Raw genomic sequence first — 41557 nt, 5'->3', positions numbered from 1 at the left:
AACGAATTATCGATTTCTGTCCCACTCTCTTTTTACATGGACTTATGGTATACTAGGAGGAGATCATTCACTTATGAAGGAGAAAACAATGGTTTTACCAAATTTTAAAGAAAACCTCGAAAAATACGCTAAATTGTTAGTGGCGAACGGTATCAATGTGCAACCTGGGCATACCTTGGTCTTGAACATCGATGTGGAACAAAGAGAATTGGCCCACTTGATCGTGAAGGAAGCCTATGCCTTGGGGGCGCATGAAGTGATTGTCCAATGGGCAGATGATTTCACTACCCGGGAAAAATTCCTCCATGCACCGATGGATCGTTTGGACAATGTGCCAGACTACAAGATTGCGGAGATGAACTACCTCTTAGACCACAAAGCTAGTCGCTTGGGTGTGCGCTCGTCTGATCCAGGTGCCTTAAATGGTGTTGATGCAGAGAAGCTTTCTGCCTCGGCTAAGGCTTTGGGCATGGCCATGAAACCAATGCGCATCGCTACTCAATCTAACAAGGTCAGCTGGACCGTTGCTGCAGCAGCAGGTTTAGAATGGGCGAAAAAGGTCTTCCCAAATGCGGCGAGCGATGAAGAAGCAGTGGATCTCCTGTGGGATCAAATCTTCAAGACTTGCCGAGTCTACGAGGAAGATCCAGTCAAGGCTTGGGAAGAGCATGCAGCTATTCTCAAGAGCAAGGCAGATACACTGAATAAGGAACAATTCTCAGCCCTTCATTACACAGCCCCAGGGACTGATTTGACTCTTGGCTTGCCGAAAAACCACGTCTGGGAATCTGCCGGAGCCATCAATGCCCAAGGCGAAAGCTTCTTGCCAAACATGCCGACAGAAGAGGTCTTCACAGCTCCTGACTTCCGTCGCGCAGAAGGTTATGTAACGTCTACAAAACCGCTTAGCTATAACGGAAACATCATCGAAGGGATCAAAGTGACCTTTGAAAATGGAGAAATTGTGGATATCACAGCAGAAAAAGGCGATCAAGTCATGAAAGATTTGGTCTTCAAAAACAAGGGAGCGCGTGCCTTGGGTGAATGTGCCCTCGTCCCAGATCCAAGCCCAATTTCCCAATCAGGCATTACCTTCTTCAATACGCTCTTCGATGAAAATGCCTCTAACCACTTGGCCATCGGAGCAGCCTATGCAACCAGTGTAGAAGGTGGCGCAGAGTTCACAGAAGAAGAACTCGAAGCAGCCGGCCTTAACCGCTCAGACGTCCACGTCGACTTCATGATCGGCTCAAGCCAAATGGATATCGACGGTATCCGAGAAGACGGCACCCGCGTCCCAGTCTTCCGCAACGGAGATTGGGCGATATAGGGAGCAGGACAGAAATCAGTAACTCGAAGAGTTTGATTTCTACCTCGCTTTTCGATTTTAAGGCTCGGGCAAAAAAGGTCCACAGGACCTTTTTAGTCCCCCCCGCACAGTTGATGAGGAAGGGGCCTTGCTTCGCAATCCCTATCTACTACCTCAAAACAGTGTTTTGAGCCATCAACCCCTGTGCCCAAAATATAATAGAGTAAAAAGTATCCAACTGCTAAGAAGTTAGATACTTTTTTTGGTCAAAACTTGATCATCAAAGTAAAATCAGGTATGATGGATGGTATGTTCTTTTATGAATAAATAATATAATTATGACTGTCTAAGAATAAAATAGTATAGAAAGTAAGATCAATCTATGTTTAAACCAGCAAAAATCGATCGTTTGCCGAAAATGAATTTTCGATATCGTTTGTTAAAAGTAGAGAATGAATGGTATTTAATGGACGTCGATCGACCAATTATCATCACCTATTTTCTTCCATGGTTTACCTATTTTATCCCTCATAAAGGTTATCAGCTAACAGAGGATGAAGTAGAAGCAATAGCTCCGAAAGTTCTTAAAAGAGATAAGAACATACTTTCAACTCAGACTAAAGCAGGGATTTCAACACTTGGTGCTGGTTCCTTAGCAGTTTTACTAGGTAGAGCTTTTCCGATAGAGGATTATTTATATTTTACTTCCCATCTACTGAATCTAGTGCTAATGATCCTTGTTCTAATCATTGCTTTTGGAATTCGCATTTGGATCAGTATTGGGAAAAAAGAGTCGGTCATAAAGCCTTCCAAGAAAGCTAAAAAAATGTATTGTCGCCCAGTAAGATTTAGGTTACTACTAAAAAATCTTCTATTAGTAACATTGGCTTTATTTCTTTCAGCTGTATCATTTTGCTTTGTTCTGAGTACCAGTAAACCCAATCTAATTCTTCATGTGGCCTTATTTGCTTTTTCATTGGTTTTTTTATCACATGGTAATTTATTATTATATGCTTCAGGCGAGGATTATAAGGCAAAAATTAAAAAATAGGAAAAAGTGTAAATGTTAAGAAAGGATGATCTATGTTTAAACCAGCAAAAATCGAACGGTTGCCCAAAATGAACTTTCGCTATCATTTATTAAAAGTTGACGGAGAGTGGTATTTGATGGAAGTCGATCGGCCGATTATCATCACCTATTTTCTTCCGTGGTTTGTTTATTTTATCCCTCATAAAGCCTATCAGCTGACAGAGGATGAAGTAGGAGTCCTAGCTCCAAAAGTATTTGAAAGAGACAAGAAGCATCAGAGTTTAGTGAATAATAATATCGGGAGGGCATCGGTTGGTCTAGGTGTAACCTCCATGCTATTAGCAAGGGCGTTTCCAATAGAAAAATACCTCAATTTTACCTCTCACTTGCTTAATCTATCCTTGATGATGTTGATTTTAATTTTTGTAGTGGGACTTCGGATTTGGATGGGTAGAGGGGAAGGGATGCAGGAAATTGTGGCAGATAAAACACCTCGAAAAGTGTATTGCTTTCCTGAATATATAAAAAACATACTATTACCTTTAATATTTGTAACTTTTCTTATAGTCATGTTCATTGCAGTATGTTATGCAATTTTAATAAACTTTGAGCCCAATTTTATAATACATTTTGGTCTATTAATCTCATCATTTCTATTTTTATCAGCTGGGAATTTAATTTTTTATTCCCCAATCATCTCTTTCAAAGCCAAAGTCAAGTAGATCAAGTTAAGTGAAATTCAGAAGCAAGTGCAACATCCATCTGCTTTTGGATCTTAAAGGAATTTCTTAGAAAGGAGCATGTCATGAAAAACGAAAAGACAGTCGGTATTGAGCAGGTGAACAAAGTCTACTTTAAAAGTTTAGCCAATACACGTGCTTCAGCGGCTATGATGATCACTTCGTGGACAGGCGTATTTCTGTTCGCGATTGCAATCCTTTGTTTTTATTCGTATGATGTATCAAAAGGTATAAAACCATTTAGTCATTGGTTTTTTGATATCCTCGTCATCTATTGTCTTTACCATATCATTACATTTTTCTTGCCGTTAATGGGGACATTTATATATAGAAGACAAGTATTGTCAACGACCCTACTCTTATTCACCTATGCAGGGATGTTTTTATCGCTCCAAGTCATGGGCTTGCTCATCATTGTTTCTGCTCTGGCAAATAAAGAATTTGAGGTAGGTTTCCCGAAATATGGCTTCATCGTCATTCCTTTTCTTGTGATTTGTACCTTAGTGGGCTTTATTTATAATTATTTTTGGCTTAAGAAGCAGTTAAAGATTGGCTTTTCACCAACTAGAACCCTAGGAAATTATTTCGCAAAATCAAGTAGTTACAGTAGCAATGCCCTAACGATCATCTTCGTCTGCTCCATGATAGGAGCGGCCCTTACTGGCTATTATGGAGTGGTGCTAGGAGTATCCGTAAGCATACTATTCAGTTACGCTTTTACTCAGTTGCTGACAGAAGTGGGTTACCTCTTGTATTTGAAAACAAAAAGCAAGGAATACTGGGAGGATGAACCTGAAGATAATCCGACGTTGTGGGATTTACTATGGAATTGGTTGAAAGGCTTCAGCCTAAAAAAAGCTAAACTTCGCATTCCGTTAGAAATAGTATGCTATCTATTGATGTTTGTAGCACTTGATCATTTAGGATATGCTGATGCAAAGGTAAGACGACCAATCTGGTTGGTGTGGCTTGTCAGAATGATTACCCTAGGAATTGCCTTGGACTTCTTTATTAGCATGGCACGTACCATCATACGCAAGTTTTCGAATAAAAGGCAAGGCAAAAAATAACAAAAAAATACCTAACCGAGAGCTTTCTCAGTTAGGTATTTTTGTCATTTACGCCCTTTGTATCTTATTCTAATATCAAAAGTCCTTCTTTGATTTCAAATGGGTTGTTTGGGTTGATGCGGTCATAGAACATGATGCCGTTGGTGTGGTCGATTTCATGTTGAACGACAATGGAGTTGTAGCCTTTGAGTTTGATGCGTTTCTTTTCCCCATCTTTTGTGAAATACTCAACCGTCACGCGGGCATGACGAACCACATAGCCTGGGACGTTGCGGTCTACAGAGAGACAGCCTTCCCCGTCGCCAAGAGCTGCATCTTGCACAGAATGGGCGACAACCTTTGGATTGTACATGACTTCTTGAAGGCTATAGGCTTCTTTTGGTGGGTTGCCATCGGCATCTTCTGGATTGGGAACCAAAACAGCGATAATCCGTTTAGAGATATCCAACTGTGGTGCGGCAAGTCCAACTCCTCCACGGAGGCCAAGTTTTTCAGCCATAACAGGGTCTTGAGAATGGTGCAAGAATTGCATCATTTTTTCACCCAGGATAATTTCCTGATCAGACAAAGGGAAGGTTACATCTTCTGCAACAGCTCGAAGTGTTGGATTTCCTTCGCGGATAATGTCATCCATATCAATCAAATGGGACGCTCTTGTAACTTTTTCAATTGCTTTCATCGTTTTACTCTCACTTTCTTTCTACCCTCCATGATAACACAAAAGAACCTGAAATTAAAGTTTTCTGTCAGTTGTTTCCGTGTGTTTGATGGACAAGTCCCCCATTCTTTTTCGGTCTAAAATCGTATAGACCCGTCCTTCTCTTTTGATCAACCCCTCGTCAATCATCTGTTTGATCACGCGACTAAGGTGGCGGTAGCTGATCCCAAAACGCAGGGCCAGCTGATTCATCTTGGGCTTGAGGGTCCCATTTTCATCGCAATGTTCCAGAAAATGCGTAGCGAGGCGTTCCTTGACCGAATAATGAAAGTTTGCAGGAGCCAAATAGTTGATCTGGTGCAATTTCTCAGCCAAGGTCTTGGCCGTAGAGCGCAAAAAGGTTGGATCAAACAGGAGGCGCTTCTTAAAGTGCTGGGCTGGGAGCTGGACGACTAGCGAGTCTTGGTCTGCAATGACTGATGAGATACAGACCCGATCGAGCAGGAGCTCAATCTCTCCTAAGAGTCCAGGTTTTTCTTGGATTTCAAGGATGGTGTCGCTGCCATTTTCAAGACTGTGGATAATCTTGAGCCGGCCTTTGAGAAAATAAGGAATGACATCTTGCTCAGAACCTTGGCGGCAGATATAATCTCCAGCCTGATAGAGAACGAGGTCCAGCTGGCTGAGACAGTCGCCTGGAAAGATCTGGTCCAATTGGTAGTCAGTGATGATCTCCTTGAGTCTTGTAGATGGGGAAATTTTTTTCATCTCACTCTCCTAAAATAGGACAAATGTCCTGTTTTTCTATTTCTAAATTGATTATACTAGGATTCTATTGAAAATACTAGTTTGAATCTTTTTTGAAAAAACTAGTGAAATCAAAGTATTACCAGTAAAGTGTAGGAAATAAAAAAATGAAAAAAACAATGGAAAGAATCAGTCTCTTGAGCTTGTCGCTCATGCTGATCTCATCCTTTTCAATTACAGCCGGTTTGCCGGCTATGAAGGCTTATTTTAGTCACTTCGGATATTCAGCAAGTCAGGTGGAACTCTTGGTTTCCCTGCCAGCCTTTGCGGTCGTAGCCATGCTCTTTTTAAATAGCCTGATCGAGCGGTGGATGAGTGAGCGCCAGATGATTGTCGCAGGGCTTTTGCTCTTTTCAACTAGTGGCCTCTTGCCTTTGGTCGTGCAGGACTATCCTCTCATCTTTCTAAGTCGTTTGCTCTTTGGCTTGGGGACAGGAATGATCAATGCCAAGGCTATTTCAATTATCAGTGAGCGCTACTCGGGCAATGACAAGACTCGGATGCTGGGCTATCGGGGATCTGCTGAAGTGGTGGGCTCCGCCGTCTTGACCTTTATGGTGGGCCAACTCTTACCCCTAGGCTGGCCAGCGATCTTTGCCGTATATGGTGGTGGTTACTTGATTTTACTCCTCTATATCCTTTTTGTCCCGTATCCTAAGGAGCAAAAACAGGCTAGCTTGAAGGAGAAAAAGAAAGGTTCCGCACGCCTTCGCTCCCCTCAATGGCGTTTTAGTCTAATGCTAGCTGTGATTGCTGGTATCATCATTTGTTTCAATTCTATTATTAGTCTGCGCGTGCCGGATATCATTGTTGACGCTCATATGGGAACAGCGACAACAGCTGGAACCGTCTTGAGTCTGATGCAATTAACAGGGATTGTCGCAGGGGTAGGCTTTGCCAGTTTGACACATGTTTTCAAAAAGAACTTGCTCATGATCATGTGCTTTGGTTTCGGTCTGGCTTTGGCCTTGATTGGTTTGTCCAGCCAGCTGTGGAGCCTGATTCTAGGAACCCTCTTGGCCGGTTTTACCTACAGTACGGGAGTTACCAGTATCTTCTATCACCTATCTGAAAAAATCCCGACCAATCTCTTGAACCTTGCGACCTCGCTGGTCTTGATCGGCTGCAATCTCGGGTCAGCCCTCTCTTCTTTCTTCATCCAGTTGGTGACGCCACTAGCTCCCTCTAATCACCTGCTCTTTGTCTGGATTGGTGCTTTGATGGTCCTAACGGGAGTCTTCGCCTCACAATTACTAGCACGAACGAAATGATGGAGAAATCATTTCGTTTTTTTAATTCAATCTATTGCGTCCTGTCACTAGCTCGTGTTATTATAGGAGGAGTGTGAAAAAAAGATTAGTTTAAAGGATAGAATAATGAAAAAAATCATGGAGAAAGTGAGTATTCTCGCGCTTTCATTTATTTTGACGACCTCGTTTTCGATTTCGAGTGCGCAGTCGGCCATGTTTGCCTATTACAAGGGAATTCCTCACAGCATGATTGAGCTCTTGGTCTCGCTTCCTTCTGCCGGGATCATGGTTTCACTCATCTTCAATAAATGGATTGGACGCCTATTTTCAGAGCGTCAGATGATTGTGACGGGCTTAGTTGCTTACGCTCTATGTGGCTTTATTCCCTTAATCAGTCCAGCTTATCCAGTTGTCTTTTTGTCTCGGATTATTTTCGGGATGGCAGTTGGTTTGCTCAATGTTTCTGCCATTGCCATTATCAGTGAGCGCTATAAAGGAAAAGAACGCGTCCAAACTCTTGGTATTCGTGGTTCTGCAGAAGTTGTTGGGACGGCCGTTTTAACCTTTGGAGTCAGCCTTTTGATTCGCTTTGGCTGGCAGGCTGCCTTTCTCGTTTACGGCATCAGCATTCCTATCTTACTTTTGTATCTCTTATTTGTGCCATATAGTTCGAAAACAGTTGGTGTAGAGGAGAAACATCGGAATGATCAGATGACAGCTGGTCAATGGCGGACGGCACTAGGTTTAGCAGTCGTTGCGGCAGCTATCGTCTTGTCCAATGTCATGATCACCGTTCGGATTCCAAGTGTGGTAGAACAAGTTGGACATGGCACTGCCCAAACTGCGGGGGTTATTTTAGCAGCCATGCAATTTGTTGGGATCTTGGCAGGTTTGGCCTTCTCGCCCTTGACCTATCTATTCCGTGATCGTTTATTATTGGTTTCGGGAGTAGCTTATGGCTTGACCCAACTGTTGATCGGGGTTTCTACCAATCTCTGGATGCTCGCCATTGTGACCATCCTTGCAGGTTTTGCCTATAGTGTGGCTCTCACAACTGTTTATAATGTCTTATCTGATCAGATGCCAGCTGGAGTATTAAGTCAGGCAACATCCATTGCGGTGTTGGGGTGTAGTGCAGGTTCGATCGCAACGACCTTTGTCCTTAGTCTATTAGGGACGATCTCATCTGCTCCAGCCTTCATTTTTGGATTTTCTGGTATCCTCATGATCCTGATTTCCTTTTTTGGCCTTTGGATTGTGCGAAAGAGCGGGAAGTAATCATGCGGCTAGATAAATTTTTAGTGGATTGTGGCGTGGGGAGTAGGACCGAGGTCAAGCAGCTTCTCAAGCAAAAGAAAATCGCAGTGAATGGGAAAAAAGAGACAGCAGGGAAGCTACAGATTGATCCAGCCAAGGATCAGGTGACCTTTATGGGGGAAAATCTGGTCCATGAAACCTTTGTGTATTATCTGCTTCATAAACCAGCTGGAGTCATCTCAGCGACTGAGGATGACCATCACCAAACTGTCTTGGATCTATTGGATGAGACAGCCCGTCACAAGGAAGTCTTTCCTGTCGGGCGCCTAGATATCGATACCCATGGCTTGCTCCTTTTGACCAATAATGGTAAGCTCGCCCATGCCATGCTTTCACCGAAGAAGCATGTGTCGAAGGTCTACCGTGCCCAGGTGGCTGGGATCATGGATGAGGCAGATGTGGCCCGTTTTGAAGCAGGCATTGCCCTCAAAGACTTCACGACTTTGCCTGCGAGATTGCAGATCTTAGAGGTGCATGAGACAAGCGCCAGTTCCTATGTCGAAATTGAAATTGCAGAAGGAAAATTCCATCAGATCAAGCGCATGGTCGCTGCCTGTGGCAAGGAAGTAGTGGATTTAGAGCGGATCTCGATGGGTCCTCTAACGCTAGATCCCACTCTTCAATTGGGAGAATGGCGGAGACTCCATCCTTCTGAACTCAAGTCCCTAGAGGTCTTCGGAGTTCCCTTATAAGCAAAAAAACAAGCAGTCTGATTCTTACAGACTGCTTGTTTTTATTTGTATCAAGAAAATGAACTGAAAAGACAAAAAATGAATTTAATTGCTTGTTATATCAAAGCAAATTGTTTATAATGAAAAAAGATAGGTTGTGTATAAAATCACAATATGTAGTGATAATTTTTCTACTCACATACCTTATCTAGTAAACGTAGAAAAAGGAGAAAAATCGTTTATGAAAAAGTGGCTCTATTCTGTTGTGACAACAGTTGCCCTATTTTTACTAGCGGCTTTAGGATTTGCCAAACCCAATAGTCCAGCTAAAGTCCATGCAGATACGATCAATGATGTTGTGACATCTGTAAACATATCGAAATCAACTGGTGGAGCGATTACAGATCCACTCGGTGTTTGGGAGAGTTTTCAAGTTGAAGCAAACTTTGTGTTGCCGAATGGACGTGTAAAAAAGGGAGATCAGACCGTTATCCAACTTGGAGATGACTTTAAGGTCTTTGAAACGGACACCATCGACCTGCTGGATCCAAGTGGTCAAAAAGTTGCGACAGCAACGGTAGATGATCAAAGAAAAGTCATTACTGTAACCTATACGGATTATCCTGAAAGAATGGCTAATGTGACAGGGAAACTGCGTTTCTTTGCGCGTGTAGACCACCAAGTTGTCAAAGGTCAAAAGACACTTGATTTTACTCTCACGATCGATAAGAAAGTGATTTCAGGTGGGAATATCGATTACAAAGGGGTGAACCCGGGTGAAAATCCTCCTACTCCAGAAGTCTTTAGCAAATGGGGATGGACCAACTCAGACGATAAATTAAAATTGACCTATACCTTGAATATCAATCAAGGTCACACTGCCCTTCATAATATTGATATTAAAGACCAATTGGCCTTTACAGATGGAAAAATCAAAGCAGATTCTGTCAATATCCATACAGGAACTTGGCAGATCGATAACGAAGATGGTGCCTATCATCTGCGGAATACTACAAATGTAACCAAGAATTATTCCCCTGTTGTCAGTGCTGACGGTCGTTCTCTGACGGTTCATATCGGAGATCTAGCTCCAGAACAAGGTATGACTGTTCGCTATGATGTTTATTTGGACAAGGTCCCAGCCATCAATACATCCTACAAAAACAATGCGACGATGACCGCGACAGAAATCAAGGAGCAAAATAAGGTTGCAGATATTCTGTATCAATTCCTTGATGGAGACTTCAATGGTGAGAAATACTCCTTCACCATTCATAAAAAAGGTGAAAATGGTCAGGCTCTTGCAGGTGCTGTTTTTGCTGTGACAGCAGATGATACTGGTGAGCAAGTTGGAACCATTACGACAGATGAGAATGGTGTTGGCACCATTACTGGTTTGATCAAACAAGCTTATACGGTTAAAGAAATTCAAGCTCCGACAGGCTATGTGCTCTCTGAAGAACCTATCAAGATCAGCAAGGACGATTTTGGAAATGACCTCGCAATTTCTCGTGATGTCGTAAACCAAAAAGAAAAAACAAGCGTTGCTGGTCAAAAGACATGGAATGACAATGACAACCAAGATGGCAAGCGTCCATCAAAAATCACAGTCAACCTCCTAGCAAATGGTGTCAAAGTCGCTTCCAAAGAAGTGAAAGCAGATGCTGCAGGAACCTGGGCTTATCAGTTTGATAATCTCGATGTGGTCGATGATGCTGGTAATGTCATTGCTTACACTGTTTCAGAAGAACCTGTTGAAGGCTATGAAACAACTATCGAAGGAACCAATATTACCAACACTCGTACACCAGAAGTTGTTGAAATTCCAGTAACGAAGATCTGGAAAGATAATGATAATCAAGATGGTGTTCGTCCTGAAAAGGTCACTGTTCGTCTCCTTGCAGATGGTACAGAAGTAGCTAGCCAAGAGCTAAGTGCAGCGACTGATTGGAAGACAGTCTTTACCAATCTTCCAAAATACAATCACGGTAAACAAATTGTCTACACAGTCACAGAAGACACAGTAGCCAATTACTCTGCTGCGATTGATGGAACAACTATTACCAATAGCTACAAGCCAGGTAAAACCAGCGTCACTGTTACAAAACGTTGGGAAGACAACAATGACCAAGATGGCAAACGTCCAAGCGCCATTAAGGTACAGCTCTATGCAGATGGCAAAGCTCAAGGAAAAGAAGTAGAACTTTCTGCTAAAAATAACTGGACTCATACTTTTAGCAATTTGCCTCTAAAAGCGAAAGGCAAAGAGATTCAGTACCAAGTGAAAGAAGTTGGAACAGTCAAAGGCTATACTAGTACGATCGATGACAGTAACAAGGGAAATGTAGTGATCACCAATAGCCGCACACCAGAAGTAACGGAAGTAGCTGTTAAGAAGATCTGGGATGATGCAGACAATAAAGATGGTCTTCGTCCTGAAAAAATCACAGTTCGCCTCCTTGCGGATGGTCAAGAAGTGGCTGTAAAAGAAATTACAGCTACGGATAATTGGCAGGCAAGCTTTACGGATCTACCCGTATACAAGGAAGGTAAGAAGATTGCCTACACGATTACAGAGGATCCAGTAGCAGGTTATACAAGCAACATTGATGGTTTCACGGTAACCAATCGTCATACACCACCAACAACACCTCCTACCACACCACCAAGTACACCGCCAACGACTCCGCCTACAACCCCACCAACGACACCGCCAACAACTCCACCGACGACACCGCCAACAACGCCGCCAAGCACACCGGAAAAACCAGAAACTCCAACGACACCAAAAGAAGGAAAGAAAAAAATTCTTCCATCAACTGGTGAAGTTGTTGCTTACGGATTGACCATACTCGGTGCCCTCTTAGCAATTTTTGCTTTGGCTTTGCTCTTGCGTGGTAAACGGAAAGAGAAATAAGCTTCATACCGATAAAGAGGCTGGGACAAAAATCCTAGCCTCTCAATTTTCTTTGGATTGTCGAGCAAGACGCAGTGGTTGAGTGGGCTCTACTACGCTGATTTCATCAGCTTTTACAGCCCTACTCAACTGTGCGGAGGTGGGACGACGAAATCGAATTCTAACGAATTACCGATTTCTGTCCCACTCTCTTTTGAATAAGTTACTTGAAGAATGATCCATCAAACCGTCCAAATTCCCAAGGTTCTTTTTAGAAAAGAGAAAAGCTCCTCTCAAAGGAAACATAAGTGTTTGACAGAAAGATGAAATCTTGGTAGAATAAGAAGGTCGAATAGACAACTAACTCTTTCTTGGTAGCAGGATATGCCAAACCTGCCACTCGGATAGAGCATAAAGAAAAGGAGCTTATCATGGCAATCTCAAAAGAGAAAAAAAATGAAATCATTGCACAATACGCACGTCACGAAGGTGACACTGGTTCAGTAGAAGTACAAGTTGCTGTCCTTACTTGGGAAATCAACCACTTGAACGAACACATCAAACAACACAAAAAAGACCACGCTACTTACCGTGGTTTGATGAAGAAAATCGGTCGCCGTCGTAACTTGTTGGCTTACCTTCGTACAAACGACGTTAACCGTTACCGTGAGTTGATCAACTCTCTTGGACTTCGTCGTTAATCATGATGCTAAGGGCGCCAAAAATCCGTATGAAAATAGGGAAACGACACAGTGTTCGATGAACACAAGGAGTTTCATCTTTTTCACTAGGATTTTAGCCCGAGCTCAAAACAGCTCTCTGAATTCAGAGGGCTGTTCTTTTTTGCCAAGTGCTTAGGCCGTGTTCAATTGAATACAAAAAAGTTACTCTATTGTAGAGTAGCTTTTCTTTTTCACTAGAATTATAGTACAATCTTCGGTTCGTCGCCTTGTCTAGAAACGTTTTATCCAGCAAGAATGGAGCCCTCTGAATTCAGAGGGCTTTTTTGTTGTCTTTTCCTTATCGAACGAGATCCATCATTCTGAGGAAGTCGTTTTGTTTGACAGATGTAATGTATAGAGTTACAATTGATGCATCTTAAGAAATAGAGGTTATCGATATGATTGATATTACATATCTAGACGGTGCAAAACAAGAAAGAGTCATGCATTTTGATTCCTACGATGAGTTTGAACGCTCCCAACAAGCTTGCTTGATTGGGGTAGCAGATTTTTATCCTGTTGTGAAACTGACCTATAATGGGCATGAATTGGATTACCAAGGGACTTACGGAGATGTCTTCTTCTATTTGATGAAGCAAGATTTGACGCAGTACCAAAACTAAAGGAGAAAGAAAATGGCAAAAGTAATTACAGACGCAACATTTGAAGCAGAAACAAAAGAAGGCTTGGTCTTGGTAGACTTTTGGGCAACCTGGTGTGGTCCATGTCGCATGCAAGCTCCTATTTTAGAAAAATTATCGGAAGAACTTTCGGAAGATGAGTTAAAAATCCTAAAAATGGATGTGGATGAAAATCCAGAAACAGCGCGTGCTTTCGGCATTATGTCCATCCCAACCTTGCTCTTTAAAAAAGATGGGCAGGTTGTTAAACAAGTAGCAGGAGTGCATACCGCAGCACAAATTAAGGCCATTGTGGCGGAGTTGAGTTAAAAAGCAAAAAAGCTAAAGAAGAATGAACCTTCTTTAGCTTTTTTTATGCGCGATGACATTCGTTTCTATTAGAGAGCTTACCATGCTAATCCAATACTGGCTATTTCTTTTTTTGAAGCGAATTGCCCATTTGGTCTGTGCCATCTTCCACTTGCATCTCTATAATATCCACCGCCCGAAACAGTTTGATTTTGTGCTTGTTGTTGCTGCGCTTGTTGGGCAGCTTGTCTTGCCTGTTCAGCAGCTGTGGCTTGTCGAGCTTGTTCAGCTTGTTGTTCTCTGACAGTAATAGCATTTTGTACTAATCCAACACGATGAGTTAAGCGATCTTTTGTTCCTTGATCAGCTACATTTGCGATGGCAGCTTGAGCTGGAGCAATATTTTCTATTACTTGATTGTTTTCTAAGGCTTGTACGGCAGACTCAGCTTGAGCAGCAAGTTGTTTTGCTTCAGCCTCTTTTTTTTCACGCTCTTCTTTTTCTTTTCGTTCCTGTTCTTCTTTCGCCTTTTTCTCGCGTTCTTCTTTTTCTTTTCGTTCTTGTTCTTCTTTTGCCTTTCTCTCTTTTTCAGCTTTCTCTGCTTTCTCTTTCTCAGCTTTTTCTTTTACTTCTTTTTCACGTTTTGCCTCAGCCTCTTTTTTCGCACTTTCATCATTTTTAGAAGGAGTGGATGCAAAATGAGTGGCTTGAGCCTGCTCTTCTTGCTTAGTGGAAGCAATATTAGGGTTGATTAAGTATGCACCTCCGACTGCAAGAACTGAAGCAATAGCAGCGATATTTCTTTTAGCAGCGTTGGGTTTCTTTTTAGCAAAATACCAGGCAAATCCTATACCACAAAAAAATAGGATAGGAAGAATGATCTTGGGATTAAAAATCATAAAGAGGATTCCGAGACCGTAAAGAACGACTTTCCAAACTGGTTGGGCCATGATATAATCGACAAACTTTTTCATTTTTTTCTCCATATTTAGTAATGTTTTTCACAATAATCATACCACAATATAAGAGCGCTTTCAATCACTAACTGGTAACATTTTAATAAAAAAATCAGACTTAGATTAAACTAAGTCTGAAAATTGTTCTTATTCTCCCAATTCTGCACTGTAGGCAATAATTTGATCCACAGTGTCTGAAAGGAATTGGATGGTATCGCGAAGTGGTTTGTCAGTTGAGATATCTGCTCCGATGATCATGGCTGACTCAAGTGGGGTCTTGCTACCACCTGATTTGAGGAGGTCCAGCCAATCTTTAGCTCCATTTTCGGAGTTCTTCAAATGCAGGTAACCCGCTGTTGAGATAACCAAGCCTGCTGAGTAGGTGTAGCTGTAAAGCCCCATGTAGTAGTGGCTTTGGCGCATCCAGGTCAAAGCTGCATCGTCATCGATTTCAACGGCGTCTCCCCAGAATTCGGTCAAGACTTCCTTCATGATGCTGTTGAGCTTGCTAGCACCGAAGGTACCACCTTCTTCGATCAGGGTGTAGACCTTGCGTTGGAAGGCTGCTTCTAGCAAGTGGGTGATGAAGTTGTGGAAGTAGGTGTCTGTCAAACGGTGAGCTAGGGCAAAGCGTTTTTGACGAGGATCGTCAAACTGGTGTTCCAAGTAGTCGCTAAGGAGGAGCTCGTTAAAGGTAGAAGGAGCTTCCACATAGTAGGTCGACATGTGGGCGTTGAAGTAGCTTTGGTTGTTGTCTGAGAAGATGAATTGACCAGAGTGTCCGATCTCGTGGATTAGGGTGTAAACATCGCTCATTCGTCCTGTCCAGCTCATGAGGACATAAGGATGGACGCGGTAAGGATCGGCTGCATAACCACCGGAATCCTTGCCTTCATTGGCGGCAAAATCGACCCAACGTTCGGTTTGGTAGCGGGCAATTTCGCGAGAATATTCTTCGCCAAGAGGTGCCACAGATTTCATGACCAAGTCATAAGCGTCATCAATGGTGACATCTGGGTTGAGCGCACTGTCCAAGTCCAACTTCCAATCAGCAAAGGTCATTTTCTCAAGGCCGTTGACCTTGGCCACGTGTTTGAGGAATTTTTGAGCTACTGGAGCGAAGTCCTTCATGATCAGGTCAATCTGACGATCAAACATGGCACGATCCACTTCCTGTTCAGCCAAGAGATAGTCAAATACGGAATCGTAGCCTCGCATATCTGCGATTAGTTTTTCAGATTTGACTTGGGCTAGATAGGTAGCAGCAGCCGTGTTTTGGTGCTTGCGGAGACCTTCTGAGAAGGAACGAAAGGCTTTTTCACGGACTTCCGCATTCTCATGGTTTTGGTAGAAGTTTTCATAGGTGACAAAGCTATTCTTGTAAACTTTTCCATCTACTTCAAAATCAGCCATTTCAAAGTCACCTGCCCGCATCTTGGTATAGATGTCTTGCGGTCCGTAGAAGACTTCACCCAGGTTGGTCAGAGTTTTTTCTACGTCAGCTCCCAAGTAGTGAGCTTTTTTGATTTTAGCCTGACGAATGGCAAAAGTGAGGTGAGGGAGTTGACCCAGGCGTTCAAGGACTTCTTCATCCGCTTCTACCAAAGCATCATCAAAGAAGGAAAGTTCAACGCTCGCCCAAGTTTCGAAATCCATCCCTGCTTGGGCAATTTCTGCAAAAGCTTCATCCCCAAAGTCCGTCGTTTGGGGCATAAAGCTGTAGTTGCCAATGTGGCTGAGTTGGATCTGAATTTGTTCAAAGACTGTAAAGGCAGCTTCAAAGTCTTCAAAGGTGTGGAGGTTGCCTTTGTAGTTACGGACAAATTCATTGATTTCTTCACGTGTTTTTTCAATGGCACGCAAGAAGTCTTCCTGGTCTTGGTAGAGGGCTGTGAGGTCCCAGAGTTCGTTCTCAGGAAATTCAGAACGTTTTTTTAATTCCATAGTGTTCTCCTTTTGATCAAATAACTATACTAAGTATATCAGAAAAAAGGGCAGAAACATAGAGGAAGAGGGGAAAATGCTTGTGTGAAAATCTTGAAAAGAGCTGGAAAAAAGTTAAGATTAAAAAACTTAAGTTTAACCACTATATTTAGGTAAGGCATGGATTGGAATTTCGCTGATATACTTAGTACATCAGAGTATTGCATTTCATGCAATACTCAACACTAATGGCTCTAAAGAATATAAGGATTGCTTAATAATTTTTTGTGGCAATTCTTATATTCAAAATTTTAGTAAAATGTTGCTAATTAGTGATAGAGGAGGTTATTAATGGAAACAAGAGAAGAAATTGTCTCTAAATTAGAACTCATTCGTGAGAATATATTGGGATTTATTCAAGCCCGTTCACGTCAAGTTACACTTGTTAATCAAATGAGAACAGCCAAATTGATTCAACAAGATGAATATAACGAAAACACATTGTCTCATAAATCCCTCAAGCTTGCTTTTTCAATTATGGTATTTTCAAGTATTTCGATACTATTAGGGGATTTATTGTATGTCATCTTACTTGGTGCTGTGAATCGATTAATCGGTGATATTATCTTTGAAGTTTTGTTCTTATCGGGATTTTTATTTCTATTATTTCGTCGTATGAAAGGTTCAAAGGATAGCTGGATTTATCCAGCGACACTGATTATGGGAGGGATCTTACTTGTATTCCCTCTACGTTTGCTTTTGACTCCTAATCCTATAACATTAATTCTACTTGGAGTGTCAATTGTAGCCACTTATTTTATCATTCAAAATAAGCTGGAATTAATGATTGCGTTTGTGAATAAAGGTATTCGTAATAAAAATGAACAGCATTTAAGAGATTACCAAGCAGTGGTTGCAGAAAATCAACGATTAGAATTGGCCTATCAGCAAGAGGGACGTTTGATGGAAAATTTCCGGAATCAAGCTGTAGCAATTGGTCAAGGATGGTACCCTAAGGATTATTACGCACTAGATGCAGTGAATTATCTAATTCACGCGTTTAATAACTTTAAAGCAGATAACATAAAAGAAGCGATTAATTTATATGATACATATTTAGACCGAGAAGCACGTCGAGCCTTTGAGGCAGAGATGATCGAACTTGAGAAAGAGCAGATTATTAATCAAGAACGGATGATCAAGCTTCAAGAACATGCAAATATTTTAAGTGCAAGACAAATTGCAGAAACACAAGAAGCAGCTGCTGCATCACGTGCTGTAGCAAGTGAACTTGAGAATATTCGTTATGGAAGATAAGAAATCCGGGATAAATAGGTAGGGAAGAAAATAGAAGGAATATAATTATGAATAAAACAACAAAGAAAAGTATTGCTATTGGTGCTACTATTATTGCCGCTACTGCTGTAACTTCAGTTGTACAAGCTGAAGAAGCGTCAGTTGCTCAACCTCAGACAGGGACATCAGCAACTGTTTCAAATATCGATCGTACTGCTGAGGTTACAAAAGAGGCAGTTGATACAGCAAAAGAGCAAGCTGATGCTGCGGCTAAAACAGTAACAGAACAAGAAAAGGTTGTCAGTGCAGCGGATCAAAAGGCTAAGGAAGCGGAAGCTGCTGAAAAAACGGCAGCAGCAACCTATGAAAAAACAAAAGAAGCTGGGAAGGAAGCAACTCCTGAAAATATTGCAAAAGCTGAAGAAGCCATTAAAACAAAAGAGGCTGGTGTGAAATCAGCTGAAGAAAGTGTAAAAACGGCTGAAGAAGGTGTGAAATCAGCTGAGACAGCGGAAGCCGAATCAGGAAAAACTTATGAAGAGGCTACTAAAAAAGTAGACGATGAAAAAGCAAAAGTCGCTTTAGGCAAGGAAGAAGTGAAGAAGGCAGAACAAGCTCTTAATGAGACAACACTGACCAGAGCACAGGAGACAGTGACGATTGCGGGAAATAAACTGAAAGATGCAGAGTCTGTGAATAAAGCAGCTCAAGACGAATTGACTCGTGCAAAAGAATTCGACGCATCTCGTCAAGCTAAAATCGATGAAACAAAATCAGCTCTCGATAAAGAACGTACTGAAAAGAACATTCCTGCACTCGAACAAGGTCTTGCTGATGCAAAAGCTAATGTTCAAGCAAAAGAAAAAGCTCTTGCTGAAACAAAAGCCAAAGTCGGCGTAGCTCAAGCTGAAGTTGATGAGGCTCAAAAAGCTCTTGACAAAGCAAACGCGGACTATCAAGAAAAAGTTGCTAAGTTGGAACAAGATAGAGCTCTCCGTAAAATCGTTATTCCTGCTGAATACGCAAAACACGACATTAAAGACTACGAATGGTTCATCGCTCATCAAGATGAATACATGAAATTGCAACCAGAAACAGATTATAGCCAAACTGGCATTGGTGTTAACGGAGAAATCGTTGATTTAGCAAATCTCACAGCGGCTCAACGTAAAGAAATTGCTGAATTTGTATCTCAAATGTTGAACGACCTCAACCAACAATATTGGTCACAACGCGAACCAGGCAAAACCATCACACCAATCCAATTGACAGTTGGTGGTCAAGAATTTGCAGACGCTATCGCTCGTGGATATTCTAAATTCTACGAAGACAATGGCGGAACTCCTGATAAATTCAACTTCGGTAAAAACTGGGGGCACCAACTCTCAATTCTCCGTCAATATGGAGCATCTGAATCACTCGGTGGGCTTTTGCCAGAATGGCATAAAGAAAATATGGGCGGATATACAATGTTGAACCTTAAACAGGAGATTGCAGGTGATATTCGTATGATGATGTTCCAAGATGGTAATCAAGCAAACGGTCACGCTAAACACTTGATTTCCCTTGAAGGTTCGGGCATTGGATTCAGCGTAAGCTCCGGATCACTCCACATCTTATCAACAAACCGTCCAACAAATCAAGACAAAGCTGATTACCTTAGCACTGATCAAGAATACAACGATTCTGTGAAACATTCAGTTGAAAAAGAAGAACAAGCGCTTCAAGCAGCTAAAGCTAAGAAAGCAACTGCTGACCAAGCCGTTACATCTGCTGAAAATGACCTTGCTTCGGCAAAATCAGCTCAAGTTGACGCTCAAACTAAATTGAACGCTGCTCAAAATGCTATCGCTAAAGCTCAAAAAGCTTACGATGACGCTCTTGTTGTCAAAGAACAAACTCCTGCAGCTCAAGCTAAAGTTGCTGAAACTGCGAAAGCTCTTGAAGCAGCTAAAGCTGAACTCGCAACCGCTCAATCAAATCTTGAAAACTTGCAACAAGTTCGTGCACAACGTGAATCTGAATTGAAAGACGCTAAAGCTAAATTGGTTGCTCAAGAAGAAGTTTTGAAACAAGCCCTTCAGGCAGCTCTTGATGCAGAAAATGATTTGAAAGCAAAAGGTCTTGCAACAACTGAAGCTAAAGCTCAAGTGGAACGTTCTAAACAAGCTGTTAAATCAGCTGAACAAGCTGTACAAGACGCAAAAGATTATCTTGAATTGCTTAAGAGCGCACCTGTGAAACTTGCTGAAGCTGAAAAAGCATTGACTGAGGCAAAAGCTAAAACAGCTGAAGCTAAAGCAACTCTTGAAACAGAAATTGCCAAACTTGAAGCTTTGAAATTGAAAGCGAAAGCATCTCAAGAAGACTACACTCGTGTCTTCGAAGCTTACCAAAAACTCGTTAAAGCGAAACAATGGGAAGAAACAATTCGTCGTGAACAAGAACGTATCAAACACGAAGAAGAAACTCGTCGCAACGAACCAGTTCGTCATGAACCAACTGAAAACAAAGTGATGAAGACAACTGTCCCAATCGTAACAGGAACACCTGGTGCAATCACACCGGCAACACCTCAAGTTAACCCAACTAAACAAGCAAACACGAAAGAATTACCGTCAACTGGTGAATCTGCAAGTGCACTTGGACTTATGGGCGTAGCTATGATGGCTCTAGGTTTTGTTGGATTGAAACGCAAACGCGAATCAAAATAAAAATTCTATTTAGGCTGGGGAAACCCAGCCTAAAATGATATAATTTTAAGAAAAAGATAGTTAAATGGGGAATTTTTTATGAAAAAGGTTATGATTTCACTACTGGCGGGTGCGTCCGTTCTAGCTCTGGTGGCTTGTACGCCCAAACGCTATGAACGCCAAAGTAAACCAAAGACAGCAACGTCATCAGCTGTCAAAAAAGAAAAGAAGGATACAGGTCAGAAGTATTATCAAGAGGTTTTGGAGCGGTATGCTAAGTATGATACTGCTCTTAAAAATGGGGATAAAGCAGGCCTCTTTGCGGAATTAGGTAAAATACAATCTGGTTCAGAAGAAAGCATCTATCTAGATGCTTTGGAGCGCTTAGGAACTCCGGTAACCTTCCAATACGCTTTTACAGACTTGAACAAAGATGGTGTGGATGAGCTCTTGGTGTCCAATCAATACACTGGAAACAAACAGTATGTTTCTGCTATCTATTACCTCAAGGGTCAAAAAGCTGAATTGCTCCATACAGCTTATACAGCTGCGGTGGGTGGTTATCGCTCCAGCTTAGAAGTTTTCGACAATGGACAAATCGTCTATGCCACTTGGCAATCTCTTAATCCAGAAATGGAATTGACCCTTTATTCGCTAGGAAAAGGGGAAGCCAAGGAAGAAAAGAAAGCAACCATTCAAATTGGTGGTGACCAAACAGCAGAACAAGCTCTTGGGATTTCAGCCAAGCAGTTGGACCTCAGTAAGCTGGACTGGAAAACTTTTGAAGGTTCAGGGGATTCCAAATCAGCAGCAAAATCGGAAGAGAAAAAATCGGAAAGCTTCCAAGTACAAGTCAGTGTGTCGGATCTCCGTATTCGAAAAGAGCCATCGACTTCTGCACCATCTGCGGGAATGATCGCAAAAGGAACTCACACCATTACGGAAACAGTAGAGGCAGATGGCCATACCTGGGGCAAATTGGAATCTGGACAAGGCTGGATCGCCCTTGAATTCACAACGCGCGTGGATGGTTCTAAATCAGCAAGCTCAAGTAAAAAAAGCAGCGGAATGAATATTCAAGAGATTCAGAACGGAAATTTCTCAAGTATCGCAGGAACCTGGAGAAATGGGAAAGGGATGAGTGTAACATTTGATGATAACGGTATATCAAAGATCAATGGTGAACCAACAGACCAGGTTGTAGACCGCTTTAATCATGAATTTGGATACTTAAGCAGTAGTGTTCATTCAACTGCCCCAGCTGGTGCTTCAGCAATGAGTTTTTTCCCAGCAGGTCAAGAGTTTCCCGCATCATTAAAATATGGAAATTTTTCTGTTGATAATAGCAAGGATATTATTTATTGGGGTCAAAATGTTATTTCAGATCAAAGCGACTTGTTCTATAAGGAAGACTAAAAAAGGTTAGAAAATTAACTTATATTTGCTAGTGGTCTCTTCATTGATACTGAGTAAATAGATTTTCTTTGATAGAGTAGGATAAAAAAATAGGAGATATTATGAAAAAATTTATTATTTTATTTTTAACAGTTGGTTCGATAATTTCCCTAGCAGCTTGTGCTCCCAAACGCTATGAGCGCAAGCACAGTCCAGTAGGAGCCTCATCGGTTAAAAAATCATCTGATAAAGCCCAAGAAAAAGAGCAAACCGAAGGAGATAAGTCAGATGAACATGATAAAGAAGCCATTGGGACCTTGTCAAAAGCGGACCAAGCGGATATCTATTCGATTATTGAAAACAGTGCGTCTTTGACCTATTCACTTCAGGTGCAACCGACTCGCTTGCTAGAGTTGAATAATGACCACGGCGCGGTTGATGGTTACCCACAAGACATGTTCATTGATTACTACAATACCTACACGCCTGGGACCTATAATCTGCAAGATGTCATTGATAAATTAGATGCAGAAGAAACATCGGACTCAATCCGCAGTCTTTCACAAGACAAGCTGATCCAGCTTACAAATGAAAAGAAAGACGGCTGGATCTATTCGACAAAAGACAAGGCCTTCTACGAAATTGTACCTGGTGGTCGTGGCGGAGCGATGCCACCGATGGAAATCCCTTCACCGGATGAATGGGTGATCAATGAAAATTCAGTTGAAGTGACCACATCGATCCAAGGGACTTCTGAACCATACAGACGTTTTGTCTTGAAACGAAACAATAAGGACTACAAGGGTGGAACACATAAAACACGCTTTTATGTCGACAGCACTGAATTCGCAAAATCGTAAAAATAATCAGAAGCTATATCTAGCTCTAAAATTTTTATATAGAACTTGCTGAAGAATCAAAGAAAAAGGCCCTCAAAGCCTTTTTCTTTTGGGCTTGAATATGTTAAAATAAAAGGTATACGTGCTTGGATACAAAGATGAGGATATAACAGACAGATAGGCTGTTGAAATTCCTATCTCGTTGAGTTGCTTGACGGCTTGGTATCTTGAGTAATTGAACCCGGCCGAAAAGCCGTGTAAAAAAGATAAACTGTCTTGTCTTCATCGAAGACTTCGTCAGTTTCCTATTTTTACTTTGCTTTTGACGGCCTTGGTATCTTGATAGTTGAACACGGGCTAAATCCCTAGTGAAAAAGATAGATTTCCTAGTGTGCGTGGCACACTGCGTCAATCTCCTATTTTCATACGGGATTCTTCACGCCCTTTGTATCCTGATGAACTGAATTTTGGCCTCATTTCTTAGGAAAAAAGATAAGCTTCCTAGCACTCATCGAGTGCGGCGTCACCTTCCTATTTTTCTACAGAAATGTTCGGCAAGCCGAACCGTCCAAAATATCTTGATCTTTGTAGGCAAGTCGTATAATTTTATCAATCCAAAGGGGATTACAATGACAAAACAAGTGTTTCAAACGACTTTTGCGGGTCGTGAGTTAATCGTAGAGACTGGTCAGGTTGCCAAGCAAGCAAATGGCGCTGTTGTCGTGCGTTATGGGGAGTCAACTGTCTTGACGGCTGCTGTCATGTCTAAGAAGATGGCAACTGGGGATTTCTTCCCACTTCAAGTCAACTACGAAGAAAAAATGTATGCGGCTGGGAAATTTCCTGGCGGCTTTATGAAACGGGAAGGACGTCCTTCTACTGATGCGACTTTGACAGCGCGTTTGATTGACCGTCCAATCCGTCCAATGTTTGCGGAAGGCTTCCGTAACGAAGTGCAGGTGATTAACACAGTCCTTTCTTACGATGAAAATGCATCTGCCCCAATGGCAGCCATGTTTGGTTCATCATTGGCCTTGTCTATCTCAGACATTCCATTTGACGGACCTATCGCTGGGGTACAAGTGGGCTATGTTGACGGAGAAATCGTCATCAACCCAACGCAAGAACAAGCCGAGCGCTCGCTTCTTGAATTGACAGTAGCTGGTACCAAACACGCTATCAACATGGTAGAGTCTGGCGCTAAAGAATTGTCAGAAGAAATCATGTTGGAAGCTCTTCTGAAAGGGCACGAAGCTGTTAAAGAATTGATTGCCTTCCAAGAAGAAATCGTAGCAGCAGTTGGGAAAGAAAAAGCAGAAGTAGAATTGCTTCACGTGGACGCTGACTTGCAGGCTGAAATCATTGCAGCCTACAACAGTGACCTCCAAAAAGCAGTCCAAGTAGAAGAAAAATTAGCTCGTGAAGCTGCGACTCAAGCGGTTAAAGACCAAGTGACAGCCGTTTACGAAGAAAAATATGCAGACCACGAAGAATTTGACCGCATCATGCGGGATGTGGCTGAAATCTTGGAACAAATGGAACACGCAGAAGTGCGCCGTTTGATCACAGAAGACAAGGTACGTCCTGACGGTCGTAAGGTTGATGAAATCCGTCCTTTGGATGCACAAGTCGACTACCTTCCCCGCGTACATGGTTCAGGCCTCTTTACTCGTGGACAAACGCAAGCCCTTTCTGTTTTGACCTTGGCACCAATGGGTGAAACGCAAATCATCGATGGTTTGGATCCAGAGTACAAGAAACGCTTTATGCACCACTACAACTTCCCACAATACTCTGTAGGGGAAACTGGTCGTTACGGTGCGCCTGGTCGTCGTGAAATTGGTCACGGTGCTCTCGGTGAGCGTGCCCTTGCTCAAGTATTGCCAAGCTTGGAAGAATTCCCATATGCCATCCGTTTGGTAGCAGAAGTCTTAGAATCAAATGGTTCTTCATCTCAAGCCTCTATCTGTGCGGGAACGCTTGCCCTTATGGCTGGTGGTGTGCCAATCAAGGCACCAGTAGCTGGTATTGCCATGGGTCTGATCTCAGATGGAAACAACTATACCGTATTGACAGATATCCAAGGTTTGGAAGACCACTTTGGAGACATGGACTTTAAGGTTGCAGGTACGCGTGACGGGATTACAGCCCTTCAAATGGATATCAAGATCCAAGGGATTACTGCAGAAATTTTGACTGAAGCACTTGCTCAAGCCAAGAAAGCTCGTTTTGAAATCCTTGATGTCATCGAAGCAACCATTCCAGAAGTGCGTCCAGAATTGGCGCCAACTGCTCCGAAAATTGATACCATCAAGATTGATGTCGATAAGATTAAGATTGTCATCGGTAAGGGTGGAGAAACCATCGATAAGATCATCGCTGAAACAGGCGTTAAGATTGATATCGACGAAGAAGGAAACGTGTCTATCTACTCGAGCGACCAAGCTGCCATTAACCGCGCTAAAGAAATCATTGCTGGTTTGGTCCGTGAAGCCAAAGTGGATGAAGTCTACCATGCCAAAGTGGTTCGGATCGAGAAATTTGGTGCCTTTGTCAATCTCTTTGACAAGACGGATGCCCTCGTTCATATCTCTGAAATGGCTTGGACTCGTACCAACCGTGTCGAAGACTTGGTAGCGATTGGCGATGAAGTCGATGTCAAGATTATCAAGATTGATGAAAAGGGTCGTGTCGATGCTTCTATGAAGGCACTATTGCCACGTCCGCCAAAACCTGAACATTCAGAAGAAAAAGGTGAAAAGGGTCCTCGTCACGGCGATCGTCCTCGTCACCACAATAAAGACCACAAACCTAAAAAAGACTTTACCATTACACAAAAAGATTCAGAATAAGCATTAGAAAAGGAGGAGCACGGTATGGGATGGTGGCGTGAAACCATCAATATTGTAAAAGAAAATGACCCAGCAGCGCGTACCTCGCTGGAGGTCCTTTTGACCTATCCAGGCGTCAAAGCTCTGGCAGCTCACCGTGTTTCCCACTTTTTGTGGAACCATGGCTTTAAGCTCTTGGCGCGGATGCACAGCCAATTCTGGCGTTTTTGGACTCAGATCGAGATCCATCCAGGTGCGACCATTGCTTCTGGTGTCTTTATCGACCATGGAGCGGGCCTCGTTATCGGGGAAACAGCCATTGTTGAAAAAGGCGTTATGCTCTACCATGGGGTGACCCTTGGGGGAACAGGAAAGGATGTCGGCAAACGCCATCCGACGGTACGTGAGGGAGCCTTGGTTTCCGCCCATGCTCAAGTCATCGGCCCGGTGGAAATTGGAGCCAAGGCCAAAGTCGGAGCAGGGGCTGTCGTGGTCTCCGATGTACCGAGTGATGTGACCGTTGTCGGTATTCCTGCCAAAATTGTTCGTGTTCACGGCAAAAAGGATGAGCCAATCATTCACCAAGAAGAAGAAAAACGGGAATACTACATGAATAAGATGGAGCATGCTAAGGAAGCCAGCCATCGGTCTTCGAGCTTGTAAGGAGATCGCTACGTGATTCAATCAACCAATACATTGAATGACCACCAACTACTGGAAGCAAAGGCCCTTATTGCCATCTGTCAGAAGTATGACGGAACGTTTCGGGATCCTTATCTCTCCAATATGCTCAATTTTGACCCCGATATGCTGGCCTTTTTCCTTTATTATGAAAAAGGTGAACTTGTTGGCCTATTAACCGTCTATGCGGATGATCAAGATGTGGATGTGGCGATCCTGGTCCACCCCAATCATCGTCGACAGGGAATTGCGCGTGCTTTGTATGGAAGTTTTGAGAAAGAAACGGCATCTTATCCAATTGAGTCTGTGACTTTTCAGACAGAGCGTATTTTTCTAGAGAATCATCCTGATTTTGCCAGCAATTGGGGACTGGTTGAGGATGACGAAACAGAAACCTGGTTAGGACGTGATCGAACCGCTTATGCATTAGATTCCCGTTCGGATGTCGATGTGCTCTTGGCAGAACCTTCTTATCTTGAAACCATTGCCCAGCTCCACCACCAAACCTTTTCAGATGAAGTGGAAGCACCGGAAGTGAGCCACAGATACATTTCTGAGGCCTTGAAGGATCCTGATAGTCTGCTGTACATATTACTCAAAGAAGGTCAAGTGATTGGCGTTTGTACGGTCGATGTATCTGGAAAATGCAATTACCTTTATGGACTTGCGATTGCTGAAGTCTATCGTGGGCAAGGCTACGGAAGCTATTTGGCAAAATCCCTCATCAACCAACTCATGGAGCAAAATGATAAGGCATTTCAGATTGCAGTGGAAGATAGCAATGTAGGTGCCAAACGCTTGTATGAAAAGATTGGCTTTGTCACACAGACTCAGGTGGTTTACTTGAAGCCAAAAGAGTAGAAACAGAAAGGAAATGAAGCGTGTTAAAAATTTATGATACTATGTCTCGTGATTTGCGAGAATTTATCCCCATCGAGGAAGGAAAGGTCCGCATGTATGTCTGTGGGCCAACGGTTTACAACTATATCCACGTAGGGAATGCCCGTTCAACGGTAGCCTTTGACACGATTCGTCGCTACTTTGAGTATCGTGGCTACGAAGTTGCCTACATTTCCAACTTTACAGATGTGGACGATAAGATCATTAACCGTGCCAAAGAAGAAGGCATTACTCCACAGGAAGTGGCAGACAAGTATATTGCGGCCTTCCGTGAGGATGTAACGGCTCTTGGCGTGAAACCTGCAACCCGCCACCCTCGTGTGGTCGAGTTTATGGATGACATCATTCGTTTTGTCAATGATTTGATCGAAAAAGGCTATGCTTATGAGAGTCAAGGCGATGTTTATTTCCGTGTGGAAAAATCCCACAACTATGCAAAATTAGCCAATAAAACCTTGGAAGATTTGGAACTAGGAGCTTCAGGTCGGACAGATGAGGAAACAGCTCGCAAGGAAAATCCAGTCGACTTTGCCCTTTGGAAAGCTGCCAAACCAGGTGAGATTTCTTGGGACAGCCCTTGGGGACCTGGTCGTCCGGGTTGGCACATCGAGTGTTCGGTCATGTCGACGGGAATTTTAGGGGATACTATTGATATCCACGGTGGTGGAGCCGACCTTGAGTTTCCACACCATACTAATGAAATCGCTCAATCAGAAGCTAAGACCGGAAAAACTTTTGCCAACTACTGGATGCACAATGGCTTTGTCAATATTGATAATGTCAAGATGTCCAAGTCCTTAGGCAACTTTATCACCGTGCATGATGCATTGAAGACTATCGACGGCCAAGTGCTTCGCTTCTTCTTTGCGACCCAGCACTACCGCAAGCCCATTAACTTCACAGAAAAAGCGGTGCGCGATGCGGAGACCAACCTCAAGTATTTGAAAAATACCTATGAGCAACCGTTCACAGGAGAAGTGGATCCAGCAGACTTACAAAGCTTTGTGGACAAGTTTATCGCGGCTATGGATGAAGATATCAATGCGGCAAACGGCATCACTGTCGTCTTTGAATTGGCTAAATGGATCAATTCTGGTCACTACAATCAAGAAGTCAAGGATGCCTTGACCAAGATGTTAGAAGTCTTTGGAGTGGTCTTTGTCGAAGAAGTCTTGGATGCAGATATTGAAGCCTTGATCGCTGAACGTCAGGAAGCGCGGGCTAAGAAAGATTTTGCGCGAGCAGATGCCATTCGCGATCAATTGGCTGCGCAAGGAATCAAGCTCTTGGATACAAAAGAAGGTGTAAGGTGGACACGTGATTGATGTCAATCTAATCAATGGGATTGCCCTTGCCTTTGAGGGAGATGCGGTCTATTCCATGTATATTCGCAGACACCTGATTTTTCAAGGTATGACCAAGCCTAATAAGCTTCACCAGGCTGCCACCCGCTATGTCTCTGCTAGGGCTCAGGCCAGCTTGATTGAAAGCATGCTGGAGCAAGAAATTCTGACGGAAAAAGAGTTGGAGATCTACAAGCGCGGTCGCAATACCAATAGCCATACCAAGGCCAAAAATGCGGATGTCGTGACCTATCGCATGTCGACGGGCTTTGAGGCTGTCATGGGCTATCTCCATATGACGGGGGAGTTCTCTCGTCTAGAAGAGCTGATTGACTGGTGCATCCAGCAAGTAGAAGAAGGAAGAAAGCAGTGAAAAATATCAGAGAGTGGTTTCCTCATGCAGAGGTGACGGATCAAGCCAATCCACCAGCTGGTTATGTAGCCATTCCCCTTCAGGCTCATCAATGGCTGCTGCTGAAGGAAGAAGAGCTAACCGAGCGAGAAAAACAATTGATTTCCTGGTTGGGTGGTGAAGAAGAGGTTGCCCCTAATCCTTGGTACCAGTACCTGATCGATGGAAAGGGAGAAGCCCCTCAAGTCATCAAAAAAATGCAGCTCGTCTATTGCCACCTCTCGCATTCAACAGCAGAAGGGACGGCTTCTTGGTTAGAGATGATGCAGACACTCTTGCCCAACTTTCGGGCAGTCTTGCAACTGAGTGGACAGGACTATGTACTCATTCTAGATCAAGAGCAGTCGCTGGTTGTGGCTGATATCTTAAAAGATACCGTCTCTGCCATGGAGTATGATTTCAACATTCGCTTATCCATCATGGTCGGGCAAATATGGACTGAGTCAAAAGCTGGGAAAGTATCTCCGGTTATCCGAGCAGAACAGGCCGTCTTTCGAGCTTGGATTCGAGAAGGTCATCAAGGTGTCTATCGCTTTTCTCAACTCTATCTGTGGGGAATCGAGCAGGCAGATTTGGATCTCACTCCAATCAAGGCAAGTTTGCATCAGTTGATTGAAAGTCAAGATCAATTGCAAGACATCATTGTTGCTCTTTGGGACAATGGGGCAGTTGTAACCAAGGCCGCCCAGCAACTCTATCTCCACCGCAATTCGCTCCAATACAAGATTGACAAGTGGGAGGAGTTGACGGGTCTTCAGTTGAAAAATCTGACAGATCTAGCCCTGTGCTATCATTTGGTCTTACCAGATGTGATTTAAACGAAATAAATCCAGAGTTTTGTGCAACTTGCACAAAACTCTTTTTCTTTTTTGTGAGACTTGCCATAGATTTGTAAAACGTTTTCATTTACAATAGAACTATAAAAATCAAAGGAGTACCATCATGGTAGAATTGAATCTTAGTCACATTTATAAAAAATATCCAAATAGCGAACATTACTCAGTTGAAGACTTCAACTTGGACATCAAAGACAAAGAATTTATCGTTTTCGTAGGTCCTTCAGGATGTGGTAAATCAACGACTCTTCGTATGATCGCTGGTCTTGAAGACATCACAGAAGGTGAATGTTCAATCGATGGTACTGTTGTAAACAACGTGGCACCTAAAGACCGTGATATCGCCATGGTATTCCAAAACTACGCTCTTTACCCACACATGACTGTGTACGATAACATGGCATTTGGTTTGAAATTGCGTAAATACAGCAAGGAAGATATCGACAAACGTGTACAAGAAGCAGCTGAAATCCTTGGCTTGAAAGAATTCTTGGATCGTAAACCAGCTGACCTTTCTGGTGGTCAACGTCAACGTGTAGCCATGGGACGTGCTATTGTCCGTGATGCAAAAGTATTCTTGATGGACGAACCTTTGTCAAACTTGGATGCGAAACTTCGTGTATCCATGCGTGCTGAAATTGCGAAAATCCACCGTCGTATCGGAGCTACAACGATCTACGTAACTCACGACCAAACAGAAGCGATGACATTGGCTGACCGTATCGTTATCATGTCTGCTACTAAAAACCCTGCAGGTACTGGTACAATTGGACGTGTAGAACAAATCGGAACTCCACAAGAAGTGTACAAAAACCCAGTCAACAAATTCGTAGCTGGATTCATCGGAAGCCCTGCGATGAACTTCATTAACGTGAAATTGGAAGGTGGACACATCGTTGCTAATGGATTGAATTTGAAAGTTCCAGAAGGTGCTTTGAAAGTCTTGAAAGAAAAAGGCTATGATGGTAAAGAATTGATCTTTGGTATTCGTCCAGAAGACGTGAATACAGAAGCTGCATTCCTTGAAACTTTCCCAGAATCAGTTGTGAAAGCTACGATCTCTGTGTCTGAGTTGCTCGGTTCTGAATCTCACTTGTATTGCCAAGTTGGTGACAACGAATTCATCGCTAAAGTGGATGCGCGTGACTACCTTGGAACTGGTGCAACCATCGAACTTGGATTTGACTTGAACAAAGCTCACTTCTTCGACAAAGAAACTGAAAAAACAGTATACTAATACCTACTGATACTATAGAGACTGAGACGATTTGTCTCGGTCTCTTTCATTTTAAGGAGACAAAATATGGAAAAAGACTGGTGGAAGGGGAAAGTTGCTTACCAGATCTACCCAAAAAGCTTTAAAGATAGCAATGGTGATGGTGTTGGGGATTTAAACGGCATCACGGAGAAACTCGATTACCTTCAAGACTTAGGAATTGATATTCTCTGGCTTTCCCCTATTTACAAGAGTCCGTTTATTGACCAGGGCTATGATATTTCAGACTATTATGCCATTGATCCCCTCTTTGGGACCATGGAAGATATGGAAGAGTTGATTGCGGAAGGTAAGAAGCGGGGCATTTTCATCATTATGGACTTGGTGGTTAACCACTGTTCCAGTCATCACGAGTGGTTCCAAAAGGCTTTAGCAGATCCAGATGGTCCTTATGCGGACTACTTTTACTTCATCGAAAGTGACAAAGAACCCAACAACTGGGAAAGTTACTTTGGGGGTAGTGTTTGGGAGCCGGTTCCTGGCACCAATAAGTACTATCTCCATTCTTTCCATAAGGACCAGCCAGACCTCAATTGGCAAAATCCTGTCTTGCGCGAAGAAATTTACAAGATGATCAACTGGTGGTTGGACAAGGGAATTGCGGGCTTTAGGATCGATGCTATTATCAATATCAAAAAAGATCTAGAATGGCGTTCTCTTCCGTCTGATCGCGAAAATGGCTTGGTCCCAGTACCGGAGTCTCTAGTGAATGCCCAATCGATTGAACCGTTCTTGCAAGAGTTAAATGAGCGAACCTTCGCCAAGTATAATGCCTTCACAGTAGGGGAAGTGTTCAATGAAACCGACGAAGAATTGCATTTCTTCATCGGGAAAGACGGTGTCTTCTCTTCCATCTTTGACTTTAAACAAACCATGCTGGGGCAAGAAGGAAAAGGCTGGTTTGACCATGCTCTTCCAACAGCAGATGAACTCAAGGAAAGTATTTTCAAAGCCCATGAGCGCGCGGATAGCATTGGGGTTCTTTCGACCATTATTGAAAACCACGACGAACCTCGTGGCGTGTCCCATTATATTGCGGAAGGTCCGGTAAACGATACCAGTAAAAAAGCTCTAGGAACCATTCAGGTTTTGCGTAAGGGAATTCCTTTTATCTATCAAGGCCAAGAAATTGGAATGGAAAACCAAGTCTTTGAATCGGTGGAGGATTTTGATGATATTGCGACCATCAATGGTTATCATGTTGCGAAAGAAGCTGGTTTGAGTGAGGAAGAAGCCTTAGCAGTGATTGCCAACTACAGCCGAGACAATGCGCGGACACCGATGCAGTGGTCAGCGGAGCCAGGTCTGGGCTTTAGCGATGGACCAGCCTGGTTGATCAGTCCCAAACCAGATTATTCCATTAATGTGGAAGACCAGGAAAAGGATCCAGATTCTATTTTGAATTATTACCGTCAGCTGACGGCCTTGTATCGTCATCCCCTCTATGGGAATACCATCCGGTTTGGAGATATGATCCCAGCTTATCGGGACCGTGAGAATATCATCGCCTTCGAACGCCGTGGGGACAAGCGTCTCTTGGTGATTAGTAATTTCCAAAATCGCCAGGCCACTTTGGAGTTACCAGCTCCGATTAAAACGCTCGTTTTAAATAATACTGCTGGGTTGTTCCAAGAAGGAGACCAAGTATTAGAATTGGTCCCTTACCAAACTGTTGTGTTGGAATTGGTGGAATAGAAAAGAACCTTCGTTTCTGCGAAGGTTCTTTTCATGTCATCCAAGTCTAAGCCTGGAACTTATTCAACTTCTTTCTTTTTCAAGAGGAGGAGGCCTCCGCTAATGGCTAACAAGAAGCCTGAAAGAATGAAGTGCGCCCTTGTGTCTTCTCCAGTTTGTGGCAATTGTGCCTTGGATGGACTTTCTTGGAAGCTTTGTCCCACTTGGTAAGTCAAGTCTTGCACACTTTCTCCATTTTCAGTTGTCATTTCTTTTTGTGGAAGGAGAACTTTAGGAGTCTCCTTCTTGGTCAAGATTGGCTGTGGAGTGGTTGTTTGGTTATGAATTGGAACCACCACTTGGTCTGGTGCTTTAGCTGGAATGTGATCCATCAAGCTAGCCAACTTGCTGCCAAAGATCGCATTGGTTACCCAGCGGAAGAAGTGGACAGGGTGTTGACGGTTGGTTGGATTTCCGGCATAGACAAAGAGTGGTTGTCCCATCAGTTCTCCAGAGATCGCCATGACTTTGTTGGCCAGAACATCGTTATGTGGCCACCAACCTGCAATATAATAATCGCTCGGAGCGATGCTCATCAAGGTTTTGAAATGCTCTGGAACCTTTTCAATCCAGTTTCCTGAGTTGGAGTAGAAGAGGGTATTCTTCTTGTAACCGCTGGTCAGTGGATCTTGGTCATCGATGATGGCCTTCATCAAGCCCTCGTAGTCACTGCCACCTTTTAGTTTTTCAGCGTCAAATCCTGCAAGAACTCCCAATTTTTCCAGTTTTTGCATGGCTTCCCCACCAATGACGAGAGTCGGTTTCTTACCAAAGATGGAAGCGTCAAAACGATTGCTTTCCAAAATAACAACATCCGCTTCTTCTGGAGTATTGACGATTTGGAAACCTAATTTTTCAAGGACTAGACTGGTATGAGCAGGCGCATCGACTCCAGCCCAATTATAGTGGTAGTTTGGAGAGTAGACCTTCATCGGTTTCAAGGTTGGCCCGCTTGGTACCTTGTAGAGGGCATCACCATAGATGGCATAGTTTGGCAGGAGCGAAGCAAAGGTATCGCGGTCAACGATGTAGCCATCATCTGTTAGGTAGACAGATTTTCCTTGCGCAATGGCCTGGTTGATAGCTTTAACGGCACTGGCTGAGGTATTTGCGATCACATAGTAAGGAGCTTTTGGATCGATTTCTGAAGTTCGAGTGGCACGGGTAGCTGTGACTTCCCCTAGTTTGCCTGTAAAGAGCCCGTCCTTGAAGACTGGTTCTGCTTTGAACCCTCTCATATCAGGGAAGTTGACGAGAAGTTCCGCATACATAGCAGCCCAGGCAGATTCATTGGAACCTTTGTAGAGGATATGGTTGGCATAGCCCCGTTTGGCTTGGGCCATGTCAATGACCAAGTCCCCTTTTTTATAGTTGCCAATATCTTCTTTGAGTTCTTTGACGAGGACACCATTGCGTTTGAAGTAGTCGATCATATTGAAGGCTTCTTGGGCGTCATTGTCCTTGTCGAGACCCATTGGGATGACGTAGTAGTCTGGGAAGAATTTTGGACGACCGTTTTTCACACGTCCAACGATTTCCCCATTTGGGCCGACCAGTTCATTTTCTGCTTTTGGATCTTCAATCTTGTTGAGACCACGTAAGTAGAAGTTGAGCCGCATCTCAAGGAGTTTGTCTGGATCTTGGTTGAGGAAGTCAATGCCGCCGAGGACAGCATTGCGTCCAGCCTTATAGGATTCTTGGTTGGATTCTGGGATTTCAATGGTGTGACCCAAGATGCCGTGATAGACAGCATAGACACCTGTATAACCAGAGAAGGAATCATCCCAGCCATCTCCCCAATCCAGTTTTGGAATGATGTAGCTGTCGTATTTGGAATTGGCAACCCCTGCGCGGCCCATATGGTGGGCATTTTCTAGCATGAGGTTGGACATGAGGTCGTATTCAAAGTTCGGATCATGTGGAGGTGTTGCAGGCTCGATTAAGAATTCTTTTACAAAACCGTGTAAGTCGTAGAGAGCGATCGGATTCCACTTGTTGATCATTTGGATGACGGTACGAACTTCAGGGTTGGTTTGGTAGCTTGCATCCCGGTTTGGATCGAGCCCGTTTGCTAGGGCTCGCAGGTTGAGAGCATCCCCATCTGGGTTTTCCGTGAAGTCAAATAAGAAGATGAATTTATTGAGCAAGCTTGGAATGTCTAGCGTGACAGTTTTAGCATTTCCAGCTTCATCTGTGGTGTTAAAGGTCACCTTTTCCTTGGTCGCAAAGGTATTAAAGAGGCCTGTGATGATATCAATGCCAGGCTGCTCATCCGCGTGGGTGTTGTGGACTAAGACAGGTAGTTTGTAATCCAAGGTCTTGTCCTTCAGTGCAGCCAGCATTTCGCTTGGTTTGGTCAAAGCTGTAGGATTGGTGCTAGACAGGTAGTGATCGATGCTGGCTTGGTCCTTACTCACAATTCCCATCTTCATGTCCCGGCCTTGGGCGCTCTTACCAAGGGTTTCTAACTGCACCAAACGATCGGGTTTCGCTTCTTCCTTGGATTTTTCGATAGCAGCGAGCATCTCTTCATGTGTATGGTAGTCTTGGTAAGGTCGAAAAACAAGAGTTTTATTGATGGTCACACCCAAGTCTGCATTGGTTCCGACCAGCTCATGATTGCCGATGTAGTTGCGGTAAGTCCGGCGGATATTATTTGGGCTCCGAAGACTAAGATCTTCACCAAAGAGATCTTTCACTTCCATATGGAGATCCAAATCATTGCCGTTTGCAGTCTCTGTGATAGTAAGGAATGGATCCTTGCTCAGGGTTCCAGTCTCCATATCCCAGGTTTTCCACTCCGAGAGAGGCTTGTTGTCCAAGGTCCAGTTGATCTTGCCAGCAGCTTGGGCTTTTTCTTGGACTTTGTCATCAATCGTGCTCTTTTCAGAGAGATAAATGGTGCTATCAGCCAATCGTGTCGCTTGGTCAGCGGTCGTTGCAGCACGGTTAGTGCTTGGACTAGCGGCTGGAGCAACTTCTGTAGTAGAAGCCACATCAGAAGTCGCTGCTGCTTCCGCAGAAGTGGCAAGGGCTGCGGTGTCTCCTTTTTCAGCTGTAGCAGGACTGGCAGTCTCAGCTGTCACAGCTTGCTCAGTAGCGGGTGTCGCTTCAAGGACCGTGCTCGGTTCCGTTTGAGGCGCTTCTAAGCTATCGGCTGATACTTGGCTATGAACGATGACAGAAAGCAAGACAGCAGCCGAGAGGCTGAGCGTCGTAGTGTACAAATGTTTCTTATACGAAGACTTCATATAGAAGACTCTCCTTAAAAAGTTATTTTCTTGTTCTAGTATACCATTTTAGGAAAGCGTTTTCAACAGTTCCCGCAATAAAAAAGCCTTTGCATTTGGCAAGGGCTTCTCTGTCTATACTGTTTCCTCATGGAATTGTTGGTAAAAATCAACCTTGACCTGGATGAAAGTTTCTAAGTCTCTTAAGAGTTGGAGTAAGGTAGCGCGTGTTTCAAATTCCTCACGAGTCTTAGGAAGAGGGCGTTCGCGGAAGATCGCCAAATACTGAGTAATATCATCAAGAAGATCTTGGGCAGGATTTTCCTGACTTAACTGTTGAGCCGTCTTCTTAAAAAGTTGAGCAAGGATCATACTTTCACTCGCCGCCAACTGACAGCGGTTAACGTTTTCTGCCATATCTCGCAGGATATCGTTTTGCCGCTTGCGCATTTCGAAGTAGTGAATATGGTAGTTGGTTTGGTGAAAGAGGTGGTTGGAATGGTCCAGATAGACCAGATTTAAAGCGTCCTTTAGGATACTATCCAATTCCTTGATCAAGCGGGCATCGTTGCGACCATCCCCTTTACCAAGTAATTCCGCAAAACGGGCAAGAATCTTCTTTAGTTGGTCTTCGACAACATCATGATAGTGATCGATCGCTGCCTGGTGAGAGGGCATATAGAGATTGGCTAGTAAGGCAAAGCTGGTTCCTATTAAAAAGAGGGCAAGTTCATTGAGCAAGAGCCCCCAGGAAGTAGACTGCTCAATCAAGAGATGGGTGACGAGGACCGTACTAGGGGTGATGCCGATCTGCCAGCCCATTAGAAAGGCGCATGGAACATAGAGAGCGATAAAGACTCCCAGTGCCCAAAGGTTGAAGCCAAAAAAGGAAAAAGCGAGACTTCCGATCACAAGGGCCAGCAAAGTCGACATAAAACGCTGATAGGCTTGCTTGATCGTACTGCGACGCGTATCAGAGATACTCAAGATGGCAATGACGCCAGCTGAGATGGCATAGGTCAAGCCCAGAGCATAAGCAAGGGCAGCTGCTAAACAGGTGGCCAAGGTGAGCTTGATGGTTCGTTGAAAAAGAGGCATGGCTTCCTTTCTATTTTGCTGGTTTCGCTGAGATAGATTTCATTTCATTATATCATGAATTGGCCTCATCCTCCTTTCTTGTGGTATACTAGTTCTATGGAAAATAACGATATCGTATACGGTGTCCACGCAGTCACCGAAGCTTTACAAGCCAATACAGGCAATAAATTATATATTCAAGAAGACCTCCGAGGAAAAAATGTCGACAAGATCAAGGCCTTAGCAGCTGAAAAAAAAGTGTCGATTTCTTGGACGCCAAAGAAAACCCTGCAGGAAATGACAGAAGGAGCTGTTCACCAAGGCTTCGTTCTTCGAGTGGCAGCCTTTGCTTACACAGACTTAGCAGCGATTCTGAAACAGACAGCCAAAGAAGAGAACCCGCTTTTATTGATTCTCGATGGTTTAACGGATCCGCACAATCTTGGATCTATCTTACGGACAGCTGATGCGACCAATGTCTCAGGCGTCATCATTCCTAAGCACCGTGCAGTCGGGGTAACCCCAGTGGTTTCAAAAACTTCTACTGGAGCAGTGGAACACATTCCCATTGCGCGTGTGACTAATCTTAGCCAAACCTTAGACAAGCTAAAGGAAGAAGGCTTCTGGATCTTTGGAACCGACATGAACGGCACGCCATCTCACCAGTGGAATACGGCTGGCAAGTTAGTCTTGATCATTGGCAATGAAGGAAAAGGGATCTCAACCAATATCAAAAAGCAAGTCGATGAGATGATCACCATTCCTATGAATGGCCATGTTCAAAGCCTCAATGCCAGTGTGGCAGCAGCCATCCTCATGTATGAGGTCTTTCGCAACCGACTATAAATAGTAGAAAGGCAATGATATGAAACGAAAAATCTTATTGGTTGATGGCTACAATATGATTGCCTTCTGGCAGGAGACCCGCCAGCTCTTTCAAAAAAGTGAGCTCGATGCGGCGCGCAACATCCTCCTGCAAAAACTGAGCCATTATGCTAGCTTTGAAGGGATCGAAGTCATCTGTGTCTTTGATGCCCAGTATATGCCAGGAGTGCGGCAGACCTATGAGGAGTTCAATGTTCAGGTGGTCTTTACAGGTGAGGATGAGACGGCAGATGACTATATCGAGCGCTTGGCGGCAGAGCTCAATACGCCCCTCCACCAAGTATCGGTAGCGACCAGTGACTTAAATGAGCAATGGACCGTCTTTGCTCAAGGAGCCCTTCGGGTATCTGCTAGAGAGTTAGAAAAACGGGTCGCAGTCGTCAAAGGAAACCTCAATCAGGCGCAGCGAGTGGTCAACGATCAAAAACCACCCATGCGACCACTCGATCACGAAGTATTGCGACAATTACAAGAAATGATGGGAGACAAGTAATGACATTTTCTATTTTGACAGATTCGACCGCAGATTTAGATCAGAACTGGGCCAAGGAACACCAGGTGACCATTCTTGGGTTGACCATTGAGTTAGATGGGACGGTTTACCAGACAGTTGGCGAAGGTCAATTGACCAGTCCTGAGCTTTTAGAAGCCATGAAAAATGGGGCCAAACCGACAACCAGTCAGGTCAATGTGGGCCAATTTCAGGAAACCTTTGAACAATTTGCCAAAGAAGGGAAAGATCTGCTTTATGTGGCCTTTTCATCGGTCTTATCTGGGACTTATCAGAGTGCAGTCATGGCACGAGACCTGGTTTTAGAAGACTATCCAGAAGCCGTGATCGAGATTGTCGATCCGAAGGCTGCTGGGATTGGAGAGGGATATCTGGTCATGCGGGCAGTAGCTGCGCGTGATGCAGGCCGTTCATTAGCAGAAGCCAAAGAAGAGATTATAGCTCTAGCGCCAAAACTGCGGACTTATTTCCTCGTCGATGATCTCTACCACCTCATGCGTGGAGGCCGTCTCTCAAAAAGTGCTGCGATCATGGGAAGTTTGGCCAGCATCAAACCCATTCTCTGGATAGATACGGAAGGGAAATTAGTCCCAATTAGCAAGGTTCGGGGACGCAAAAAAGCTGTCCGAGAATTACTGGAGTTGATCAAGGCAGACATCGGCGGAAGCACAGCCTTGGTGTCTTATACCAACGATCTAGAAGGAGCAGAGGCACTGAAGCAAGAAATGCTTGCGCTTGAAGGCATCGATGAAGTTCTCGTGATGCCTCTTGGACCGGTTATTTCAGCTCACGTCGGCCCGAATTCCTTGATTGGATTTGTCATTGGAAAAGAAAATCGCAAATAATTTTCCAAATCGGTTGACTTTTATCTTAGAATTTTGATACAATAGTAGGCGGTATTGTTTACCCCATTTGTAAGGCCCCGGAACCTTTCAAATAACTCGCGGACCGGAACATCCGCCCTGTAAACAAAAACGACATTCATATAGGAGAAATCATGAACAAAACTACATTCATGGCTAAACCAGGCCAAGTAGAACGCAAATGGTACGTTGTTGACGCAACTGATGTACCTCTTGGACGCCTTTCAGCAGTTGTTGCTAGCGTGCTTCGCGGAAAAAACAAACCAACATTCACACCTCACACTGATACAGGTGACTTCGTAATCGTTATCAATGCTGAAAAAGTTAAATTGACTGGTAAAAAAGCAACTGATAAGATCTACTACACTCACTCAAACCACCCAGGTGGATTGAAATCAATCTCTGCTGGTGAACTTCGTTCTAAAAATGCAGTACGTTTGATCGAGAAATCAGTTAAAGGTATGCTTCCACACAATACTCTTGGCCGCGCTCAAGGTATGAAATTGAAAGTATTCGTTGGAGCTGAGCACACTCACGCTGCACAACAACCAGAAGTTCTTGATATTTCAGGACTTATCTAAGGAAAGGAACAATAAAGTATGTCACAAGCACAATATGCAGGTACTGGACGTCGTAAAAACGCTGTTGCACGCGTTCGCCTTGTTCCAGGAACTGGTAAAATCACTGTTAACAAAAAAGATGTTGAAGAGTACATCCCACACGCTGACCTTCGTTTGGTCATCAACCAACCATTCGCAGTTACTTCAACTGTAGGTTCATACGACGTTTTCGTTAACGTTGTAGGTGGTGGATACGCTGGTCAAGCAGGAGCTATCCGTCACGGTATCGCTCGTGCCCTTCTTCAAGTAGACCCAGACTTCCGCGATTCATTGAAACGCGCAGGACTTCTTACACGTGACTCACGTAAAGTTGAGCGTAAGAAACCAGGCTTGAAAAAAGCTCGTAAAGCATCACAATTTAGTAAACGTTAAAACTTATTTAAACTTATTGAAAGCATTTCGTATCAAAAATACGGGATGCTTTTTCTGTTCACCCCAAATTTTTGTAACTAGGTGATACTTGAAATTAATACAAATTTGGTTGTTTTTGATAAATCTAAGCAACACTACATGATGAAGTGAAAGGGGATGAATCTTTGATAGTATTCACTTATTGTGAAATATGATATATTTATTAATTAGATGGATGAATACTTCTAGAGTTAAATATAGTATAATAGGGACATACTTTTTGGTTTATTTTTGTTTGTAGTCGGATTATGAAAGAATATCCAATATTATGCGATAAGATAGAATGTTACAAAAAAGAAAGGGGATGCAATCCGATGAAGAAAGACAGATTAATTGTATTGACAGATGCTGTTCTAGCAATTATTATGACCATCTTGGTTTTAGAGTTAGAAAAACCAACAACACCAAGTCTTGAAGCTTTTTGGGATTTACGGCAAAATTTCTTTGCTTGTTTTCTTTCCTTTTTCTGGTTGGGATCGTTATGGATGGCACTAAACACATTATGGGAAAAGGTTGAGAAAATTTCCTCAGAAATTATTTGGTGGAATTTGTTTCTACTCTTGGAGCGGCAGGAGTTCTCTTTGGAGAATTTCATGCCATCCAAGATACCAGTCTGAATGATGTGGTGGACCGGATCTATATAAATGTCAAGGATTTACCGTTTCAGTCCTTGGGAGCTTTAGCTAATATCCTGTCTGATATTAAGAAGGGACTGATTCAAGACAGTCATATCTGGTCTTTCTTCCAGTCATTTTTCAAACAATATCAGTTGATAATCAGCTTAAATCAGATCTATCAGTTTGTCTATCTTTCTCTGATGGAGATCATGTCCTATCTTCACTTTGATTATTGGAAAAAAACGGCTCGGTCAGGAGCTAGTATGAATAAGGAGAACAAATGAAACGTTTAAAAATGTTATGGCATATTATGCAGGTTACGGGTTTTACTCGGTTTGCTCTGAGTTTTGTGACCTTTGTTTTTGGGTCAGGAGGCGTGCTTTTCCTAGTTGAACCTGCTATCACAAATTACGGAGACGGTCTTTGGTATGCTTTTGTGACTTCGACGACTGTCGGCTACGGGGATCTCCTAGCTGTGACCTTGATTGGAAGGATTACCAGTGTCTTCTTGACGATTTATGGGCTCATATTTTTTGGCTGTTTATCAGCTGTTATTTTTAATTATTATACCAATTTAAATAAGGAAAGAGGAGAGGACAAATGACTGCCAATTATTCAACACGGGAATACCGTGAGAAATTATACGATGACCTTCATGTTCGATTGAGAGATACAGCGATTTTGATGTGTGCAATTTTTATTGCCTCTATCGGACTAAATATGAATTCAACAGCTGTCATTATAGGAGCCATGTTGATTTCACCTCTCATGACACCGATTGTTGGACTGGGATTCGGTTTAGCTATTTTTGATACGCGTTTAATCAAGC

General features: G+C 43.3%; 38 protein-coding genes. 32 read left to right on the top strand and 6 right to left on the bottom strand.

Features of this window, described 5'->3' with window-relative positions:
- Positions 1 to 88 precede the first annotated feature (88 nt).
- The 4 genes from HMPREF2704_RS04480 to HMPREF2704_RS04465 all read left to right on the top strand — a co-directional run bounded on the left by HMPREF2704_RS04480 (position 89) and on the right by HMPREF2704_RS04465 (position 4149).
- Positions 89 to 1330: an aminopeptidase gene (locus HMPREF2704_RS04480; RefSeq protein ID WP_061590964.1), complete on the top strand. Its 1242-nt coding sequence runs from the start codon at positions 89 to 91 to the stop codon at positions 1328 to 1330.
- A 361-nt stretch (positions 1331 to 1691) separates the two neighbouring features.
- Positions 1692 to 2360 (top strand): DUF443 family protein, encoded by a 669-nt coding sequence (locus HMPREF2704_RS04475; RefSeq protein WP_049523288.1) that lies wholly within the window; start codon positions 1692 to 1694, stop codon positions 2358 to 2360.
- 32 nt (positions 2361 to 2392) lie between these two features.
- Positions 2393 to 3061, top strand: coding sequence for a DUF443 family protein (locus HMPREF2704_RS04470; protein ID WP_070845797.1), 669 nt, complete (start codon positions 2393 to 2395; stop codon positions 3059 to 3061).
- 83 nt (positions 3062 to 3144) lie between these two features.
- Positions 3145 to 4149, top strand: coding sequence for a hypothetical protein (locus HMPREF2704_RS04465; protein ID WP_049523284.1), 1005 nt, complete (start codon positions 3145 to 3147; stop codon positions 4147 to 4149).
- Between the two features lie 64 nt (positions 4150 to 4213).
- Here HMPREF2704_RS04465 and def read toward each other — a convergent pair whose 3' ends face one another.
- Positions 4214 to 4828 (bottom strand): peptide deformylase, encoded by a 615-nt coding sequence (gene def, locus HMPREF2704_RS04460; protein WP_003004253.1) that lies wholly within the window; start codon positions 4826 to 4828, stop codon positions 4214 to 4216.
- A gap of 54 nt (positions 4829 to 4882) precedes the next feature.
- The gene (locus HMPREF2704_RS04455) at positions 4883 to 5575 is read right to left on the bottom strand and encodes a cyclic nucleotide-binding domain-containing protein (protein ID WP_049523282.1); all 693 of its coding nucleotides are present in this window, start codon (positions 5573 to 5575) and stop codon (positions 4883 to 4885) included.
- 146 nt (positions 5576 to 5721) lie between these two features.
- On the opposite strand from HMPREF2704_RS04455, the gene HMPREF2704_RS04450 reads away from it, so the two are divergent.
- The 7 genes from HMPREF2704_RS04450 to trxA all read left to right on the top strand — a co-directional run bounded on the left by HMPREF2704_RS04450 (position 5722) and on the right by trxA (position 13420).
- The gene (locus HMPREF2704_RS04450; RefSeq protein WP_070845795.1) at positions 5722 to 6885 is read left to right on the top strand and encodes an MFS transporter; all 1164 of its coding nucleotides are present in this window, start codon (positions 5722 to 5724) and stop codon (positions 6883 to 6885) included.
- 105 nt (positions 6886 to 6990) lie between these two features.
- On the top strand, positions 6991 to 8142 hold the full coding sequence (locus HMPREF2704_RS04445) for an MFS transporter (RefSeq protein WP_070845793.1): 1152 nt from the start codon (positions 6991 to 6993) through the stop codon (positions 8140 to 8142).
- A gap of 2 nt (positions 8143 to 8144) precedes the next feature.
- Positions 8145 to 8873, top strand: coding sequence for a pseudouridine synthase (locus tag HMPREF2704_RS04440; protein WP_070845791.1), 729 nt, complete (start codon positions 8145 to 8147; stop codon positions 8871 to 8873).
- A 220-nt stretch (positions 8874 to 9093) separates the two neighbouring features.
- Complete coding sequence (locus HMPREF2704_RS04435; RefSeq protein ID WP_070845790.1) at positions 9094 to 11769, top strand: Cna B-type domain-containing protein; 2676 nt, start codon at positions 9094 to 9096, stop codon at positions 11767 to 11769.
- Between the two features lie 410 nt (positions 11770 to 12179).
- Positions 12180 to 12449 carry a 30S ribosomal protein S15 gene (gene rpsO / locus HMPREF2704_RS04430; RefSeq protein ID WP_003004251.1) on the top strand — a complete coding sequence of 90 codons (270 nt, stop codon included), beginning with the start codon at positions 12180 to 12182 and terminating at the stop codon, positions 12447 to 12449.
- 419 nt (positions 12450 to 12868) lie between these two features.
- On the top strand, positions 12869 to 13093 hold the full coding sequence (locus tag HMPREF2704_RS04425; protein ID WP_024054957.1) for a DUF4649 family protein: 225 nt from the start codon (positions 12869 to 12871) through the stop codon (positions 13091 to 13093).
- A 12-nt stretch (positions 13094 to 13105) separates the two neighbouring features.
- On the top strand, positions 13106 to 13420 hold the full coding sequence (gene trxA / locus HMPREF2704_RS04420; RefSeq protein ID WP_070845789.1) for a thioredoxin: 315 nt from the start codon (positions 13106 to 13108) through the stop codon (positions 13418 to 13420).
- A 77-nt stretch (positions 13421 to 13497) separates the two neighbouring features.
- On the opposite strand, the gene HMPREF2704_RS04415 is transcribed toward trxA, so the two are convergent.
- Together HMPREF2704_RS04415 and pepF are read right to left on the bottom strand one after the other, a co-directional pair.
- Positions 13498 to 14373, bottom strand: coding sequence for a calcium-binding protein (locus HMPREF2704_RS04415; RefSeq protein WP_070845788.1), 876 nt, complete (start codon positions 14371 to 14373; stop codon positions 13498 to 13500).
- 129 nt (positions 14374 to 14502) lie between these two features.
- A complete protein-coding gene (gene pepF, locus HMPREF2704_RS04410) occupies positions 14503 to 16299 on the bottom strand; it encodes an oligoendopeptidase F (RefSeq protein ID WP_070845787.1) in 1797 nt (598 codons plus the stop codon).
- A gap of 330 nt (positions 16300 to 16629) precedes the next feature.
- Between pepF and HMPREF2704_RS04405 the strand changes: the two genes are divergently transcribed.
- The 12 genes from HMPREF2704_RS04405 to HMPREF2704_RS04350 all read left to right on the top strand — a co-directional run bounded on the left by HMPREF2704_RS04405 (position 16630) and on the right by HMPREF2704_RS04350 (position 32475).
- The gene (locus HMPREF2704_RS04405; protein WP_024054789.1) at positions 16630 to 17595 is read left to right on the top strand and encodes a hypothetical protein; all 966 of its coding nucleotides are present in this window, start codon (positions 16630 to 16632) and stop codon (positions 17593 to 17595) included.
- 47 nt (positions 17596 to 17642) lie between these two features.
- Positions 17643 to 20288 carry an SEC10/PgrA surface exclusion domain-containing protein gene (locus tag HMPREF2704_RS04400; protein ID WP_024054788.1) on the top strand — a complete coding sequence of 882 codons (2646 nt, stop codon included), beginning with the start codon at positions 17643 to 17645 and terminating at the stop codon, positions 20286 to 20288.
- Between the two features lie 78 nt (positions 20289 to 20366).
- A complete protein-coding gene (locus tag HMPREF2704_RS04395) occupies positions 20367 to 21683 on the top strand; it encodes a DUF6287 domain-containing protein (RefSeq protein WP_042759817.1) in 1317 nt (438 codons plus the stop codon).
- Between the two features lie 101 nt (positions 21684 to 21784).
- Complete coding sequence (locus HMPREF2704_RS04390) at positions 21785 to 22522, top strand: hypothetical protein (protein ID WP_049523567.1); 738 nt, start codon at positions 21785 to 21787, stop codon at positions 22520 to 22522.
- A gap of 608 nt (positions 22523 to 23130) precedes the next feature.
- Positions 23131 to 25353 (top strand): polyribonucleotide nucleotidyltransferase, encoded by a 2223-nt coding sequence (gene pnp / locus HMPREF2704_RS04385; protein WP_049487789.1) that lies wholly within the window; start codon positions 23131 to 23133, stop codon positions 25351 to 25353.
- Between the two features lie 24 nt (positions 25354 to 25377).
- Entirely contained in the window at positions 25378 to 25995 is a 618-nt protein-coding gene (cysE, locus tag HMPREF2704_RS04380) for a serine O-acetyltransferase (RefSeq protein ID WP_049487790.1), read from the top strand.
- Positions 25996 to 26007: 12 nt separating this feature from the next.
- A complete protein-coding gene (locus HMPREF2704_RS04375; RefSeq protein WP_070845786.1) occupies positions 26008 to 26874 on the top strand; it encodes a GNAT family N-acetyltransferase in 867 nt (288 codons plus the stop codon).
- A 20-nt stretch (positions 26875 to 26894) separates the two neighbouring features.
- Complete coding sequence (cysS, locus tag HMPREF2704_RS04370; protein ID WP_070845784.1) at positions 26895 to 28238, top strand: cysteine--tRNA ligase; 1344 nt, start codon at positions 26895 to 26897, stop codon at positions 28236 to 28238.
- Positions 28231 to 28629 carry a Mini-ribonuclease 3 gene (locus tag HMPREF2704_RS04365; protein WP_049475172.1) on the top strand — a complete coding sequence of 133 codons (399 nt, stop codon included), beginning with the start codon at positions 28231 to 28233 and terminating at the stop codon, positions 28627 to 28629. The genes cysS and HMPREF2704_RS04365 overlap by 8 nt, the downstream gene beginning before the upstream one ends.
- Entirely contained in the window at positions 28626 to 29486 is an 861-nt protein-coding gene (locus tag HMPREF2704_RS04360; protein WP_049475171.1) for a helix-turn-helix domain-containing protein, read from the top strand. Before HMPREF2704_RS04365 ends, HMPREF2704_RS04360 begins: the two co-directional genes overlap by 4 nt.
- A gap of 124 nt (positions 29487 to 29610) precedes the next feature.
- Positions 29611 to 30741 (top strand): ABC transporter ATP-binding protein, encoded by a 1131-nt coding sequence (locus HMPREF2704_RS04355; RefSeq protein ID WP_049475170.1) that lies wholly within the window; start codon positions 29611 to 29613, stop codon positions 30739 to 30741.
- 66 nt (positions 30742 to 30807) lie between these two features.
- Positions 30808 to 32475, top strand: a complete 1668-nt coding sequence (locus HMPREF2704_RS04350) for an alpha-glucosidase (protein WP_070845782.1) — start codon at positions 30808 to 30810, stop codon at positions 32473 to 32475.
- A 59-nt stretch (positions 32476 to 32534) separates the two neighbouring features.
- Here HMPREF2704_RS04350 and HMPREF2704_RS04345 read toward each other — a convergent pair whose 3' ends face one another.
- The gene (locus HMPREF2704_RS04345; protein ID WP_070845780.1) at positions 32535 to 35765 is read right to left on the bottom strand and encodes an LPXTG-anchored zinc carboxypeptidase; all 3231 of its coding nucleotides are present in this window, start codon (positions 35763 to 35765) and stop codon (positions 32535 to 32537) included.
- A gap of 114 nt (positions 35766 to 35879) precedes the next feature.
- A complete protein-coding gene (locus tag HMPREF2704_RS04340; protein WP_070845778.1) occupies positions 35880 to 36842 on the bottom strand; it encodes an aromatic acid exporter family protein in 963 nt (320 codons plus the stop codon).
- A gap of 96 nt (positions 36843 to 36938) precedes the next feature.
- Here HMPREF2704_RS04340 and rlmB point away from each other — a divergent pair, with 96 nt between their 5' ends.
- The 9 genes from rlmB to HMPREF2704_RS04300 all read left to right on the top strand — a co-directional run.
- Complete coding sequence (gene rlmB / locus HMPREF2704_RS04335; RefSeq protein ID WP_070845776.1) at positions 36939 to 37667, top strand: 23S rRNA (guanosine(2251)-2'-O)-methyltransferase RlmB; 729 nt, start codon at positions 36939 to 36941, stop codon at positions 37665 to 37667.
- Between the two features lie 19 nt (positions 37668 to 37686).
- Positions 37687 to 38199: an NYN domain-containing protein gene (locus tag HMPREF2704_RS04330; protein WP_003004212.1), complete on the top strand. Its 513-nt coding sequence runs from the start codon at positions 37687 to 37689 to the stop codon at positions 38197 to 38199.
- Positions 38199 to 39062 carry a DegV family protein gene (locus HMPREF2704_RS04325; RefSeq protein ID WP_070845773.1) on the top strand — a complete coding sequence of 288 codons (864 nt, stop codon included), beginning with the start codon at positions 38199 to 38201 and terminating at the stop codon, positions 39060 to 39062. Before HMPREF2704_RS04330 ends, HMPREF2704_RS04325 begins: the two co-directional genes overlap by 1 nt.
- Positions 39063 to 39214: 152 nt before the next feature.
- Positions 39215 to 39661 (top strand): 50S ribosomal protein L13, encoded by a 447-nt coding sequence (rplM, locus tag HMPREF2704_RS04320; protein ID WP_002876943.1) that lies wholly within the window; start codon positions 39215 to 39217, stop codon positions 39659 to 39661.
- An 18-nt stretch (positions 39662 to 39679) separates the two neighbouring features.
- Positions 39680 to 40072, top strand: coding sequence for a 30S ribosomal protein S9 (rpsI, locus tag HMPREF2704_RS04315; protein WP_000075969.1), 393 nt, complete (start codon positions 39680 to 39682; stop codon positions 40070 to 40072).
- Between the two features lie 353 nt (positions 40073 to 40425).
- Positions 40426 to 40728: a TMEM175 family protein gene (locus HMPREF2704_RS10770; protein ID WP_006151097.1), complete on the top strand. Its 303-nt coding sequence runs from the start codon at positions 40426 to 40428 to the stop codon at positions 40726 to 40728.
- On the top strand, positions 40653 to 41012 hold the full coding sequence (locus HMPREF2704_RS04310; protein WP_000397555.1) for a hypothetical protein: 360 nt from the start codon (positions 40653 to 40655) through the stop codon (positions 41010 to 41012). The genes HMPREF2704_RS10770 and HMPREF2704_RS04310 overlap by 76 nt, the downstream gene beginning before the upstream one ends.
- The gene (locus HMPREF2704_RS04305) at positions 41009 to 41332 is read left to right on the top strand and encodes a potassium channel family protein (RefSeq protein WP_000825751.1); all 324 of its coding nucleotides are present in this window, start codon (positions 41009 to 41011) and stop codon (positions 41330 to 41332) included. Before HMPREF2704_RS04310 ends, HMPREF2704_RS04305 begins: the two co-directional genes overlap by 4 nt.
- The coding region (locus HMPREF2704_RS04300; RefSeq protein WP_141754478.1) for a DUF389 domain-containing protein at positions 41329 to 41557 on the top strand (229 nt) is incomplete at its 3' end. The genes HMPREF2704_RS04305 and HMPREF2704_RS04300, both read left to right, overlap by 4 nt.

This window comes from Streptococcus sp. HMSC076C09, from assembly GCF_001837905.1.
GTDB classification, from domain to species: Bacteria; Bacillota; Bacilli; order Lactobacillales; family Streptococcaceae; genus Streptococcus; species Streptococcus parasanguinis_I.
The sequence above is the reverse complement of the archived record's forward strand: the minus strand, read 5'-3'. Positions and strand labels throughout refer to the sequence as shown.

What these genes read in the sequence shown, in the direction of transcription:
- HMPREF2704_RS04480 (WP_061590964.1), top strand. Translation starts at nt 89, where the DNA reads ATGGTTTTACCAAATTTTAAAGAAAACCTCGAAAAATACGCTAAATTG.
- HMPREF2704_RS04475 (WP_049523288.1), top strand. Translation starts at nt 1,692, where the DNA reads ATGTTTAAACCAGCAAAAATCGATCGTTTGCCGAAAATGAATTTTCGA.
- HMPREF2704_RS04470 (WP_070845797.1), top strand. Translation starts at nt 2,393, where the DNA reads ATGTTTAAACCAGCAAAAATCGAACGGTTGCCCAAAATGAACTTTCGC.
- HMPREF2704_RS04465 (WP_049523284.1), top strand. Translation starts at nt 3,145, where the DNA reads ATGAAAAACGAAAAGACAGTCGGTATTGAGCAGGTGAACAAAGTCTAC.
- def (WP_003004253.1), bottom strand. Translation starts at nt 4,828, where the DNA reads ATGAAAGCAATTGAAAAAGTTACAAGAGCGTCCCATTTGATTGATATG.
- HMPREF2704_RS04455 (WP_049523282.1), bottom strand. Translation starts at nt 5,575, where the DNA reads ATGAAAAAAATTTCCCCATCTACAAGACTCAAGGAGATCATCACTGAC.
- HMPREF2704_RS04450 (WP_070845795.1), top strand. Translation starts at nt 5,722, where the DNA reads ATGAAAAAAACAATGGAAAGAATCAGTCTCTTGAGCTTGTCGCTCATG.
- HMPREF2704_RS04445 (WP_070845793.1), top strand. Translation starts at nt 6,991, where the DNA reads ATGAAAAAAATCATGGAGAAAGTGAGTATTCTCGCGCTTTCATTTATT.
- HMPREF2704_RS04440 (WP_070845791.1), top strand. Translation starts at nt 8,145, where the DNA reads ATGCGGCTAGATAAATTTTTAGTGGATTGTGGCGTGGGGAGTAGGACC.
- HMPREF2704_RS04435 (WP_070845790.1), top strand. Translation starts at nt 9,094, where the DNA reads ATGAAAAAGTGGCTCTATTCTGTTGTGACAACAGTTGCCCTATTTTTA.
- rpsO (WP_003004251.1), top strand. Translation starts at nt 12,180, where the DNA reads ATGGCAATCTCAAAAGAGAAAAAAAATGAAATCATTGCACAATACGCA.
- HMPREF2704_RS04425 (WP_024054957.1), top strand. Translation starts at nt 12,869, where the DNA reads ATGATTGATATTACATATCTAGACGGTGCAAAACAAGAAAGAGTCATG.
- trxA (WP_070845789.1), top strand. Translation starts at nt 13,106, where the DNA reads ATGGCAAAAGTAATTACAGACGCAACATTTGAAGCAGAAACAAAAGAA.
- HMPREF2704_RS04415 (WP_070845788.1), bottom strand. Translation starts at nt 14,373, where the DNA reads ATGAAAAAGTTTGTCGATTATATCATGGCCCAACCAGTTTGGAAAGTC.
- pepF (WP_070845787.1), bottom strand. Translation starts at nt 16,299, where the DNA reads ATGGAATTAAAAAAACGTTCTGAATTTCCTGAGAACGAACTCTGGGAC.
- HMPREF2704_RS04405 (WP_024054789.1), top strand. Translation starts at nt 16,630, where the DNA reads ATGGAAACAAGAGAAGAAATTGTCTCTAAATTAGAACTCATTCGTGAG.
- HMPREF2704_RS04400 (WP_024054788.1), top strand. Translation starts at nt 17,643, where the DNA reads ATGAATAAAACAACAAAGAAAAGTATTGCTATTGGTGCTACTATTATT.
- HMPREF2704_RS04395 (WP_042759817.1), top strand. Translation starts at nt 20,367, where the DNA reads ATGAAAAAGGTTATGATTTCACTACTGGCGGGTGCGTCCGTTCTAGCT.
- HMPREF2704_RS04390 (WP_049523567.1), top strand. Translation starts at nt 21,785, where the DNA reads ATGAAAAAATTTATTATTTTATTTTTAACAGTTGGTTCGATAATTTCC.
- pnp (WP_049487789.1), top strand. Translation starts at nt 23,131, where the DNA reads ATGACAAAACAAGTGTTTCAAACGACTTTTGCGGGTCGTGAGTTAATC.
- cysE (WP_049487790.1), top strand. Translation starts at nt 25,378, where the DNA reads ATGGGATGGTGGCGTGAAACCATCAATATTGTAAAAGAAAATGACCCA.
- HMPREF2704_RS04355 (WP_049475170.1), top strand. Translation starts at nt 29,611, where the DNA reads ATGGTAGAATTGAATCTTAGTCACATTTATAAAAAATATCCAAATAGC.
- HMPREF2704_RS04350 (WP_070845782.1), top strand. Translation starts at nt 30,808, where the DNA reads ATGGAAAAAGACTGGTGGAAGGGGAAAGTTGCTTACCAGATCTACCCA.
- HMPREF2704_RS04345 (WP_070845780.1), bottom strand. Translation starts at nt 35,765, where the DNA reads ATGAAGTCTTCGTATAAGAAACATTTGTACACTACGACGCTCAGCCTC.
- HMPREF2704_RS04340 (WP_070845778.1), bottom strand. Translation starts at nt 36,842, where the DNA reads ATGCCTCTTTTTCAACGAACCATCAAGCTCACCTTGGCCACCTGTTTA.
- rlmB (WP_070845776.1), top strand. Translation starts at nt 36,939, where the DNA reads ATGGAAAATAACGATATCGTATACGGTGTCCACGCAGTCACCGAAGCT.
- HMPREF2704_RS04330 (WP_003004212.1), top strand. Translation starts at nt 37,687, where the DNA reads ATGAAACGAAAAATCTTATTGGTTGATGGCTACAATATGATTGCCTTC.
- HMPREF2704_RS04325 (WP_070845773.1), top strand. Translation starts at nt 38,199, where the DNA reads ATGACATTTTCTATTTTGACAGATTCGACCGCAGATTTAGATCAGAAC.
- rplM (WP_002876943.1), top strand. Translation starts at nt 39,215, where the DNA reads ATGAACAAAACTACATTCATGGCTAAACCAGGCCAAGTAGAACGCAAA.
- rpsI (WP_000075969.1), top strand. Translation starts at nt 39,680, where the DNA reads ATGTCACAAGCACAATATGCAGGTACTGGACGTCGTAAAAACGCTGTT.
- HMPREF2704_RS10770 (WP_006151097.1), top strand. Translation starts at nt 40,426, where the DNA reads ATGAAGAAAGACAGATTAATTGTATTGACAGATGCTGTTCTAGCAATT.
- HMPREF2704_RS04305 (WP_000825751.1), top strand. Translation starts at nt 41,009, where the DNA reads ATGAAACGTTTAAAAATGTTATGGCATATTATGCAGGTTACGGGTTTT.